Genomic DNA, 45211 nt, shown 5'->3' with positions numbered 1-45211 from the left:
TCGGTCTATATCTTGAGGCAGGTTTTGGTTCATATTTGTGATACTCCCCCTCAAGTGTCCCCCTTGTCAATACTCTGCCACCTGAATCCTTACGAAAAAGGAAACCCCTTCTAATCGAGTCAGTAATCAATTATTAGTTATAACGGACTGATTAATTAACTAAAGTTTTTTATATATCTTTGGCGATAACTTCCATAGTTTCTTCCAATACTGGAAGCCAAACGCAACCCTTAGTCACCCTTTAAGAGAAACTTGTGTGAAGCTGTAAGAGAGTGAAGAATCAAACTCTGTTCTACTAATCAGTTCTAACTTGCCCTTTGTAAATATGCCTTCAATTAGCTACAACCGCACCGACAGCCAGCAGCCACAAAGCATTACCATTGAAGGTTATGTTGTCCGGCCAGGATTACACATTCTCAGTTACGCGCAACTCAAGTTGCTACGAGAGCAAACACAGCATCATTCTCAGCTTGAATCTCTAGTGAGCCAAGGTGTCATTAAGTTGACTGGTTAATAGTCGTCAACTCAGTTGCAATTCATCTCATCACCTGCCTATTGGGTAGGTGATGAGATGAATTGCTGTATCAGCTAAGTTCTAAGTAGGTGAGTCTGAACGTTCTATTTGCTGACGAATGGTATTAATAGAAGCATTAATACCAGCTAGTTTTGACTCTAAATCATCTCGCATCCAAATCAAGAATTTTAATTTCCGCTCTAAGCTAGTTTTGTGCGAAATGGGTTCGCTTCCGTAACATGGATTACCCCAAAAAGGAAACATATTTTACCTCTATACTTAGCTTTTGTTAGAGTGCAATATTATATTGCACCACTACATTCTGACTAATAACAATCAGACTGGTGTGTGTAACAACCGACCATTATTGTGGGTGCTTAACGAACGCTTGCTAAAAGTTGTCTCTTGAATTGGTGGAGGTATTTAACCAAACTGCTGTCAACTCTATCCACTTCTCCTCTAAGAAAAAGTTGAAGTGACAATGCCAGGTTAAAAAGTTCTGGCAATTTGGCATCACAACTCTGTATTTTGCGGTTTAAATAAGATATCAACAGAACAACCACAAATCGCCAGTTGTTGACCCAACGCTGTAAAATAACTCAGCAGCCAATTTACAGTGTTTGGTCATCGCTTCGCTACAACTGGCTAGTAATTTACTAGAAAACCCATAGTAAAAGTGCGTAGGCTAGAAAGCTGTCTTAACACGGCTGGTAAAATGAATGTGAAGTACCCGCAAATCAACCTACTTGTATCAGTAAATACTTCTAATAATAGATGACTTGGTGGAAGGGAAAGGGATAATGCTGAAAGGGGTAATATTCTAAGACCAATTACTGAGTAGGAAATTATTTTATGAGAACCAGAAAGCTAGGCAAACAAGGGTTAGAAGTTTCAACTATCGGACTTGGTTGCATGGGAATGTCTGAGTTCTATAGTGGTCGTGATGAAATTGAAGCGATCGCGACAATTCATCGAGCATTAGAACTTGGAGTGAATTTTCTTGATACTGCTGATATGTATGGGCCGTTTACCAACGAGCAACTAGTAGGCAGAGCAATTAAAGATCGCCGAGATCGAGTAGTTTTAGCAACTAAATTTGGCAATGTCCGTACTGAAGATGGTGGTTTTAAGGGGGTTAATGGCAGACCAGAATATCTCCATCAAGCTTGCGATGCCTCGCTAAAACGTCTGGGGGTGGAAGTGATTGACCTCTATTATCAACATCGAGTAGATCCAACTGTCCCCATTGAAGATACTGTCGGGGCAATGGCAGAGTTAGTCAAGCTGGGAAAAGTGCGTTATTTGGGGCTTTCGGAAGCTGCCCCGGCGACGATTCGACGGGCTGTAGCAGTTCACCCCATTACTGCACTGCAAACAGAATACTCTCTTTGGAGTCGAGAGCCAGAGGATGAAATTTTACCTACCGTGCGGGAATTAGGAATTGGGTTTGTTCCTTATAGCCCATTAGGAAGAGGGTTTTTATCAGGTGCGATCGCTAGCCCTGACGATCTTGCACCGGATGACTATCGAAGAAATTCTCCTCGCTTTCAAGGTGAGAATTTTTATAAAAATCTGCAATTAGTAGAGCAAGTCAAAGCGATCGCTAGTGAAAAAGGAGTAACCTCTAGTCAGCTTGCTTTAGCATGGCTATTCGCTCAAGGAGAAGATATTGTCCCAATCCCTGGTACAAAACGCCGTACTTACTTGGAGGAGAATATTGCAGCTACTGAAATTACCCTGACTGAACAAGATTTGAATCGACTTGAAACAGTTGCACCAAAAAATGTGGCAGCAGGTGAACGCTATCCTGACATGAGTACTGTTAACCGTTGATCCCTCTGCGTGCTGGAGTATTTTTTCAAATTCCGCTTTAGATGCACAAGCAGACATTACCGCAGCTTAACAAAGTAATCACCCAGAATTCTCAGAGGAAATGTCAAAAGTAGCAATCGCTATTTTATCGACTACATATCTGGATACTCATTCAATCATCTGGAAACTGCCAGCACGAGATATGTTCAATATCTTTGCTACCGCATTGACTACAAACTGCATCAATCACAGAGTCTACCCATTCATAGCTACAATTACGACAATGACACAAAATGTTATTGCGGTTAGCCATTTCAATACCTTGATGCCACTGTTGTAGTTGAGAAGAGTCTGTCCAAGCTTCTGACATTTCATCAAACCTCGTTCATGTCATTGTCATTATGAGCCTAACAACCTCCAAAGTGAATAACTCAGTATTAATCGCCCTGACTATCACTGCATCTATAGTCCTATCGCCCGTCAGCATTGCTGGTACTGTCCAAGGTTCAACCCATACTATCAAAATGTCTTCATTTAACCTCAATTCTCAAAAATGGCAAAACCGGGTGCTACTACTCTTTGCACCATCTGTTGATAACCAGAACTATCAGCAACAGATGCAGGTATTTAACCAGCACCAAAACGATTTTAAAGATCGGGATTTAGTTCTCGTTCAAGTTTTGGCAACAGATAAAAGCTATGCCAACGGACAGTTAATAGATGAGTCTTCTGCTGCCAATTTGCGAAATCGCTTTGGGGTTGATCAAGAAAATTTTCGCGTCATTTTGATCGGCAAAGATGGTGGTATTAAGCGCCAAGAAACTACACCAGTGCAAGCGACAGCAATTTTTGAGCAAATTGACGCTATGCCCATGCGTCAGCAAGAAATGCAAGAACGATAAATTGGTACAGCAGTTGGTTTTATCGAACAGAATTCAGGAGTCAGGAGTCAGAATTCAGAATGAATTTTGACCGAAAAAGCGGATAGCGCAGCGTTAGCGAGTCCGCGAGCGTTTGAATAACTGGGTTTTAGACTCCCACCAAATCGTAGATTTGGTAGTCTTCAATCAGTCGCGAGTCTGAATCCCCAACTGATAGCGAAGCGTTAGCTCATCCTAGAGCGTCTTGATTTTGACTCCTGAATTCAGAATAGCTGAATTCAGGAGTCAATGTTTAACATTAATGCAAGTATAGGTAATTGCCCTTTACTACAAATGCTACGCCAATCCCTAAGCGCAAACCTCTTACAGCACCAGAATTCTACAAGTTGAGTAAACTTAAGTGCGAACCTACAAAAGTATCTGCTTTCAAACCTGAGCTTAATTCTTCAAGTAGATGAGAACAATCATGAAAAATGCATATACTGCAATTATCAAGCAATGAATTTATTAGCTTCTGGTTTTAGACCTACTAGGAGCTTTTTTTATTATCCATCTTAATTAAGGGAGTTCATCATGAGAAGTAATAGCGTTCATCCTCAAGGCTATCGATCATTGCTTCTGTTGGTAGATTGAATGTCAATATTTGGATTGCTATTGTGTATTTGTCACTAAAAAATGTTTATCAAATAAAAATAATGAATATTCTTGCTTGGATTGTTTTAGGTCTAATTGCTGGTGCGATCGCAAAGGCTATCTACCCCGGTCATCAAGGCGGCGGAATTTTAGCAACAATTTTATTAGGAATCGTTGGTGCTTTTATTGGTGGTAGTTTGGGTGTATTCTTCAGTACAGGAAGCTTTGCTCTAGCGGCTCCCTCTTTGAGTATTCCCGGTATTGCAGTGGCAGTTCTGGGTGCAATTGTTGCAGTCTTCTTGTGGAACGCGTTAACTAGCCGCAGTGCTTTGTAATAAATTAAATTGAATTAACTAATTTGGAACTTACGCACTTTTTGTCTTACTTGTCAATGCGTAAGTTCTGTTTATCAACAATTATTGACAGAATTTGCCGCTTGTCATGCTAATAGCCTCAACATTATTCAGGTTGATAATGTTGAGGCTATGATTTTATTTTGGATGCCCTATCTGTCGCAAACATTTTTTGAATTGGTATTAGAGAAGTCGTAAATCTCTGCCTTACAGGCTTATAAGGTGTGTGGCAACAACAGCAACAGCGTGCTAAATTGCAAATTTTATACTTGTAATCTGACTTAACTTTGCTTGGTGCATAGGCGTAGCCCATCATAGACATCGCCTGGCAGGATAATTAAAAACTTGGGTTAGCGATCGCAATCTATTAGTTATACGTATTTTATTTTAATTAAAGTTATATTTAAGACATAAAATCAGTGGTTTTCACACTACTAGTATTTAAGAACTTAATACTAGTAGTGTATAAATAGATTAAGCTTGCCTCTCACCTATTTGCTATGAAATTTAATCAAGAGGTAGTTACGATTTTCAGTGTACAACTTTGATAACTGTCCACAATACTGTTGCATGTCTCAAGCTCATGGTAATATTATCTTACTGTCAGGGAGATACTATTTTATACATTAATATGTAACCATGCTGAAACAGCTAGTTAGGTGTGCTACTTCCAAAAAACAAACAATTATTCAACCTACCCAGGAAATCCACAAAAGCCCTAACGTGCAAAGCACAGAGCTTTTGAAACTCTGCTTATATAAGGTACTAAAGAGCTAACTAAAGCTCTTTTTTAGGAATCATCATAGCCAGCGATAAAAGCATAAAACCCTCTTAGGATGGCAAAAAATTAGACAAGAGTAAATAGAAAAGTTTTGACACAATGTCAATAGTTTTTTGTATATGTAAAAATATCAAAAAGCCGAATTTGTATTGTCAATAAGACATTAAGATTGTGTGTTTTATTTAGATATTGATTCTCTTTGTGCTTAGTTACCTATATATAAAAGTCCTATTTGATTAGTGAAAACTTAAGCTACCCTCGATCAAATCAGGCAAACACTTAAATTTAACAAATAATTTAGGACTGCTAGATCAATCTCGATCTAGTAAAAATTCGATTATTCACAAAGTCAGTAAGAGTAACAGGAAAAACATGAATATCATAGTTCGTTTGTTTGGAGCGATCGTTCTCCAAGTATCTGCGTTGGCTGCAATGTCTAGCATGGCAATGTCTGATGACAAGCCCTTTCGCGTCAATACCCAGCAGACTCCTGCTGTTTCTCCACCGAAAACAACACAGCCCTTTCGCGTCAATACCCAGCAGACTCCTGCTGTTTCTCCACCGAAAACAACACAGAGGATTTGCTCTTTAGATCCCATTGAAGATTTATTACCTCCACCACAAACTAAGGCAAGTAATTCTTTGCTTTCTTACCTTGCTGAACAGGGTTTTACACAAAATAAAGAGGGTTCTTGGGTCTGTTATGCCAACGATCCTAAAAAAGAAGGACGTTACTTTACTTTATTTAAGGTCAAACAAGTTAATAGCAGGCTCATAGCAAGTTCTTTCCTAGATGAAGGCAGTCTAATTCAAGGGCAGGAAAATCGTAGCTTGGACTTCTTTATGATGCTGATTGATCGTCATACGAGTACTACTAAAGAGAACCGTCAAGGTATACGTAGATATCTACAAGCCTTCGTTTCCTTAGTCAAGGAAGGGAAGATCAAACCTACACGTCGTGGGTATCTTTTTGACCAACCAAACCGGGCGATGATCTTATATCACACACTCTCATCAGGAAACCTTAAAGGTACGGGAATCACGATCAATATTTATTTACCTAAGAGTTGAATTGGCGAATGGGGACTGAGCAGGGGAAGTAGGGGAAGCAGGGGGAGAATAATTAACCAATGCCCAATCCCCAATGATGGCAGTTGCTCCACTTGGGGAAACCCCATCGCCCTTGGCGTCTCCCCTTGGGAGAAGACCGCACTGCCTCCCCCATGCCCAATTAAATTGCTGTCGTTTAGTGGAGGTGCATCTTGTCTAGATCAATTGTTCAAAGAATTCCAATGCCGCAGGTGGTTCGCTTTGCAGCGATCGCATTTTCATCTGTTGCAGTAGTACTCACTACGTGTCAGTCTGCTTTTGCACAGCTAAATGTTGGACGCTATGGCATCCAACAAGGACTGGAGTCTGAGTATCTCCAGTACCAAATTAATAACCAGAATTTGAGCCAGATGCGAGTCATTCCTGGATGTGATGTGGGATTTGGTCTGACCTGCAATAAGACTGGATCGGTAATCCAACAATTAGTGGAGTTAAACAATGGGACTAGTTATCAAAACCTTTTGACCCGAGCAGCCGGTGGGGAGAAAAACTTCCAGAATTTCGCTAGCTTCTACGGCAATAATCCCAATCTCTCGGCGGTGCCTTACGCCTCATTTTGGAGAAACGCATCTCCCACAATCATGGATGGATCTCAATACCTTCTTGGACAACCTTTTGGTCGCAATCCAGTAGAAGGACTCGGACTTGTAACCAAGCAGTTCTACTGGGCACCATACTCAGGAGTCAATGACTCTGTTAGCCTTCGTAATGGATTACTAGACCTGAAATTGTCATACGGACGACTGCTGTTTGAAGAAGCCTCAAAAATTTCTAACATTCAAGAGCAGATTCAGTCTCTAGGTCTGTCGCCAGAGATGACAAATTTTTATTTAGATAAAATCTCTACAGGCTTGGATGCGTTGAGTTCTGGAAATCAGAACCAACTCCAACAGAAGATTTTTGAAGTACTATCCTTTCCATACTCCGAAGAAGGTGGGGAACTCGGACGCCCCAACAATGCGATTCCAGCGGAATTTAATCAGCTCTTAGGAGAAGATATCGCAGGAGATACTTTGCTGAGTGACAATCCACTAGCCTTAGATGGAGAAACAATGGCTTTTGATGCTTTCCCTGCCTCTGCGGGAGATGTCTTGGTACCAGACAGTTCCAATTCCTTTCCACTTTGGCCAATAATCGGCGTTGGGGGTCTTGGTTTAATTCTGCTTCTACTACTGAGTGGCGATAGTTCTTCAGCTCAACCATCTGTTTCTTCAGTTCAACCACCTACACCTGTTTCTCCAGTTCAACCACCTACACCTGTTTCTCCAGAAAATGCACCTTTGTCTCTTACCAGTAAAGGTGAATGCGATCTGACCCCTAGTGGTAATGGTTCCGAGCACACACAGATCATTGAGATTCCGTGTAATGTTACTCCTCAAACCCCCACGGAAGTGAAAAAGGTAATGGAGCCATCAACGATCAAAGCGCTTGTATTGCTAATTGTTCTACTATGGATAGTCCGTAACAAACACCGAACTTTAAAAATCCGTCATTCGTAATTATGTTACATAAGGGGATTTAGCGAAAAGTTAGAGCGCTAGTTTCCAGCGATGTCTACGATATTCACTGAGTTTGCCATACCACTTCCCTACAGGACGCTACGCGAACGTGGAAGCAAGCTAGCAAGAGCGTCTGTCTGCGACACGCTGTGCGAACGTAGAAAAGTGCAGGCTACGTCTACGAGCATCAGGGTTAGAAAGAAATAATTAATTAACCACTTGGGGTAGCACAGTTAGCTGTGCTACCTTACCCGTGTAACTCATTCAAATGAGAATCGCTATTATTACAATTTTGTAATTCAGACAAAGGGAAAGCTGTCATATTGGGCTGTTGTAATTAAAACTATCAACTCTTTCTAATCTCAGCAAAACAAGATTGATTGTTATGATTATTCGTCAATTTCTAGCCTTGGCAGCCATTTCCCTCATCCTTGCAGCCTGTGGTCAAGCAGGCAGTAACCCGACCGCCCAAAACCCCCCTCAAGCGAGTGAGCAAATACCGCAAGGGAGGCGATCGCACCGTCAGATAGATTTTACAGCCGCGGCTCAAAAACTCGGTGTCACGGAAGCCAAGTTAAAAGAAGCTTTGGGAGTGCCTACTAATCCAACCAATCCACCAGATGGAGAGCGTCGCCGTCCCGATCTGAAAGCCGCAGCTACAAAGCTTGGTGTTACCGAAGAAAAATTGCGAGAAGCGTTGGGGATTCCAGCACGTCCTCCGAGCAATTAATCAATTGCTTGCAGGAATCGATCGCAACGACTCAATTGTTGTTTACAACCAAGGTGCATTCATCGCGTATGACACTTAATTCTCCCCAACAAATTACACTCAAACCTTTTAAAGAAGGCTTGATAAAAGGCAAACTGACGAAATTGCTGATGGGTTTATTGATACTCAGTTCACTTACAGGTGGTGGATACCTCGTTTACCGTCAGACGGTGATTTCCTCCACTCAGTCAGCCAGAAGCAAAATGCAGACAGTCCCAGTCGAGCGAGAAACGTTATCGATTACAATCTCAGCCAACGGTACTGTTGAAGCCAAACAATCGACCAACGTCAGCCCCAAAAGTTCTGGACAGCTAAAGAAATTGCTGGTAGATGAAGGTGACTCTGTGAAAGCGGGACAAATCCTCGCATACATGGATGATTCAAATCTGCAAGGGCAACTAATTCAAGCACAGGGATCTCTGGCTTCTGCTCAAGCGAATTTGCAAAAGGCGATCGCTGGCAATCGTCCTCAAGATATTGCTCAAGCACAGGCACAATTGGAACAAGCCCAAGCGACTTTAGAAAAAGCAGAAGCAGGTAATCGCTCTCAAGATATTGCTCAGGCTGATGCACGTTTAAAAAGCGCTCAAGCAAGTTTAACAAAAGCCGAAGATGATTTGAGCCGCAATCAGCAATTATACAATGCTGGTGCTATTTCCCTTCAGACTTTAAACCAAAAACGTGCCGATCGCGATAGCGCTAAAGCTTCCGTAAATGAAACGCAGCAAGCGCTGGCATTGCAAAAAGCTGGGTCACGCAAAGAAGATATCGAGCAACTAAAGGCTGTGGTTGAGGAAAAACAGCAAGCTTTAGCACTATTGAAAGCAGGAAACCGCCAAGAAGATATTGATGCCGCACGCGCTCAAGTGACTCAGCAACAGGGTAGCCTAAAAACGATTCAAACACAAATCCAAGACACAGCAATTCGTGCCCCATTTAGTGGTATTGTGACTTCCAAGTATTCCGATCCAGGTGATTTCGTTACACCGACAACATCTGGAAGTTCGGTTTCGGGATCAACCTCTTCTTCGATTTTGTCGCTGGCATCAACTTATCAGGTTGTGGCAAATATTGCCGAAACCGATATTAGCAAAATTAAGGTAGGACAGTCGGTAAGCATTACAGCCGATGCCTATCCTGACAAAACCTTTAAGGGAAAGGTTGCCCAGGTTGCGGCTCAGGCAACTGTGGCAACCAATGTTACCAGCGTTAAAGTCAAAGTGGATTTCACTGACCCTGAAACTCTCCTGCTTCCAAGCATGAATGTTGATGCAAAATTTGATGCAGGCGAATTAAACAATGTGCTTGTTGTACCAACGGTAGCGATCGCTCGTCAGAGTAATGGCACTGGAGTACAGGTGCTTACGGAAAACGGCAGCACTAGATTTGTGCCAATTAAAACTGGAGCTACAGTAAATAACAAAACCGTTGTGCAATCCGGTTTACAAGGAAATGAAAAGATTTTGGTGAGTGCGCCATCGAATTCTAATAAAAATAGTAATACTAACAGGGGTATTTCTCCTGGCGGTATGGGTGGCCCTCCTCCTGGTGGCCCTTAGTACAGTTTTGCCTAAAAGCGTAGCGTTTTTAATACAGGAGAACGCATTAACAATGCAAGCCGATACATTAACAATGCAAGCCGATGCATTAACAATGCAAGTCGATGCATTAACAATGCAAGCCGATACATTAACAATGCAAGCCGATGCATTAACAATGCAAGTCGATGCATTAACAATGCAAGTCAATGCATTAACAATGCAAGCCAATACATTAACAACGCAAGCCGATACATTAACAACGCAAGCCGATACATTAGACCTCTTGCACAAATGCAAAATTCACCCTCATCCCCCAACCCCTTCTCCCAATTTTGGGAGAAGGGGAGCCAATTTCAAAGTCCCTCTCCCAAGGTTGGGAGAGGGATTTAGGGTGAGGGCTTTTGATTCATGCCATTCGTCTATTAACAAAGCGACCGATAAATGGCATTGCAGAGTATGACCAAATTTAATTAGCTACGAATTAATAAAATGCTGTACTTAGATTTAGTATCACAAGCAAAGTTTAGCAATGATCAAATCACGCAATCGCAAACCACTGGTTAAACAGGCATCTACTTTAATCCGCAGTTCTTCAGTATCAGCCGTTGAAATTTTGACAATGGCGTTCGAGACATTGTGGAGTAATAAACTCCGCACTGCGCTAACAATGCTGGGCATTATCATTGGCATTATGGCAGTGATTGCTGTCACCGCTATTGGTCAAGGTACTCAAAAAGCAACCGAGCAACAACTACAATCACTTGGAACCGACATTTTGCAAGTGCAAGCAGGTGCATCTAGAAGTGGTGCGGTACAACAGGGTGCTGGGAGTGCTACAACATTGACTTTAGAAGATGCTGAGGCGATCGTGCAACAGGTTTTAGGGGTTGACCGAGTGTCGGCTATTCTGCAACAGTCTGCCCAAGTCGTCTATGGCGAAAACAACGACTCGATGACCATTATTGGAACTGATATCAATTATCCAGATGTACGCAACACCCATCCTCAAACAGGCAGGTTTTTTACTGAGGAAGAAATCAAGGCGGCAAAACCTTTGGCGGTTTTAGGCCCCACTGCGCGCGATGAGCTGCTGGGGTCAGGAAGTATTGCAGAAGGCGCACAAATCCGCATTTCTGGACAAACCTATGATGTGATTGGCGTTATGGAGACGAAGGGATCGCAAGGGCCACAAAACCCGGATGAACAAATTTATATCCCGCTTACCAATATGTCTGCTCGGCTAGTAGGAAATAATGCCGTTAAGGGAATTGCCATTCGAGGAATTTATGTCAAAGTCAAAAGCCAGGAACAGCTAGACGCTGCTCAGTATCAAACTACGAATCTCTTGCGGGTAAGACATGGCATTTATCCAGAAAAAGGAGATAAAGATGATTTTCGGACTGTAAATTCGGCTGATATCATCAACACGCTGACTAGTACATCTAAGCTTTTTACCGTAATGATAGTGGCGGTTGCGGTAATTTCTTTAATTGTTGGGGGTATTGGTATTGCCAATATCATGCTTGTGTCAGTGGTGGAACGAACGCGGGAAATTGGGATTCGGAAAGCGATTGGAGCGACTAGCACTGCCATTTTGAGCCAGTTTTTAGCCGAGGCAGTTGTGATTGCGGTAATTGGAGGGGTAATTGGTATTGGACTGGGAATTGCGATCGCCTTTGCCGCCTCAAATTTGTTTAAATTTCCCTTGGTGATTTCGCTTTGGTCAATACTGTTCGGCTTTGGTTTAACGTTTGTAATTGGGTTACTGGCTGGCGTAATTCCGGCTCGTAATGCTGCCAGTCTTGACCCAATCACGGCACTCAGAAGTGATTAAAACACTCTTAAGTTAGAGAATTACTAATATGGCAACGATGATTTGGATGGAAGAAATTCAGAAAACATATCGTCTTGGGGAAGTCGAGGTTCCGATACTCAAGGGTATTGACTTGTCTATTCAGGAAGGCGAATACGTTTCAATTATGGGGATGTCTGGTTCGGGAAAGTCTACGCTGATGAACATCATCGGTTGCCTCGATCGCCCGACATCTGGGCATTATGTTTTAGAAGGCAGAAACCTGACGACGCTAACCGATGACGAGTTGGCATATATCCGCAATCGACGGATCGGTTTTGTGTTTCAGCAGTTTAATTTGCTGGCTCGTTCTACGGCTTTAGAAAACGTGATGCTGCCAATGGTCTATGCAGGTGTTCCCAAATCGGAACGTAGAAAACGCGCAGAGTCAGCTTTAACTCGCGTTGGCTTGGCAGAGCGAATGTTAAACCGTCCGAACCAGATGTCTGGTGGACAGCAACAGCGAGTAGCAATCGCCCGCGCCCTCGTTAATCGCCCTGCACTTGTTCTAGCAGATGAACCCACTGGAGCGTTAGACAGTGAAACCTCTCAGGAAGTGATGGATTTGTTGACTGAATTAAATAGTCAAGGCATCACGATTGTCATTGTTACCCATGAACCGGATGTAGCCGAGCAAACTAACCGGATTATTCATGTTAAAGATGGTTTAGCTGAAGGGGTAACAAAAAAGTTACAAACTAGACTGGTGGATAAGGTGCATAGCAAAACCTGATGAAAATCGGGTAGTTTACCAGCCCTTTGGCATAGCGTTCAGTTCGGGGAGCGTCCCGTAGAGAAGGAAAGGTATCGCCTGTTAATCTGCGGCCAATTCACCACATTCCACCAATTATCCAAATACTCAGCCCGACGGTTGCGATATTTCAGGTAATAAGCGTGTTCCCATAGATCGTTACCCATAATCGGATATGAACCCTCCATAATCGGGTTATCCTGATTTGCTGTGGTGACAATCTGGAGTTGCTTTTGGGAATTGCGTACTAACCAAACCCAACCACTACCAAAACGCGCTGCACCCGCTGCGTTAAACTGTTTTTTAAAGGCATCAAAACTGCCAAAAGTTTGGTTAATTTCTTGAGCGATCGCGCCTGATGGTTGTCCACCACCTTGAGGACTCATCAGTTGCCAAAAAATCGTATGGTTAAGATGACCACCAGCGTTATTGCGTACCTTTGTCCGAATACCTTCAGGTACGCTGTTCAAATCCACTAGTAAACCTTCAACACTTCTTTTTTGCAAATCTGGATACTGCTTCAATGCATCATTTAAGTTCTTGACGTAGCTAGCATGATGTGCATCATGATGCAATTTCATAGTTTCAGCATCAATAGCTTTTCCTAGTGCCCCATAAGCATAAGGCAATGGTGGTAACTGTGCGGGAGAAGCACTTAATGACTTATTAGGATAAGCTACAGTGGCAAACGGTCTAGTAGGTGTTGGTGTAAAAAATTGTGCCTCAGCTATTGGTACTGGTTCGTGATAAATTAGCAGAATTGTTAACACAATTGTTGTGAAGAAAAAAACTATTGTTCTTCGCCAAAATCTGATCATAAATTGTTTCCTCAAAATCAATATTATTGGCTTATAACCCGCTCGTAGACTGTTATTTTGCAGTTACATTAAGCCAAATATTATATATATTACCTTAGTTGTCAGTTAATGGAAAAAAAGATAGATATAGCTGAAATTTTATTTTCTAAACTTATAATTCAAACCATGTAACCAAAAAATCCTTTGGCTAAGAATAATAATTATTAATAAAACTCTTAACTTTTATTGTGCTATGGCGTTTATTTCGCCCGTGTGAACATCTTGTTTACATCATAATAGCTAAATTTTATTCACTATTTTAGCTGGGCTATGCTACTACAAATTTTATATTATTTAGCTTAGTTTTTGTTTTTCATCTGTCTGTAAATAGCTGCAATATTGCGGGCATCATCAATGCCACGATGGTGTGTGCCTTTTAATTCTATCCCCAACTCCTTGAGAGCCTGCGCCATGCCAAATTTTTTAGATACGCCAAGATATTCCGAAAATTCCTCTTTGATATTTATATGTTCTGAAGTAAAAGGATAAGGAAAATTATGAAACGCACAATCTTGAATAAATTGCTTTTTGTCGTAATTACCCCAAGAACAAAAAATATAGTTAGGAAATAAATTAATCCAGTCTTTGAAGCGAGAAATTGCCTCTAAAAACTTAGGTGCTTCGTCAACATCTAGCTGCCGAATGCTAGTCAATTCGGTGCAAAAACCTGTCAGTTGCGGATGTCTCACAGGTTGGATGAATTGCTGAAACTCTGAATCAATTTCCCACGTTGTTCGATTGAGCATCACTGCACCGATTTCAATGATTTCCATTTCGTGACGGGGAATAGTTTTACTGTTACAGCATGTAGCTTCCAAATCGACTATCAGATAATAGTGGGATATTTTAGTATTCATATTATGTAATAGAGTAATGATAATTGAAGTTAGTAATTATTTATACATTGTTTTGAATAATTACACAATTAATCATGTAAGTTTATTGTATTTATTATATTACAAAAGCGTGATGCTTACAGCCTTTTTGATTTATTTGAACTATAGCTAGCTGTAAGACCACAACTTCACAACTTAGGGAAAGGGAATTTAGATTGATGAAAAAGGTTTAACCCAACGGAATTGAATAGCGATATTAAGAGCGATCGCAGCTATTCCAAACCACAACACACTTTCAAAAGCCAACACTAAAAAAGGCCAAATTATGCTGTGAGAATTCCACCCAAGTTCTATTTGAGTTAATCCCCGCACCAACCCAAAGGCCAGCACACCACCGGCTTTGAGTTGGGGATTTTGATCTGAGCGGATGATATAGCGGTAGGTGACACCAAATAGGAAACCAGTAAAAGTTGCAACTGCACCACTTACCCACAAGTGCCAGTTAAGATCACTTTGCAGACATACAAGTATCTGAAAATACTTTGCTAGTACGAAAGTATTCAACAGACTAGCGATCGCAAAAGCCAAACACACAGATAATCCCCCAACTATTCCAGCTTTGAGAGATTCTAAGCGTTCTGCCATTAATTGAGGATCTAAAGTTGGGTTCACTCTATATATAAATTAGGGATTAGGTATTGGGAAAACTCTTCCCCAGTCTCCAATATGATAAATGCTAGAGCAGTTTTGTAATTAATTAAATGTTGTTCTCATGCATGAATTTTGATGATAAACTCGGTTCCCATACCTGGTTGAGAATTCACTTCTAATACACCTTTGTGTTTCTCTACAACTATTTGATATGCGATCGACAAGCCCAGTCCAGTGCCTTTTCCAACAGTTTTTGTAGTAAATAACGGCTCAAACAAGCGTTTTTTCAGCCGTTCAGGAATACCAATCCCATTGTCAGCAATCCGGATTATAACTAATTGTTCAGAATCTATTTCTGTTGCAATTTTAATCTGAGGAATTAGATCGTTCATTTTGCCTTGCATTATAGCTTCATCAAGAGCATCAACTGCATTTGCCAGAATATTCATAAATACTTGATTCATTTCCCCTAGATAGCATCTGACCTTTGGTAATACTCCATAACTTTTAATAACTTCAATGCGGGGACGATTGCCATTAGCATTGAGGCGGTGTTGCAAAATCATTAGTGTACTATCTAGTCCTTGGTGCAAATCAGCAGATATTTTGGCATCCCTGTCTGAACGACAGAAGTTGCGGAGTGAATCAGAAATGTTCCTAATTCGTTCACTTCCTAGCTGGAGTGAGTTCAAGATTTTTACCATATCTTCGAGAACAAAATTTAGATCCAAGTCCTCAATGACATTGGTAATTTTGGCTGTTGGGTTTGGATACTCTTGTTCATATAGTAGAAACAACTTGGTTACTCCTGCAATGTGTTCTTGCAAGGGTGGAATATTGCTGGAAATAAAGTTGATCGGGTTATTAATTTCATGGCCAACACCAGCGATTAACTCTCCGAGTGTTGATAGTTTCTCTTGCTGCACTAGTTGGACTTGGGCTTGTTGCAAAGCCTTGGTGCGATCGCTAACTTGTTGTTCCAAAGATTCAGTCAATTGTTTGAGTTGTAAATGTACGCGCACTCTCCCAATGACTTCCTCTTGGGCAAATGGTTTAGGGATATAGTCTACTGCACCAAGGGAAAATCCCTTCGTTTTGCTTTCTGTATCTGCTAAGGCAGTAGTGAAAATAATCGGAATGTTTTGGGTAACAGGATTGGCTTTCAGGCGGCGACAAGTTTCAAATCCGTCAATACCGGGCATTTGTACATCCAGCAAAATCAACTCTGGTTGATTGCGTTCGGCTTGAGCGATCGCACTTTCTCCATCGACTGCAACCCGGAAACGAAAACCCTCACTATTGAGCGCTTCACACACGACAGATAAATTTGTCGGATTATCATCCACAATCAAAATAAATCCGTTATTTTGAGTTTTGCTCATGATGAATTTAAAACTGAATTTTAACTCAAATTAATTAATGTATTGTTGAATAAAAGTTTCCAAACGTTTGAGTTGGAAATTACTAGCAAGCTGGACGATTTGCTGGGCAAAAACGCTTAACTGCTCATTAGATGCAGAAAGTTCCTCAGCCAGTTCCAAGATTTTTTGAATATCGCCGTCTTCTGTCAGTTCGAGTAAATCTTGTAAAACCTCTTTGGCAGGATAAATCATCTCATTTTGTTGATCCAAACCACCGGTATAGGTTTTTTTAATTGCGTCTACCTTCCCATCAAAAATCCATTCCAGGTGCAAAAATTGTCGTAGCATTTCCAGCAGCGTTTCAGCTTCTACAGGCTTTGGTAAAAATGCATCTGCACCGACATCAATACTCTTGTGCTGGTCGATTGCAAACACGCTGGCTGACGAAGCGATGACAGCAATTTCTTTAAATGGCCCATGCTGACGCAAACGCTCGATAAACTCAAATCCATTCAATATAGGCATCACGAGGTCAGTGATAATCAAGTCTGGTTTGTGGGCTAGAGCCTGTTCCCATGCTTCCTGACCCTGACTAGCTTCTACCACAGGAAACCCAACAGGCTCTAGTAAATTTACAATTACCGAGCGATTTTCCCATTTGTCATCTGCAATCAAAATGGTGCGCCTTTGTCCTTGATAACCAATAATAGTTCCTTGCTCAACCACTCTAGAAACCTTTGCCCAGTCTTTAGATTCTGGCAATTTTGCTTCAAACCAAAAAGTGCTACCTTTACCAAATTCACTTTGCATCTGAATTTCACCACCCATCAGCAAAACAATTTTTTGGCTGATTGCTAATCCCAAGCCTGTACCTTCAGATTGTCGTTTTTGATTTCCCACTTGCTCAAAGGGCTGGAAGATTTTCTCGGCTTGTTCAGGGCTTATACCCGCACCAGTATCTATTACCTCAAAGCGAATTTTGTAGTTAGTTTGCCCATTGGCGTTTGATTCTTGACCAATCACCTGAACTTTGAAAGTGACACTGCCTTGATGAGTAAATTTAATCGCATTACTAAGCAAGTTAATCAATACTTGCCGCAAGCGTTTTTCATCAGCATGAATACCCGTTGGCAAATCAGGATCGAGTTCAATGTGAAATGGGATCACCTTTTGTTCTGCCCGGATGCGGCAAATTTCAGCCACGCTATCTATAAAGGCAGGCAAGTAGAAATCAACAGCATACAATTCTAGTTTCCGGGCTTCTATTTTGGAGAGATCCAGGACATCATTAATTAGAGTTAAAAGATGGGAACCACATTGGTAAATAATACTGACTCCTTTACGTCCTTTCTCACTCAAAGATTCTGTGCGTTGGAGAATTTGTGTATAGCCCAAGATGCCGTTAAGAGGTGTGCGTAGTTCATGACTCATATTGGCGAGAAATTCACTCTTGGCTTGGCTGGAGTTTTGAGCGACTTCTTCTGCAAGGCGTAGTTCTTGCTCGATGCGCTTGCGCTCGACAATTTCAGTTGAAAGCACACAATTGATAGCTTCTAATTGGGCAGGGCTGGGTAGCGTCAGAGCTTGAGGCATGAGATAAAATAATGCAAATGCCGTATATATCGAAATAATGGCAGTTAGAGCTTTTAAACCACCTGCAATCCAATAGTCTGGATGCCAAAGCGTCCAAATATCCATCAAGTGTCCAGTACCGCAGGCAATGATAAAAGCACCAAATAACAAAAAGACTCCATTGAAAGGAACGTCTTTGCGCTTGGAAATAAAGTAAATTAGTAGGAAGGGAATGGAATAATAGGCAAGAGCGATCGTGGCATCAGAAATAATGTGCAGCCAAACTAATCCAGTTTGCCAAAGATAACAATGTCCGTGGGGAATAAAACCGTTAGAGTGGAAAGGATAGTTAAAAAATATTGGCATGATATTAGGGGTTGCTGGATTTGAAAGATATACCCAGGACTCTAGTATTCCCAAATAATCAAGTGGAAAAGCGCGATCGCTACTTTTTTATATTAATTTTCATTATTACGTAGAATAATAGCGTATCAATAAAAGATAGTGTCTGGTTTGCGATCGCAAAACTTACAATGTCATTGATAAAAAAATCTCAGCCTGCCCAATCCCTGTATGATAAATATTAGAAACCTTTTGTAATTATTTGAAAAATGGGACTATGGAGATTTTGACACTAGGGTGGGTATCGCTGTTAGTTGTGTTCACTTGGTCAATTGCAATGGTAGTGTGGGGACGTAACGGACTGTAGAGGCATTGTGGAAAGTCCATTTTTGAGTATTTTGGCTTTATTTGCTGTAGTGCTGCTCGTAGTAGTCACTGGTGGTATTGGTTATTTGACCCTGGCAGATTGGCGCGATCGCCGTCGCCGAGATGAAGAAAAACGCACCACCCGCAGCGCCACTCCCAAGCGGCGATAATTTTCTCGTGATTGAAAAATCTTTTTGTAGGGACGCGATATTATCGTGTCCCTACACTGTTTTTTATGACATTCCCAGGAAATAACTGTTACCTTTGCGATCGCAACGGGAATCATGAAATAGAAGACTTTCAATATTTAAAGTCCCACTGGGAATGGAAAACTCCTCTACTACTCAACCCATACAACCAAATTCAGAACGGCAAGAATCTTATTCAGACGTGACATTCTCCTTGCGTCAGAATGAGCAACAAAAAGCCTTATCTGGAGTTATTGCCCGTATTCGGGAGTCTCTAGACATAGAAACTATCTTCAAAATTACAGTCACTGAAGTTCGCCGACTTCTGAAAAGCGATCGGGTTAGCGTGTTTCGTTTTTATCCTGATTTGGCATGGGAAGGAGAATTTATCTATGAAGATGTGGCAACAGAATGGGATTCGACATTAACAGCCAAACTGCGCGACCACTGCTTTAGTGAGGAGTTCGCAGGACTATATCAGCAAGGTCGAATTAGAGCAATAGCTGATATTTATCAAGTTAATGCCAGTGATTGCTACATCCAGATTCTAGAAAAATTCCAAGTACGTGCCAATATAACTGCCCCCTTGATCAAAGGTAAAGATTTATGGGGATTGTTGTGTATTCATCAGTGTGGTAGTCCTCGACAATGGGAAGCATCAGAAATTGAGTTTGTGCAATTAATCGCCGAACATCTAGCAGTTGCTTTACAGCAAGCAGATTTCCTGGAACAAGTCAAACTACAATCAGCAGAACTAGCACAAGCAAAAGCTAGAGAAAAAGCAGCCCAATGGCAGAAAACCGTAGCTATTACCATTGAGAAAATTCGTCAGTCCCTCGATTTGGAAAACATTTTCCACACAACCACCGCAGAACTTAGGCAGCTACTAAATGCCGATCGCGTGGCTATTTATCGCTTCAATCCCGATTGGAGTGGTGAATTCGTGTTTGAATCAGTGGCAGAGGGTTGGGTTTCCCTGATAGAGAGACAGTCGCAACGGCCGGAATTGAAAGAGAACGTCAGCGAATGTAGCACTAGAGATTTAGCTAAACCCCCAGTCGCTGATACCTACTTACAAGATACAGAGGGTGGTAACTTCACTCAGTGTGAAGTGTACCGAATTTGTAATGATATTTACAATTCAGGCTTTAGTGACTGCTACATTAAAATTTTAGAGATATATCAAGCAAGAGCTTATGCGATCGTTGCCATTTACCACGGTCAGAAACTCTGGGGCATGCTAGCAGCGTACCAAAATGCTGGATGTCGTGATTGGCAAAAAGATGAGGTTTACTTGCTTACCCAAGTGGGCACCCAACTAGGTGTGGCTTTGCAGCAAGCAGAATTTATCCAACAAATGCAGATTCAAGCAGCAGATATCAGCAAAGCTGCCCAAAGGCAAAGGGCATTAGCAAACACTGTTGAAAAAATTCGTCAGTCTCTTGATATTGAAGCCATATTTAAAACCACTACTCAAGAAGTTCGTCGGTTATTAGAAGTGGAACGAGTCGCAATTTATCACTTCTATCCTGATTGGAGCGGGGAATTTGTGGCTGATTCCATCGTTGATGGCTGGACACCAATTGTTAAGCCGCAGCCTGTGACAGAACGCGTTCTTGTGCAAGGAAAACAAGCGGGTAAGTATGCACGTAATGAAGTTTTTGTCCCAATTTCTCAGGGCGAAAAGCTGTGGGGATTACTAGTAGCTTATCAAAACTCCCAGCCTCGTTATTGGCAAGATGAAGAAATCAACTTGTTAGCACAAGTTGGCGTTCAATTGGGGGTAGCATTACAGCAAGCTGAGTCCTTGAAACAGATGCAAGTGCAAGCCCAAAAACTGGCTAAAGCCGCCGAACGAGAACGGAAAGTAGCCGAAAGACAGAAGGCCCTAGCCGCAACGGTGGAGAAAATTCGCCACTCTCTTGATATTGACACCATTTTTGCTACCAGTACAGAAGAAGTCCGACGACTATTGGAAGTTGACCGAGTGACAATCTATCGATTCGGGACTGATTGGAGTGGCGAATTTGTTGCTGAGTCTTTAGCCCAAGGTTGGATACCAGTAAAGGAAATTGTACCTGCAATGTCTACGACGGGCGTAGCTGCCTCAGGTAATTACTTGCAAGAAACCCAAGGCGGGGATTTTGCTAATGGTAAAACTCTTGTGATTAAGGATATTTACAGCACCGATGATTCTATTCCTTATATTGCCCTGATTGAACTAATGGAGGCTAGGGCATATATGATTGTGCCAATTTTTCAGGGTGAGAAACTTTGGGGATTGCTAGCAGCTTATCAAAATATCAAACCCCGTGATTGGCAAGAAGATGAGGTAGATTTGTTGATGCAAATTGGTACTCAGTTAGGCGTAGGACTTCAGCAAGCAGAATTACTGGAACAAACTCAACTTCAAAAAGAAGAAATCACCCAGACTCTTAAAGAATTACAGCACACTCAGAGCCAGTTAATTCAAAGTGAGAAAATGGCAGGCTTAGGGCAGTTAGTTGCTGGTGTAGCACATGAAATTAATAACCCGATTAGTTTCATTTATGGCAACATCACTTATGTTACTGAACATACCGAAAATTTATTTAAATTACTGCGCCTTTATCAGAAACAGTATCCTAAAGCAACAGGAGAAATTCAAAAGCAAGCAGCAGCAATGGATTTAGATTTTATTAGTGATGACTTGCCCAAAATTCTGACTTCCATGAAGATGGGGGCAGAGCGGATTTCTCAATTAGTCTTGTCGTTACGAAGTTTTTCTCGACTTGATGAAACAGGAATGAAGCCCGTTGACCTTCATGAAGGTATCGATAGTACTTTGCTAATTTTACAACATCGACTGCAACCACTAACTAATTCTTTTGCTATTGAGGTAGTTAAGCAATATGGTGAATTACCCCCAGTAGTCTGCTATGCAGCCCAGATGAATCAGGTGTTTATGAATATTCTCAACAACGCGATCGATGCACTGGAAATCTCAGTAACTAGTGGAAAAATAATTGACAATCCTAAAATTTTGATACGTACAGAAGTCATAGAAGAGAATACTATATTGATTTGGATTGCTGACAATGGTTGTGGGATTCCACAGATTGTGCGATCGCGTATTTTTGAACCTTTCTTTACCACCAAACAACCTGGACAAGGCACTGGTTTGGGGTTATCTATTAGCTACCAAATTGTTGTAGAAAAACATGGCGGTAATATCAAGTGTGTTTCTGAACCTGGTAACAGTTGTGAGTTCTGGATAGAAATTCCGATGAAACGGTGAGTTAGCTAGAAGAACTCCAAGCCCAACACAGCACTGTCAGACGACAAGAATTTTTTTATATTTCGCTCAAAGGTAGAAATATTTATTAGCACTTTTACACCTATGCTACAATCAGCCCCTAGCTTCGAGAACAGCTCCTCTATAGGAAAGCTTACAGAAAAAGTGAATAGTACTTGTTGTTGGGCTTTCACTAAAGGTCTGAAAGGTTTGATTCCTATTAATATACATAATTATAGATTTATATAGTGCGTAAGTCTTACCTAAGAATGAGGGCAATTCCGTAGAGTCTTTATAAAGTGATACCTGTACACTTATTTAATTTTGTTACGGAAATTACACCATGAGTTCTCAACAAAAATTCAATAGTAAACAAGGGGAGACTGCTGCCAAGAAAGAAAGCACAGCAGCTAAAAAAGCTGATAAAGCTGATAACTTGGATTTAGATTCACTTGTTTCTGCCCTAGAAGGAGACTTGACTGCTCTTGATAGCGAAACTGCTATTGGCTTAATCGACGAGTGGTATACTTATTTACACAAAGCTAAAGAGCCAGAAATCAAAGAAATTGCCGATAACCTCAAGCAACTCAAGCAACTGGTGAAAAGTGGTAAGGCCACTGGTCATGAAATTGGTGAAGTGCTAACTGAAGTTGGTGAGCAAACTGGTAATGTTGCTTCTGATACTGATAAGGAACTAAAAACTCCGTTACAGAAGTTGGGTAAGCAACTTCGCAATATAGGTGTTTCACTAGGTAAAGCGGAAGACCGCGAGCAGATCGAACACATAGAATCAGTAATAGAAACGCTTGAAGGAGACTTGACTAAAATTGAGCCGGAGGCTGCGCAAGGTGCGATTGATACGTGGTACACCTTATTGCATAAGTCTGAAAACGAGAATCTTCAAGAAGTTGCTAATGGACTTAAAGAACTTAAGCAACTCTTGAAGCGCAAAACCGCCAAAGGTGCTGACTTTGCCGAGGTGCTGACGAAACTGAGTGAACAAACTCAACAAGCTGCAACTGAAGCCCCAAGGGGATTTAAGGGGCCAATTCAAAGATTGGGTAAGCTTTTAAGTAAAGCTGGCAAGTCATTGGAGTAATTTTAAAGTCTGTTTAATTACCGATGATAAAAGCACCTCATTTCACTTTGGCTGAGGCTAATGTGGAGTGGGGTGTTTTGTATAACATCACTACGTTTTCGCGTCTTACAACTGTTTTATCTCAGTTACCAGATTGTTTATTAACTAATCATAAAGACACTAAGACACAAAGGAAAAAGAGGCGATCGCTAATCATAATTTCGCTAGCATTAATAATATAAATTGCTCTATGAATTAATATGGAAACTAAAGAAGTTCTCCAAGCACTCCTAAACCTGAGCATAAGCGATCGCCTAAAGATAGCTGAATCAGCCCTGCAATTGGTTCTTCAAGAAAAACATTCACTTACCAAAGACGAGCAAAAATGCCAATTAACACTAACCGCAATGACAGCTATTGCAGATTATGCACTTGGTAGTGAATTAAATATATTCTCAGAGTTAGAGGGAGAAGACTTTTGCGATGATCTAGATGAAGACTTCTACAATTTAGGGAATTAGGAGACAACAAATGACCATACAGCTACAATTGAAACCAGAAATAGAGGCTCGTCTCATTGCTGAAGCTGCTGCACAAGGTTTATCGGTAGAAGCTTATCTTGCATCTTTGATTGAAAACAGTTTAACCAGCCATGAAGAAAGTTTTTTTTATCAAGTATCAACTCAAGAAGAATGGGAATCTATATTAACAGATTTAATAAATAGTCCTGCTTTTTCTTTAGCACCAGCACTTTCAGATGAAGCAATTATTCGAGAGAGTATTTACACCAGAGAAGATGAAATGTTATGAGCTATTTGGTGGATACTAATATTTTGCTGCGTTTGGTGCAGAAGAATAGCCCAATGCACTAAAGAATTATTCATCAAACTTATTTTTAACAACTTTTTATATCTAGATGTGATTTATCTGCATCTGCTGGGAATACTAAGTAAGAGCATCAACAAGTGCTCCATAATCGATAAATCTTATTTAGGTAAAACTTAGAATGTTTTTACTCAGTAAAGCACAAACAGTAGTTTATGTGCCTAATTTCCCTGTAGATAGAATTAAACCTTATAAACTTGATTATTATACTCTTTGTTTAAGTAGATCACATTTTTATAGGAATTGATCTAGGACACAATCACAAAGATAAATTAAGTAATCTGAGTATAAGCGTAATTGATAACCTTGGTTGCCTACTGCCAAAATCCTCTTACACTAGAAGAAACTTACAATTAAATGAAGTTATTTCTTACGAGGAGTTACTTAGAGCATTTAAATGGATAGCAAAAAACTTACCTAGACATATTAAGGGTATTACTATACATAGAGATGGTCTTATAACTCAGGAGGAGTTAGAATACTTCCATCAAGTAATGTATGAAATTAAAATCGAAAAATACAATTTAGTTGAAGTTATAAAAAGTGGAGTACCAAGAATTGGTTTTTACTCAAATCACAATACTGAAACTATATACTTAGATGGTTTTATGGGCTATTATGTTTTCGCAAATAATATATCGTATTTAATTACAAATGATCAGTGTTTGCGAACTACAAGAACTGTACCTAATCCATTAAAAATCAAAAAAATCTATGGATACAAGAAAATTTCAAGTCTCACAGAAGAGATTTATTGGCTTACTAAAGCTTACTCTACTAATATTTTTGAACCATCTCATTTACCTATAACAACTCTTTTAGCAAATAACTGGTCATAAAGTAGAAATCTCGTGCATTTTACAACTGAATAACAATATAGATAAGAGCTATAAAAACCTTGGTAAAATATACAAAAAATTTGCCTCAGAAGCATCACACTTCCAAGGCAAATAAACTCTCTAATTCTTTCTTTACTTCGCGCTCTTTGCGCCCTTCGCGGTTCGTTTCTCTTAAAGTTGCTTCACTTCCGAAACCAACTTCGCCACCATATCCTTCGCACTACCAAAAAGCATCGTAGTTTTATCCTTGTAGAACAACTCATTATCTACACCGGCAAAACCCGTACTCATCCCGCGCTTAATCACAATCGTTTGCTTCGCCCGATCTACTTCCAAAATTGGCATACCATAAATCGGGCTATTTGTATCACTCCGCGCCGCTGGATTTACTACATCATTTGCTCCAATTACCAAAGCCACATCCGCTTGCTCAAACTGGGGATTAATATCTTCCATGTCGTATAACTGGGTATAAGGCACATTTGCCTCCGCCAGTAATACATTCATATGCCCCGGCATTCTCCCAGCAACGGGGTGAATGGCGTACTTGACATCAACGCCCATCCGTTCTAACTGATCTGACAATTCCCGGACGCTATGTTGCGCTTGGGCAACTGCCATCCCATAACCAGGCACAATTACCACAGAACGGGCATAACCCAACATCATCGCCCCTTCTTCGGGATCGATGCTACGGACGGTTTGATCGATCGCATCACCACTAGCAGCACCACCACCAGAAGTAGATCCTGTACCAAAAGCGCTGAACAGCACACTAAATAAGGAGCGGTTCATCGCCTTACACATAATTTCGGTGAGGATTAAGCCAGATGCTCCCACCAAAGCCCCAGCGATGATTAACATATTGTTCATCACCACGAACCCCGCCGCCGCCGCCGCCACACCTGACAACGAGTTCAACAGCGAGATTACCACTGGCATATCGCCGCCACCAATGGGGATAACGAACATCACGCCCAACACCAATGAAACGCCAACCACTCCCAAGAATATAGGTAAGCTATCTGGTGTAATGATTAAATAGACACTGCCCACTACATAAGCAGCCAGAAGCAAGAGATTAAATGGTTGCTGGAAAGGAAATGTAATCGGAGAACCGCTGATTAAACCTTGCAATTTGGCAAAGGCTAGAAAACTACCTGTGAAGGTAATACCACCGATTAACACGTCCAAAAGTATGGAAATGTTGACATCTAAGGGTATTGGCTGAGAACTATCTAACAACCGCCAAAATTCCGCAACAGCTACTAAAGCCGAAGCTGCACCGCCCAAGCCGTTGAGTAAACCCACCATTTGGGGCATTTCGGTCATTTGGACTTTGTAGGCTACGATCGCCCCAATTCCCGATCCAATCGCCAAGCCCAACAATATCATCTCGTAGTTCAACACATGCTGATCCAGCATTGTTGCTGCGATCGCCAGCAGCATCCCCACAGAGGCAACGAGATTACCGTTCCTCGCTGTAGCAGGTGATCCCAGCTTTTTCAAGCCGAGAATGAATAACGATGCAGCGACTAAATATGTCAGCTGAATGCCAGTTGGTAAAAAGTCGCTCACGCTTTAATCTCCTTTTTCTTGAACATTTGTAGCATTCTGTCTGTGACGAGGAAGCCACCTATAACGTTGACAGTTGCCAATACCACAGCAATCAAACCGAGAATCACTGAGACACTTGTTTCTCTAGCACCTGAAGCTACTATTGCCCCAAGTACCGAAATGCCAGAAATCGCGTTTGAGCCTGACATTAAGGGCGTGTGTAAAGTCGGTGGTATTTTGTTGATGACTTCAAAGCCAATAAAAGATGCCAAAACAAATACAAACAAAGCAGCAAGTAATGCCTCTGTCATGAAATCAAAACTCCTTATAGTAATTTGGCTACTAACCTGCTCCAACGCCGCTTAAAGCTTGTAGTGCATCCCGCACGCGTTGATTGCGAATTTCACCAGCGTGGGTAACGCAAGCTGCATCAACGATGTCGTCGCTAAAGTCAACCTGTAAAGCTTTGTCTTTAATTAGCAATTGCATCAACGATGTTACGTTCTTGGCATACAATTGGCTGGCGTGAATTGGCATCGATGATGGGAGATTGATGGGACCGATAATTGTCACGCCGTTCCATACAATATCTTTTCCGGGTTCTGTGCAGGCGCAGTTACCACCCTGATCAGCAGCCAAATCTACAATCACTGAACCGGGTTTCATTTGTGCCACCATTTCTTCTGTAACCAGCCGTGGTGCTTGTCTCCCAGGAACTTGAGCGGTGGTAATTACCACATCAGAATTTTTGACGTGTTCGGCGACAACTTCTTGGGTACGTTGTTTGCTAGCCTCAGAAATTTCCTTGGCGTAGCCACCTGCGGCGACGGTTTCTTCTTCTAATTTGACTTCAACGAACTTTGCCCCTAAGCTTTGCACTTCTTCTTTAACGGCGGGACGAATATCAAAGGCTTCTACTACTGCTCCCAAACGTCTAGCGGTGGCGATCGCTTGCAATCCGGCGACACCAGCGCCCATAATAAATACTTTCGCTGGAGCGATCGTACCTGCGGCTGTGGTTAACATCGGGAAGTATTTAGGTAATGCAGCTGCGGCAATTAATACTGCTTTGTAACCTGCTAATGAAGCTTGCGAGGACAAAGCATCCATACTTTGCGCCCTGGTAGTACGGGGGATCATCTCCATACTCAAAGCTGTGACTTTCCGATTTGCCAGTTGCTGCGCTACAACAGGATTTCCCAAAGGATTGAGAAAACTGACTAATACAGCCCCTTCCTTTAACAAATCAACTTCTGAGCGTCCATCTTCTCGTTCTTGTGGTGGGCTGACTTTCAGCAGAATATCTGTTTCGCCCCATAATTTGGCAGTATCGCTGATTATTGTGGCTCCTGCGACTTCATAGTCAGAATCGTTGAAAAAAGATCGCTCTCCTGCACCCGCTTCTACCCAGACTTCCAAACCTTGTTTTACCAATCGAGCAACGGTGTCAGGAATTAATGCCACACGACGTTCACAAACTTCAATTTCTCTAGCAACTGCTATTCTCATGAAATCTCCTGAAGATAAATACCTAATCTTTGCCAAGTAAATGATTGTCTAGATAAAAGATATCCCGCACTCATAGTACTTAGGCAAGAATATCAGCCATGACTTTTACTTGTAGATAGAACCTTGAAACTTTCCTCTCCCACTCTTAGCTGTCCAAGCAAAGCCTGACTTTGCCGTTTGCAGATGTCATATTTTCAGATAGTTGCAAACAGGGTTACGTATTGCACATCCTAAATTGATTCCCAAATTTTGCATCTTTATCTTTAACTTGTTTTCGGGATTGAGAAATTTTGGTATTCCTTTCTTATAGAGTAATATTGACCGAATTTTGAAAGCTTTATAATTTCCCAATCAAATTTTAATGATTACGACTTCGATTCCAATGCAACTTATTTTAATCAATTTAGCCCAAGTTAACTGGCGATCGCTGATCACATGGATCAAATTTTATAACAAAATTCTCAAATTTAGATACACTTATACATATTTGTCAACACAATCCAACCCCAACTGTGTTTCTATCTAGTTCAAATTTGACCAACTCAGTAATCAAATCACGGCCATATAAAGGTAATAAAGTAATTTTAATATATGTTCATTTTAACACTAGGTAATTTACTTTCTGCCTAAAATTCAGATAGAATGGCACTTTTTTTGGAAATTAAACGTCCATTGTCAGGAAGCCAGTAGTAAAGTTTAGTAAAGAATACTAACACATAGTTATTTTTAGATAACAGATTTATATTTTGGTAGAGGAAGCCCAATTATGCGACGTTTACTTTCTGCTTTAGCCGTGACTAGCTTTTTGGTTACTGGATTACCAGCCTTGACTTGGGCGCAAAGTTTACCTGGATTTACGCTGTTTAGCGGCGTCAAACAAGAAAATCAGCTGCCCTTTAGGTTAGATTTTGGTGGACAAGCTAATGGTTGGGATCGTTATATATTAAGGATTCCAGCCAAAAGAATGAAATTAGCGGTTGGTCAATTTGCAATTACCTACCCTGATTATTACAAAGGAACTTTTGACCAGAAAAAAATTGAAGTCAGAGTCAAAGGCAAAGCAGTTCCGCTTTCTGAGGTGAAGTGGGACAAAGAAGGTAAACTGATTAATATTTTTCCTCAAGAGCCAGTGCCAGCAGGTAGCGCAGTCGAGGTAGTGTTATCTAACGTGAAAAACCCATCCTTCGGCGGAGTTTACTATTTTAACTGTCAAGTGCTCTCTCCTGGCGATGTGCCACTACTGCGCTACATGGGAACATGGATTTTGAGCATTAATTAAGAGTGGGGAATAGGGAGTAGGGATGTAACCAATCGGCGATTCCCAATTCCCTCACAAAGTGATACAATTAGAGATTGTGAGTTTTTATAAAAATCACCTAAGAGGAGAACAGTATGAAAAGAACACTGGGCGGCACTAGTCGTAAGAGAAAAAGAACCTCTGGTTTTCGCGCCAGGATGCGGACACCAGACGGCAGAAACGTGATTAGCGCCAGAAGAAAAAAAGGACGTCACCGTCTGAGCGTTTAGGGCATATTTAAGCTAAAAGAGCATCTGTGGCTTTGCCCAAAGCAAATCGGCTAAAATCCCGAAAGGATTTCCACGCAGTTTTCCGAGAAGGAATTCGGCGTCATGGCTCTTATTTAACATTGAGAGCCTTAAAGCCTTTATGTTCAAAGAAACCATCTTTGGACACTGCTACTCAGACTACACAAGCAACTGACTCAGCACATCTTGCCAGCACGCGGATTGGCATTTCGATTAGCACAAAAGTCAGCAAAAGGGCAGTGGTTCGCAACCGAATCAAACGGCAAATTACTGCTGCTTTACATAATTTGCTGCCAAAATTATCACCAGGATGGCGGCTAGTATTCATTGTCAAACCCACCGCAGCAGAATCTAAGTGCGTAAGCCCACAATTTCTGCAAGAATTAGAGCAGTTGTTGGCACAAGCTGAGGTGTTCGATGGGAATTCGTGAAGATGTTTATTATGAAGGTGGGCCCCATGTTGGGGATTTAATTGTCAACCTACTGATTGGACTAACCATTGTTGGGATACCATTAACAGTCGGGGCAATTGTCAGGGCATTGTGGCTGCGTTTCCGTATCACCGATCGCCGAATTACTGTGATTGGAGGTTGGCAGGGACGCGATCGCACTGACGTAATTTACTCAGAAATTGTCAAAATCGTCAAAGTTCCCCGTGGCATTGGCTTTTGGGGAGATATGGCGATCACCTTAAAAAACGGCAGTCGTCTCGAATTGCGTGCAATTCCCAATTTTCGGGAAGTCTATGACTACATCAACGAAAGAATTGCTGCGAAAAATCCCGAATTTAGCGCCACTGCTAACAAGTGATGGCAGCAGGGGAAGATGAGGGAGATGAACCAAAGCCCAATTCCCAATGCTCCATTTAAATGTGCGGCTATCCGTAGCGAAAGATAGTCGCCGACAAATCATGATTTAGATAAATTAGATTCAGTTTACAGTACCTCAGGTTGAATTCAGAATAATGGATTTTGGTATCGGCTTTCTCTCGAACAACGTGATGCTGCCAATCATAGATTTCTTCTATGGTATTGTGCCTAGCTACGGATTAGCGATCGTTGCTTTGACCTTGATAGTCCGCTTCGCGCTCTATCCCCTGAGTGCTGGCTCAATTCGCAACATGCGGAAAATGCGAATTGTACAACCTCTAATGCAGAAGCGGATGGCAGAAATCAAAGAGCGCTATAAGGATGAACCGCAAAAGCAGCAGGAGGAAATGGTTAATGTCCAAAAAGAATTTGGCAACCCTTTGGCAGGCTGTTTTCCATTACTAGTGCAAATGCCAGTCTTGTTAGCGCTGTTTGCCACCTTGCGGGGTTCACCTTTTGCAAGTGCGAACTACAGCGTTAACCTGCAAATTCTTCCCGCAGAACAAATCGAACAAATTCAACCGCAAGCCTTTGCCACTGCTCCTCAAAATATTTACGTTGCAGATGGGGAACACGTTAAAGTAGCTGCCATTCTTCCTAGCGGAAATAAATTAGCGGTGGGAGAACAAACCAAGATACAGTATCAGACTGTTGAAGGTAAACCATTCCAGGTGCTTTTAGCAGAACACCCAGAAAATAAGCTGATTCCTGATTGGAAAATTACCAAGGGTGAAGATAGGATAAAAATTGATACTCAGGGCAATGTAGAAGCCTTGCAACCGGGAGAAGTTACTATTCAAGGAACAATTCCTGGACTAGCAGCAGAAAAAGGCTTTTTATTCATTGATGCTTTAGGCAGGGTTGGCGCACAAGATGCAGATGGCACAATCCACTGGGATATCGTCGCCATGATTGTCTTCTTTGGAATCAGCCTTTATGTTAGCCAAATGCTTTCTGGGCAAAATTCCAGTGGTGGCAATCCGCAGCAGGATACAGTTAACAAAATCACTCCCGTCATCTTTTCTGGGATGTTTTTATTCTTCCCCCTGCCAGCTGGGGTGCTGATGTATATGGTGATTGGTAATATATTCCAAACCGCCCAAACTTATCTTCTGTCCCGCGAACCTCTACCAGAAGAACTGCAAAAAATCGTGGAAACCCAGGAGAAAGAAGCCGCAGTTACAGAACAAAAGGCACTCCCATTTGAACCAAAAAGTGCCAAGAAAAAGGCTACAGGGGGATCATGAGCAACATTCCGATGCAGCGAGGTCAGCAGTGGTTAAAAACACTCCTAGAACTCACTGGAATACCATCTGAGATTCAGGGTCATTTAGAAACTGCCCAATCTCAAGATGGCGGTTCTCCAGAACCAGATAACTACTGGTTGACAATTGACCAAACCAATTTGACATCAGAACAAATCCAGGTATTAATTGGTGCTGATGGTTCTGTGCTAGATGCGATTCAGTATCTAGCAAATTCGGTTCTAAACCTCAGTCAACCTCCAGAGGAACAAGCCTCTTACACCATTGAGTTAAATGGCTACCGGGTCAAAAGAGAAGCCGAAATTCGCGCATTAGCAGAAGCAGCAGCCGATGAAGTGCGCTTTTCTGGTAGAGAAGTGGAAATCAAATCTCTTAGCTCTGCTGAACGGCGTCAAGTTCATACCTTCTTGAAGGAATTTGGAGATTTAGAAACTTTCAGTCGCGGTAAAGAGCCACATCGTCATCTAGTTGTCTGTCCAGCATCGTTGGAAGGAGTTAGGAGTTAAAAGTTAGGAGTTATGAGTTTGGAGTTGATTGAAAACTCATAACCATATAATTTCAAAATTTCTCTTGTTCTTAAGAGATAAAATAAAGATGTAATATCAGTATAATTGCTGATAATCAAGATAAATTTTAGTGAGGATGTCTCACGAATCCTATGGACGCAATTTATATTCCGCAGCTAACTCAAGCCCCGGAGCGGACAGAGGAAGTTCAGGTTAATGAATTTCTGCCTGGTCTGGAAACTTTGACACCAGTTCGCGGTCATGTGCGCGTACAGCATCATGGTAATTACTTGCAAGTGTCTAGTCAGGCAGAAACAATTATTACTTGTACCTGCAACCGCTGTTTGCAGCAATACAATCGACGTTTAGGGCTTGATACGAAAGAAATCATCTGGTTGGATGAAACGGCAAATCAGGCAAATGACTTGCCCCTAGAAAGGGAAGTGGTTATGGAAGATTTACTGGAAAGTTTACCGCCCGATGGTTATTTTTATCCCAACGAATGGCTGTATGAGCAGATGTGCTTGGCAGTACCACAACGGCAACTGTGCGATCGCAATTGTCCAGGTATTCCTGTAAGTAGTACAGTTGATAGTTCTGATAGTCCTGAAACTCCAGTCGATCACCGTTGGGCTTCTCTGGAAGCACTGAAAAAGCAACTTCCGGGATAGATATTTCATGCGCCGTTTGCTGTATTACGGCGCAATTAACTATTTTATGTAAGAAATATGTCTTTAGAGTACCTAACGTCCCTAATGGCGCAGCAAGATTAAAATGGTGTGAAAGAAAAATTAAATTATGTTTTTAAATTGAGATTTTTCCAAAATTTTTAATGCATCATCTTAGTCTTGCCACACTAATGGGACAGACCACTAGTACAAAAGTAGCTAAATCACAGTATATAAGTTTTAATTATACTGCTTTATGATACTAGTATGAGTCAGAAAAGAAAAAGTCTTTTTCTCAGATGGATGTATTTAGTTACTGATATTAATAATTCTTTGCCCAATTTCTCCGCATTAGCTTGTCCAAATTGTTATCGGCTAGGAGTGGATTTTCAATATGTTGGGGATCTGCAAACAAGGATCGGCTACATGGTAATATGGTGTCCATTTTGTTTACAGGGAATACACATTTCCAGAGTGAGCATTCCCGATCAGGCTCAGGCCCTTCCTTTTAATGTGTCCGCAGAACAAATTTTAAAGCGAATTCCAAATTTCACTCATGTAAAGCCAGACTATTGAGAAAAAACTAAACTTGATTTGAGCTATGAAGTCGCTGAACTTTAGTTTTTAGTGGGCGAGGGCGCTAAGTAAGATTTGGGCTAACGGAAGATTCCCTAGTGTTATTCGTTTTTAGTTGTTAGAGGTGATACAAACCTGAACAATGAGAGAAGAACTAATAACCACAGCTATATATGAACTTCCGTGAAGAGTTTAAACTGCTGCTACGTGCCCGCTACCCTTTGATTTATATTCCCACTTATGAAGAGGAGCGGGTAGAAGCAGTTATCCGGGAAGAAGCCACCAATCAGGGTAATCGCCCGGTGTATACTTGGGATTTTGTCGATGGCTACCAGGGAAACCCCAATGATGTTGGCTTTGGGCGACGTAACCCGTTGCAAGCTTTAGAATTCATCGAAAAATTACCAGCTTCCGCACCTGCGGTATTGATTTTACGAGATTATCATCGCTTTTTAGATGATGTAGCGATCGCCCGCAAACTCCGCAATCTCGCCCGACTCCTCAAGTCACAACCAAAAAATATTGTCCTACTGTCGCCGCGCATCGCCATTCCTGACGACTTAACCGAAGTGCTGACAGTCGTCGAGTTTCCCTTACCCGCCGCCCCAGAAATTAAAACTGAGGTAGATCGCTTGCTACAAAGTACTGGTAACTCCCTTTCTGGTAAAGTTTTAGATGATTTGGTGCGCTCTTGTCAAGGACTTTCGATGGAACGGATTCGCCGGGTTTTGGCAAAAGCGATCGCTACTCACGGTGAATTGCAACCAGAAGACGTGGATCTCGTTTTGGAAGAAAAGCGCCAAACTATCCGCCAAACCCAAATTCTGGACTTCTACCCCGCCACTGAGCAAATTTCTGATATTGGCGGACTGGATAACTTGAAAGACTGGTTGATTCGTCGGGGAGGCTCGTTTACTGATAAAGCGCGACAGTACGGATTACCGCACCCCCGTGGTTTAATGTTAGTGGGTATTCAGGGGACTGGTAAATCATTAACGGCAAAAGCGATCGCTCATCATTGGCATTTACCTTTGCTACGTTTGGATGTGGGCAGGTTATTTGGTGGTTTGGTGGGTGAATCAGAATCTCGCACTCGCCAAATGATCCAAGTAGCTGAAGCCCTCGCTCCTTGTATTTTGTGGATTGATGAAATAGATAAAGCCTTTGCCGGACTTGGTAGCAAAGGTGATGCCGGAACAGCCAGCCGTGTCTTTGGCACTTTTATTACCTGGCTAGCCGAAAAAACCTCACCCGTTTTTGTCGTCGCTACTGCTAACGACATCCAAGCTTTACCGCCGGAGATGCTGCGTAAGGGGCGATTTGATGAAATTTTCTTTGTGGGATTGCCCACCCAAGAAGAAAGAAAAGCAATTTATGATGTTCATTTATCGCGATTGCGCCCCCATAACTTAAAAAGTTATGACATTGAAAGGTTAGCTTATGAAACGCCCGATTTTTCTGGGGCCGAGATTGAGCAAACTTTAATTGAAGCGATGCATATTGGATTTAGCCAAAATCGCGACTTTGCTAACGACGACATTTTAGAAGCAGCCAGTCAGATTATACCCTTGGCACGAACTGCCGTAGAGCAAATTCAGCAACTCCAAGAATGGGCTGCTGCTGGGAGAGCGCGTTTAGCATCTAAACACAGTCCTTTGAGCGAACGCCTCCGGCGCACTACGTGAACCAAAAAAAATGTAGAGACGTAGCATTCCTACTTCTCTACAAAGGTTTTGGATAACGCATATTTAATTTCACCAGATGTCTATTCAGCATAGCTACAATAATGAGTTAGTCAAAAGTCAATAGTTAATGATGAATTATTATGGACTATTGATTCTTATACTGATGGGTTACTTGCTTCTCTACTCGTAACCCTTGAGAGCCAGTTCAACACCACTCTCCTCAATAGGGGGGAAAATACGCAGATGACTGGCTCACCTTCACTCTTGATAATCAGGTTTTAATTATGTTGTCTGGCTTAACAAAGTTTATACTGGGGTTTTTCTTAGCGATCGCTGTGCTAGTAGGTGGCGGTGGTGCAATTGCACTCTATTTTATGAATCGCACCGGCATAGCCCCTGCCAAACCCATTTATTCCAATGATAGTCCTTCGGTGAAAGCCCAAGCTCCAAAAGCAACTAATCCTGGAGGAAGTAAAGCCAGTCTTACACCTGGGACATCTACTCAATCATCTCCAAGCTCAACCTCTACTCCCACAGGACGACCATTGGCTACCCCATCATCAAAACCATTACCATCGGGAGCTTACCGAGGGCGTGTTAGTTGGGCTGAAGGCTTGAGTTTGCGATCGCAACCAAATCAAGAATCTGAAAAGATTGGTGGAGTTGGTTTTAATCAAAAAATTATTATTTTGCAAGAAAGCGACGACAAATCCTGGCAAAAGATCCGTTTGGAAGGTAGCGAACAAGAAGGTTGGGTAAAAGCAGGTAATACTGAAAAAGTTGATCAACAATAGCCTAAAAATCAGAGCAAATAGTAGAACCACAACATTTATCACAAACAGGAAAACAAGACTAAAAATGAGATATGTTTACTCAATAGCTTCATCTGGAACTACTTGAGATTGCTTTCCTAGAAAACAGGAAGTATGTATCAATGTATCAATTGGAAGCTCAATTTGAAAAGTAGTTCCTTGCCCCTTGGCAGAAATACAGTTGAGCCTACCACCATGTGTTTGAACGACAATCTGATAGCTAATTGATAATCCTAATCCAGTTCCTTGTCCAACTAGTTTAGTTGTGAAAAAGGGATCATAGATTTTATTTTGTACGTCTTCACTAATGCCAGATCCATTGTCGAAAATTTGAATATTGACCCAACCAACTTGATTAATGGTTGTTCTAATCCGAATTAAAGGTGTAAAACTGGACTGTAATTTGATGTTATTAAGCTTTTGTTCGAACACATCAATAGCATTTGCAATGATGTTGAAAAATACTTGGTTTAACTGTCCGGGATAGCAATTTACTAAGGGTAAATTACCATATTCTTTAATTACAATAATTTCTGGGCGATTGTTCGGCGCATAACTAATACGGTTCTGAAGAATGAGCAGTGTCGAATTAAGCCCTTCGTGGATGTCCACAGCTTTCAATTGTGCCTCGTCTAGACGAGAGAAGTTACGCAAGGATTCCACAATATACTTAATACGTTCTGCTCCGGTTTGCATTGAGTTCAGTAGTTTAGGTAAATCTTCTAGCAAGAATGGTAAATCAATAGACTCTACTTGAGCTTGAACCGCAAGCACTGGAGTTGGATAATGTTGCTGATAGGTATTGATTAATTCTAAGAGTTGCCGCAGATAAATTTCTGTATGAAACAGGTTTCCATAAATGAAGTTAGCAGGATTGTTAATCTCATGAGCAACTCCCGCTACTATTTGTCCCAAAGACGACATTTTTTCTGCTTGAAGAAATTGCAATTGAGCTTTCTGAAGTGCCAACATAGCTATCTCTAATTCTTCAGACCGAGACTCAGCTAGAGTAGCCAGCGCTTCTTGGTTTTGTAAGGCTTGTTTGAGACGTTCTTCGTTTTCTTTAAGATCAGCTGTTTTGACTAGTTGAACACTCAATTGTTCGTTGAAAAAAGATGTGAGCAGCGTCCATCCTAGAAGGAGTAATGTGAATAAGCCAATAATCACAGCCATCCAATAGGTTGCAGTAGTATCAACTGCTGAAAACTCGACCGATTCGATGACTGAAAAATGGGTAGCCATCATTCCTGTGTAATGCATTGAGGGAATGGCAGCACCCATGAGAATTGCACTGCCAATCCTCAAAAAGCGTCCTGTTACTGTACTATTAGCTCTGAGGTTAAACCCCAGCCAGAGGGCAACCAGTGAGATGAGAATAGCGATGTCTACGACGGGCTACGCCTACGCAATGGAGAGTGCAACCACACTCAAGTCATAAGACATTTTAGCTGGTAAACGAATAGCAGCCATACCGATGTAGTGCATTGCACTAATCCCTATGCCCATTAAGAGGCTACCGCTCAACAACCGCAAAATACCAAATTCTGCCTGGCTAACTAGGTACAGGGCTAATCCAGAAGCGAAAATTGCAGGTAGCACCGAAATCAAAACTGTTAACCAGTCATAGTCAATGGGAATCGGCAGACTGAACGCCAGCATAGCAATAAAATGCATTGCCCAAATACCGATTCCCATTGCAATCGCTCCCCCTAGCAGCCACGGCCACCTTTGCTGCGATTTAGCGTCTGTTACTCTTATAGCTAGATCAAGTGTGGTATAAGCCGTAAGCATGGCAATGGCAACGGAAAATAAGACTAAGCGAATATCGTAGATACCGTGGAGCATTAGGTTGAATATTATCCGCGATTCAATAATGCAAGACTAGACCCACTATTTGTCTGCGTTGCTCATGCTCGAAACCCAAATGGGTATAGCAAAAATTTTGTCAGGCAAATAGAAAACGAGCCTCGAAAGCTTTACATTGCTTATTATTCCCCCTACAGAAGCTTGTATTTCATATCAGCTTGGGGAATTTGTTGTAAATAATCATACTAAAAACAAACATAATACAGAGCAAGTGGTATTATTTTGTATAGCAATAACTTGAAAAAAGCAAGTGAAAACAGGGGTAGATAGCTATTTAACCAAGCTCGCCTCAGTCTACGAGGCATCCGAAAGCGTCAAGGTTGTTCCTAGCGCAGCCAATTTCAAATTTTTGAATTGGAAAAAGTTATCTAGCGGTGCGGCGATGCGTCTTTTGTCTGTGGCACTAACTACGGGGCTTCTGAGTATTGCTGGGCAAGCTTTAGCACTTCAGAAAATCGGAAGTAATGGGTCTCAAGTTAGCAGTAGCCAAAGATGTTTAAAAAAGTTAGGCTATTTTAACGGCCCGGTTACAGGTAAGTTTGCTGCCTTGACTAAAAATGCTGTGATCAAATTCCAGCAAGCCAATAGAATATCTGCTGATGGAGTTGTGGGTATTAGTACTCAACGAGCCTTGCAACGAGCGTGTCAAACTAGAAGTTCTAATAGAAATATCGGTGGCGCATCGCGCTCGCCAGTTGGTCAATATCCTACTCTTTCTCAAGGCAAAACTGGTGCAGCCGTCACAAGATTACAACAGCGTCTACGGCAGTTAGGCTACTTTAATACTAATCCAACTGGGAATTTTGGACGAATTACTAAAGATGCTGTAATTGCATTTCAGCGAAATTATCGCATAACTGCTAACGGGATTGTGAATCGACAAACTTGGAACACACTAATGGGTTCCTCTCCCACTTTAGGAAGATCGAGTCTTTCTACTCAACAAGTCAGAGAACTCCAAGTGCGTTTGCGGCAGCTAGGTTATTTAAATGCTGATGCTACTGGGAATATTGGCCCAATGACTAGAGAAGCTGTAATTGCATTCCAGCGAAATAATGGACTACCTGTTGATGGCATCGCCAATGCTCAAGTTTTGGACTCAGTGCGTAGAGTCTCCACAGGTGGTATTCAACAACCAGGTAGAAATTATCTCACTGTAGGTGATCGCGGAGAAAATGTCAGATTAGTTCAAGAGCGTTTGGGGCAGTTGGGTTTCTCTAATACTAATCCTGATGGACTTTTCAACGATTACACTAGACAATCTGTGATTGCATTCCAGCAATATTCTCGAATTAGTTCTACTGGAAATGTAGATTGGCAAACTTGGGAAGCATTAGGGTTGAATGGTTCAACTGGGGGCAATTATACTCAAAATAACGATTATGTATTAGCTGACACTAATCGCTATGCATTACCTCCTGCCAATGACTATGTAGTACCTGTTACCAATGGCAATACATTAGTTGCTAATAATCCTTACAGAGTAATAATTCCCATTTCCAGTAATGATACTCTGAGTAAAGTACAACAATATATACCCAACGCTATCACAGAGCAATCCAATTTAGGGGATTACGTGAATGCTGGAGCATTTAGCGATCGCGCCCAAGCAGAAACGCTAACGAAAAAGCTCCGCTCGTTAGGTCTTGATGCACGGGTAAAATACAATTAAATTGACAAGCTCAACTGCGAACCTTCTTGAGTTTTATTCACTTCAATCCTGGCTTGGAAAGCTTCTTTGAGGTGGGGCATGTGGGTAACGGTGAGGATGCAAGCGAAATCGGAGGCGATCGCATTAATCGCGGCAATCAAGCGATCGCATCCTTCGGCATCCTGTGTACCAAAACCTTCATCCACAATCAACAATTGCAATGCCGCCCCCGCCCGTTGCGCTAATAGTTTTGCCAAAGCTAAACGGATGGCAAAATTAATTCTAAAGGCTTCCCCACCTGAGTAAGTTTCGTAAGCTCGTGTTCCTCTAGAATCGGCGATTAAAATATCTAAGGTGTCTATCAGCTTGGCATTTTTCTTAGTTGATTTAGCACTGCGACCCGCTTTTTGAGTAATAAATTGTACATGAAACTGATTCCCACTCAGCCGCGAAAGTAGTTGATTTGTCTCGGCTTCCAGTTGCGGCAATACATTCTCAATCATCAGTGCTTGGATACCATTTTTACCAAAGGCTTGCGCTAATTCCTGGTAAACACGATATTCTTGCTTACAAGATTGTAATTGCTGCTGCTGTTCTTCATACTGAATTTGCAGCGTTTCCAGTTGATGCGCTAGCTGTTCTAAACGCCCCAACTTAGCTATCTGCTCATCGAGTTGCCGTCTGCGGATTGCTAACTGCTGCTCTAAAGCTTGAATTTGGGCAGATGGGTTAGCTGTTGCTTGTAATTGCTGAATAATGCTTTCGATTTGTCCGCCAAGTTTTTGCCGCTCAGTTAATCTAGCGCTTCTAGATTCCTCTAACTCTTGCAACCTCGTCTGGAGTTGGGGATACTGTTGCTGGGCTGACAGCAGTTGTTGATACCGCAAATGCCAAGATTGAGCTTTCTTTGCAGCCATACGCAGATTGTTGTGTTGCTCGGAACTGTAGGCAATTTCGGCAATATGACGCTCAAGAGCCGCGATTTGTTTAGCACATTCAGAATCAATCTGATCCTGCTGGATTTTGGCTTGTAATTGGGCAATTTGGGACTGGAGTTCTGGTTTTCGGGCTAATAGTTGCGCTTGTCGCTTAGTTGCATCTTTAATTTGCCCTTGTTTAATTTCTGCCCATCGCCACCGTTCAACTTCACTCCGGGCGAGGGCGTGGTCTTGTTCACTATAATTAACTTGTTGCAAGTATTGGTCTAGCTGCCGGAGTTCGGCTTGTTTATCGGGAGCGTAATCACCAGCTTGGAGCGATCGCTCTAAATGCTGTTTTTCAGCAGCAATTTGCTGTAACTGTTGTTGCACATCAGTTGTCGCTTCTAACTGTGCTGCTAACTGTCCCCGTTGTTCGCGTAAACCATCGTAACCCGCCAATTGTTGGGATATATCGCGATATTCCTGCCTGAGTGTCTGAATTTCTTTGTCAGACACAGCCAATTGTTCTCGAACTACCCAAAACTGCCCTTGAGTATCCTCTAACTCACTTTGGGTTTTTTCCACTACCCGACTCCAGTGATGTTCGTCTAAAGGACGCTCACATAATGGACAAAGTGCTTCAGGATTTTGCAGCATTTGCAATTTTTGCTCTAATTCTCCCAGCAGTTTTTCATAATCCCGTTGATGAGCTTGCAGACGTTCGATAAAGTGCCGCCTTTCTTGCCCTTTTTCTTGGACTCGTTGCAGATAAACCCGCTTTTTCTCCAGTTCCTCAATCTGGATTGCTACATCCATCACCGCTTGTTGTAGTTGCGGTTGGCGGCCGTGCTGGCGTTGCAATTGGTTTTCAGTACTTTGGAGTTGTTCGAGTCGCGCTACTAAACCAGCATGAGTGCGATCGAGTTGGCTTTGTAAAGTTGCTCGTTGTTGCAATAAGGGAGTCACTTGCATTTGCAGTTGATCTAAACGAGCAACATGGTGACGAGCTGCGGCTAGTTGTGACAAAGCGGCTTCTACTTCACCTGATTTAGTGAGAGTTTGCTGAATGTCTCGCTCTTGTTGCTGCAAAGCTTCTAGCTGCGCTTGGGCTTGTTGCAGTTGTCGTTCGATTTCGTGAATTTGTTTGGTAAGCTGTTGTTGCTTTTGTTGGCGATTTTGTTGGGCGCGGGTGTGTTCTTCAAATTTGACAGCAAAGGCTTCTTCTTGAGATTGTAGACTTTGATATTGGGCGTATCCAGCTTTAATCTCAGCTTCTTGGTGTAATATTTTTTCTAAATCTGATAGCTGAGAGCCAATAGCTGATTGTTCTTGTTGGAGGCGATCGCAATCTTGGGTAAGATTTTGGTATTGCTGCTTTATAAAGCTGAGTTGTTGTTCCCAATTTTGGCGCTGGTGCTGGACAACTTGCAAACTTTGTAATTGAATATTATCAAAAGCTTGCACCTGTTGCAGTTGGTTGAGTTCGGCTTCTAACTCCATTCTTTGCGCTTGGGTGATCTGGCGTTGTTGCAGCTGAATTTTTATCGACTCCAAAGAACGCTCTAACTCTACTGCCTGGGCTTTGAACTGACGAGAAGATTCCTTTGCCCGTTCTTCCAAATCATCGTACTGATTGAGTTTCAATAACTCCGCTAAAATTTCTTTGCGTTCTGTGGGACGCTTGAGCATGAATTCATCTGCACGACCTTGACGTAAGTAGGCAGAATTAATAAAAGTATCATAATCAAGCTTGATGTGTTCTAAAATCAAATCTTGGGTTGCTCTTACCCCTTTGCAAGTGAGTGAGCGAAACCCAGATGGTATTTCTATTTGAAATTCAAGGACGCTAGTACCTCCCCGAATTCGGGTACGAATCACCCGATATTTTTGCTGGTTACTTTTGAAAGTAAAATCAACCCGAACTTCTTTCGCACCAGAATAGATGACATCATCTTCAGCAGTGGCGCGGCTTTCACCCCAAATTGCCCAAGTGATTGCTTCTAAAAGAGAAGATTTACCCGCACCATTGGAACCACAAATACAAGCCGTATGCAAACCGCCAAAATCTAAAGTTGCATCACGGTAACTAAGGAAGTTTTTCAGGATAAGTTGTACTGGGATCATTCAGGCTATAGCGCCACATCTACTTTTAATAAATAACAGTACAGATGCACTGTTTGTTAGTTTAGCTATCTAGATATCAGGTTTCTAGTCTTGAAGACATCAATTTTACAAAAATTTACAATATTATGAGTGAATTTTTCTTGTTGCATGAAAAAGTTTTGCTGTCTTCAAAGAAAAATGAAATTCTTCTGGAGGCTTTTCGTTATTTTTTTGTTGATCGAGAAGAAAACGTTCTTATTTGATTTATGAGAATTGAAAGTTACAGATCCCTGACTTCGTAAAAGTTGTCGGGGATCTTGTCTGTGAGGAATTATTTAGGATTGTTATAGTCGCAAAGAGAGAATTTGTCATTGGCTAATTGCGTAGGCGTAGCCCGTCTTAGACATCGCTTGACCTTGACCGAGGTATCAACAATCCAATATATGTACCGACAGCAAATTTAGTTAAATCTAGAAATGGAGGGCGACTCTTTTCATCGATAACTGCGAGAGTGAGAGAACCAATCACCATAATCAGCGTTACAACAGCCAGCACTTCATCTCTTGAAGGAAATTTCTTGGATAACATTGACTCCCTCCCAAATTGTTTGAATCACTACACCTATACTTTGACGGGCGAGTGTTTGTTCTAGGCTTAAATACAGGTTTGTGATATGAGTGACTTGTGTATGCGATGAGGATGAATTGCCAAATTGGCAGTTAGAATCAGCAAAAGTGTAGTGGTTAGCTTATGTCCGGGCGATCGCTTTCCTGTTCTCCAGAAGGTATCCAAAAAGCAAAAAAAGCTTTAATTCGCTATTCCTTAACTCAAAAGGCATTAGCTGAAGAGTTAGAAGTAACTCGCCAGCCGATCGGAAAATTCTTTACAGGTAAACCTGTTGACCGCAATCTCTTTGTCCAGATTTGCGACAGGCTAGACCTAGAGTGGGAAGAAATAGTTGCTGAACCAGCCAGTGAACCAGAGGTAAATCAGGATAACAGTATTGATATTGATGCGATCGTGCAAGCGGTACGCGAAAAGATAAAACCCCTCATTCAACAACGCTGCGGCACAATGCGAGTGCTAGATATGACTCAACCCATTGGCTTAAATGACATCTATACCAGCGTTAACATCTTGGAGAAAATCACTGGGCGACAACGGTTAGGAATTAATGAATTATTGCAACAGTGTGCTATCGAGGATTTTGACCGCTTTGGACTGAGCAAAATTACTGAAAAACGAGTGCCAGGACTGGAAGCTGTCGAGAAATATTCTAAGCTGATGATTTTGGGTAAACCAGGAGCAGGTAAAACCACATTTTTGAAGTACTTAGCAATTCAGTGTATAAAAGGTGAGTTTCAACCTGAACGAGTGCCAATTTTCATCACTTTGAAAGACTTTGCTGAAGCTGCAAACAAACCGGGATTACTGCAATACATCACTGAAGAGGTGATCAATCCTATCTCTTCTATCCAAGATGTAATAACTTATGGGAAGGCATTAGTTTTATTCGATGGGTTGGATGAGGTTAGAGAAGAGGATAGCGATCGCATCTTAAACGAGATTGTTCAGTTTTCTGAACGATTTTATGAGAATAAGTTTGTTATAACCTGCCGTATTGCAGCACGTGAATATACATTTCAAAAGTTCACAGAAGTGGAAGTTGCTGATTTTGATAAGAATCAAATTGCTACCTTTGCAACCAACTGGTTTAAGGGGAAAGCTGTCAAAGCAGAGAGTTTTATTAAAGGATTAAAAGACAATAAACAAATTCAAGAACTTGCAACCAACCCCCTATTACTAACCCTTCTATGTTTGGTATTTGAAGAGTCTGGGGATTTTCCGGCAAATCGTTCTGAGTTGTACAAAGAAGGGCTAGATGTACTGCTAAAAAAATGGGATGCTAAACGTGGTATTCAACGCGATCAAATTTACAAAAAGTTATCAGTTCAACGTAAGGAAGATTTACTCAGCAAAATTGCCTTGAATACATTTGAACGGGGAGACTATTTTTTTAAGCAGAACAAAGCAGAGCAATACATTATAGAATATATTCGCAATTTAGCTGATGTCGATATTGACCCAGAAATATTACAACTAGACAGTGAGAGAGTTTTGAAATCAATTGAATACCAACACGGGTTATTGATAGAACGGGCAAAAGGGATTTACTCATTTTCTCATTTGACATTTCATGAGTATTTCACAGCTAGGGAATTTATTATAGGGAGACAGTCATCAGTAGAAGCTTTCCAAAATCTAGTCAGTCATATAACTGAGAAACGCTGGCAGGAAGTGTTGTTGTTAGCAGTAGGAATGTCATCAAGTGCAGATTATTTATTACAATTTATGAAACAGCTAGTTGATGCAATTATCGCTGATGATAATAATTTGCAGCAGTTTTTGATGTGGGTAGCGGCAAAATCTACTTCTGTACAAGTTAATTATACGCCAGCAATAATTCGCTCATTTTATTTTTTTTGTAGTACTTGTGATCAACTTTCTTTAAGCGTTAGTATTGAAGATACTAGCTTTAATGTTGATTTTAATAGCACTATACATATGGTAAAAGATGCCATTGAAAAAAATGTAGAAAACCTTGTATATGTCATCACACGTGAGATAGATACCTTTCCTGAAAATGATCTTATATTTGATTGCGTTCTTGATTATTTTCTAAATATAAATCTTAAGCAGATAGGTGTTATAAAAACTGTTTATACTGTTGCTTGTTTCCTTTCTCGTATTCGTGGGCTTGAACGTGATCGTGAGTTACAGCGCTTGTTACAAGAACTCCAAGAGCAAATACCTGATCTAGATAGAGACAGAAAAAAATTTGTAAGGATTCAGGTCTAATATTTAGGAAGCAGTGATGGCCGAGACAGATAATTATTAGAATTAGCCAGCAGTGCTTGTGCAAAAAAGTCAATC

43 protein-coding genes are annotated in these 45211 nt (G+C 41.5%); 29 read left to right on the top strand and 14 right to left on the bottom strand.

The window, feature by feature from the left end; genetic code table 11:
* The first annotated feature begins 325 nt into the window (after nucleotides 1–325).
* Nucleotides 326–514: a hypothetical protein gene (locus tag V7L12_RS33055; RefSeq protein ID WP_104909283.1), complete on the top strand. Its 189-nt coding sequence runs from the start codon at nucleotides 326–328 to the stop codon at nucleotides 512–514.
* An 81-nt stretch (nucleotides 515–595) separates the two neighbouring features.
* On the opposite strand, the gene V7L12_RS33050 is transcribed toward V7L12_RS33055, so the two are convergent.
* Nucleotides 596–778: a hypothetical protein gene (locus tag V7L12_RS33050; RefSeq protein WP_292867934.1), complete on the bottom strand. Its 183-nt coding sequence runs from the start codon at nucleotides 776–778 to the stop codon at nucleotides 596–598.
* A 588-nt stretch (nucleotides 779–1366) separates the two neighbouring features.
* Here V7L12_RS33050 and V7L12_RS33045 point away from each other — a divergent pair.
* Nucleotides 1367–2347, top strand: a complete 981-nt coding sequence (locus V7L12_RS33045; RefSeq protein ID WP_335090891.1) for an aldo/keto reductase — start codon at nucleotides 1367–1369, stop codon at nucleotides 2345–2347.
* 151 nt (nucleotides 2348–2498) lie between these two features.
* On the opposite strand, the gene V7L12_RS33040 is transcribed toward V7L12_RS33045, so the two are convergent.
* Entirely contained in the window at nucleotides 2499–2696 is a 198-nt protein-coding gene (locus V7L12_RS33040; protein ID WP_335090889.1) for a hypothetical protein, read from the bottom strand.
* Between the two features lie 31 nt (nucleotides 2697–2727).
* Here V7L12_RS33040 and V7L12_RS33035 point away from each other — a divergent pair, with 31 nt between their 5' ends.
* The 9 genes from V7L12_RS33035 to V7L12_RS32995 all read left to right on the top strand — a co-directional run bounded on the left by V7L12_RS33035 (nucleotide 2728) and on the right by V7L12_RS32995 (nucleotide 12478).
* Entirely contained in the window at nucleotides 2728–3228 is a 501-nt protein-coding gene (locus tag V7L12_RS33035; protein ID WP_335090887.1) for a DUF4174 domain-containing protein, read from the top strand.
* 674 nt (nucleotides 3229–3902) lie between these two features.
* Nucleotides 3903–4175, top strand: a complete 273-nt coding sequence (locus V7L12_RS33030; protein WP_104909288.1) for a GlsB/YeaQ/YmgE family stress response membrane protein — start codon at nucleotides 3903–3905, stop codon at nucleotides 4173–4175.
* Nucleotides 4176–5346: 1171 nt separating this feature from the next.
* Nucleotides 5347–6045, top strand: a complete 699-nt coding sequence (locus V7L12_RS33025) for a hypothetical protein (protein WP_335090885.1) — start codon at nucleotides 5347–5349, stop codon at nucleotides 6043–6045.
* Nucleotides 6046–6236: 191 nt separating this feature from the next.
* Nucleotides 6237–7583, top strand: a complete 1347-nt coding sequence (locus tag V7L12_RS33020) for a hypothetical protein (RefSeq protein ID WP_335090883.1) — start codon at nucleotides 6237–6239, stop codon at nucleotides 7581–7583.
* Between the two features lie 385 nt (nucleotides 7584–7968).
* On the top strand, nucleotides 7969–8313 hold the full coding sequence (locus V7L12_RS33015) for a hypothetical protein (RefSeq protein WP_335090881.1): 345 nt from the start codon (nucleotides 7969–7971) through the stop codon (nucleotides 8311–8313).
* Between the two features lie 68 nt (nucleotides 8314–8381).
* Entirely contained in the window at nucleotides 8382–9911 is a 1530-nt protein-coding gene (locus tag V7L12_RS33010) for an efflux RND transporter periplasmic adaptor subunit (RefSeq protein ID WP_442947944.1), read from the top strand.
* Nucleotides 9912–9963: 52 nt separating this feature from the next.
* Nucleotides 9964–10353 carry a hypothetical protein gene (locus tag V7L12_RS33005; protein ID WP_335090880.1) on the top strand — a complete coding sequence of 130 codons (390 nt, stop codon included), beginning with the start codon at nucleotides 9964–9966 and terminating at the stop codon, nucleotides 10351–10353.
* Nucleotides 10354–10512: 159 nt separating this feature from the next.
* On the top strand, nucleotides 10513–11727 hold the full coding sequence (locus V7L12_RS33000; protein WP_442947945.1) for an ABC transporter permease: 1215 nt from the start codon (nucleotides 10513–10515) through the stop codon (nucleotides 11725–11727).
* Nucleotides 11728–11755: 28 nt separating this feature from the next.
* A complete protein-coding gene (locus V7L12_RS32995) occupies nucleotides 11756–12478 on the top strand; it encodes an ABC transporter ATP-binding protein (RefSeq protein WP_335090877.1) in 723 nt (240 codons plus the stop codon).
* 38 nt (nucleotides 12479–12516) lie between these two features.
* On the opposite strand, the gene V7L12_RS32990 is transcribed toward V7L12_RS32995, so the two are convergent.
* The 5 genes from V7L12_RS32990 to V7L12_RS32970 all read right to left on the bottom strand — a co-directional run bounded on the left by V7L12_RS32990 (nucleotide 12517) and on the right by V7L12_RS32970 (nucleotide 18139).
* Nucleotides 12517–13314, bottom strand: a complete 798-nt coding sequence (locus V7L12_RS32990) for a superoxide dismutase (protein WP_335090875.1) — start codon at nucleotides 13312–13314, stop codon at nucleotides 12517–12519.
* Between the two features lie 338 nt (nucleotides 13315–13652).
* The gene (locus tag V7L12_RS32985; RefSeq protein WP_335090873.1) at nucleotides 13653–14210 is read right to left on the bottom strand and encodes a 3'-5' exonuclease; all 558 of its coding nucleotides are present in this window, start codon (nucleotides 14208–14210) and stop codon (nucleotides 13653–13655) included.
* Nucleotides 14211–14399: 189 nt separating this feature from the next.
* On the bottom strand, nucleotides 14400–14834 hold the full coding sequence (locus V7L12_RS32980) for a hypothetical protein (protein WP_335090893.1): 435 nt from the start codon (nucleotides 14832–14834) through the stop codon (nucleotides 14400–14402).
* A 125-nt stretch (nucleotides 14835–14959) separates the two neighbouring features.
* On the bottom strand, nucleotides 14960–16222 hold the full coding sequence (locus tag V7L12_RS32975; protein ID WP_335090871.1) for a hybrid sensor histidine kinase/response regulator: 1263 nt from the start codon (nucleotides 16220–16222) through the stop codon (nucleotides 14960–14962).
* A gap of 30 nt (nucleotides 16223–16252) precedes the next feature.
* Entirely contained in the window at nucleotides 16253–18139 is a 1887-nt protein-coding gene (locus V7L12_RS32970) for an ATP-binding protein (RefSeq protein ID WP_335090869.1), read from the bottom strand.
* Nucleotides 18140–18392: 253 nt separating this feature from the next.
* Here V7L12_RS32970 and petN point away from each other — a divergent pair, with 253 nt between their 5' ends.
* The 7 genes from petN (at nucleotide 18393) to V7L12_RS32935 (ending at nucleotide 24745) form a co-directional block, all read left to right on the top strand.
* Nucleotides 18393–18482 (top strand): cytochrome b6-f complex subunit PetN, encoded by a 90-nt coding sequence (petN, locus tag V7L12_RS32965; RefSeq protein WP_012408302.1) that lies wholly within the window; start codon nucleotides 18393–18395, stop codon nucleotides 18480–18482.
* A gap of 7 nt (nucleotides 18483–18489) precedes the next feature.
* Complete coding sequence (locus tag V7L12_RS32960; protein ID WP_094350864.1) at nucleotides 18490–18651, top strand: hypothetical protein; 162 nt, start codon at nucleotides 18490–18492, stop codon at nucleotides 18649–18651.
* A gap of 154 nt (nucleotides 18652–18805) precedes the next feature.
* Nucleotides 18806–21946, top strand: coding sequence for a GAF domain-containing protein (locus tag V7L12_RS32955; protein WP_335090867.1), 3141 nt, complete (start codon nucleotides 18806–18808; stop codon nucleotides 21944–21946).
* Between the two features lie 340 nt (nucleotides 21947–22286).
* A complete protein-coding gene (locus tag V7L12_RS32950) occupies nucleotides 22287–23042 on the top strand; it encodes a hypothetical protein (RefSeq protein WP_335090865.1) in 756 nt (251 codons plus the stop codon).
* Between the two features lie 239 nt (nucleotides 23043–23281).
* Nucleotides 23282–23542 carry a hypothetical protein gene (locus V7L12_RS32945; protein WP_335090863.1) on the top strand — a complete coding sequence of 87 codons (261 nt, stop codon included), beginning with the start codon at nucleotides 23282–23284 and terminating at the stop codon, nucleotides 23540–23542.
* 10 nt (nucleotides 23543–23552) lie between these two features.
* On the top strand, nucleotides 23553–23831 hold the full coding sequence (locus tag V7L12_RS32940) for a hypothetical protein (RefSeq protein ID WP_335090861.1): 279 nt from the start codon (nucleotides 23553–23555) through the stop codon (nucleotides 23829–23831).
* Nucleotides 23832–24400: 569 nt separating this feature from the next.
* Nucleotides 24401–24745, top strand: a complete 345-nt coding sequence (locus V7L12_RS32935) for a hypothetical protein (RefSeq protein ID WP_335090859.1) — start codon at nucleotides 24401–24403, stop codon at nucleotides 24743–24745.
* A gap of 171 nt (nucleotides 24746–24916) precedes the next feature.
* Here V7L12_RS32935 and V7L12_RS32930 read toward each other — a convergent pair whose 3' ends face one another.
* Genes V7L12_RS32930 through V7L12_RS32920 form a run of 3 tightly spaced genes read right to left on the bottom strand, consistent with a single transcriptional unit; the run spans nucleotide 24917 to nucleotide 27811 of the window.
* Nucleotides 24917–26323: an NAD(P)(+) transhydrogenase (Re/Si-specific) subunit beta gene (locus tag V7L12_RS32930; protein ID WP_335075855.1), complete on the bottom strand. Its 1407-nt coding sequence runs from the start codon at nucleotides 26321–26323 to the stop codon at nucleotides 24917–24919.
* On the bottom strand, nucleotides 26320–26613 hold the full coding sequence (locus V7L12_RS32925) for an NAD(P) transhydrogenase subunit alpha (protein ID WP_273766159.1): 294 nt from the start codon (nucleotides 26611–26613) through the stop codon (nucleotides 26320–26322). Before V7L12_RS32925 ends, V7L12_RS32930 begins: the two co-directional genes overlap by 4 nt.
* A gap of 31 nt (nucleotides 26614–26644) precedes the next feature.
* Entirely contained in the window at nucleotides 26645–27811 is a 1167-nt protein-coding gene (locus V7L12_RS32920; protein WP_335090857.1) for a Re/Si-specific NAD(P)(+) transhydrogenase subunit alpha, read from the bottom strand.
* Between the two features lie 766 nt (nucleotides 27812–28577).
* On the opposite strand from V7L12_RS32920, the gene V7L12_RS32915 reads away from it, so the two are divergent.
* From V7L12_RS32915 to V7L12_RS32875, 9 genes are all read left to right on the top strand, one after another.
* Nucleotides 28578–29090 (top strand): DUF2808 domain-containing protein, encoded by a 513-nt coding sequence (locus V7L12_RS32915; RefSeq protein ID WP_335090856.1) that lies wholly within the window; start codon nucleotides 28578–28580, stop codon nucleotides 29088–29090.
* Between the two features lie 113 nt (nucleotides 29091–29203).
* The gene (gene rpmH / locus V7L12_RS32910) at nucleotides 29204–29338 is read left to right on the top strand and encodes a 50S ribosomal protein L34 (protein ID WP_099102484.1); all 135 of its coding nucleotides are present in this window, start codon (nucleotides 29204–29206) and stop codon (nucleotides 29336–29338) included.
* Between the two features lie 26 nt (nucleotides 29339–29364).
* Nucleotides 29365–29787 carry a ribonuclease P protein component gene (rnpA, locus tag V7L12_RS32905; RefSeq protein WP_335090854.1) on the top strand — a complete coding sequence of 141 codons (423 nt, stop codon included), beginning with the start codon at nucleotides 29365–29367 and terminating at the stop codon, nucleotides 29785–29787.
* The gene (locus tag V7L12_RS32900; protein ID WP_335090852.1) at nucleotides 29774–30166 is read left to right on the top strand and encodes a PH domain-containing protein; all 393 of its coding nucleotides are present in this window, start codon (nucleotides 29774–29776) and stop codon (nucleotides 30164–30166) included. Before rnpA ends, V7L12_RS32900 begins: the two co-directional genes overlap by 14 nt.
* 154 nt (nucleotides 30167–30320) lie before the next feature.
* Entirely contained in the window at nucleotides 30321–31472 is a 1152-nt protein-coding gene (gene yidC, locus V7L12_RS32895) for a membrane protein insertase YidC (protein WP_335090850.1), read from the top strand.
* Complete coding sequence (locus V7L12_RS32890; RefSeq protein ID WP_335090848.1) at nucleotides 31469–31996, top strand: Jag family protein; 528 nt, start codon at nucleotides 31469–31471, stop codon at nucleotides 31994–31996. Before yidC ends, V7L12_RS32890 begins: the two co-directional genes overlap by 4 nt.
* A gap of 152 nt (nucleotides 31997–32148) precedes the next feature.
* Nucleotides 32149–32667 (top strand): YceD family protein, encoded by a 519-nt coding sequence (locus V7L12_RS32885; RefSeq protein ID WP_335090846.1) that lies wholly within the window; start codon nucleotides 32149–32151, stop codon nucleotides 32665–32667.
* 746 nt (nucleotides 32668–33413) lie between these two features.
* Nucleotides 33414–34925, top strand: a complete 1512-nt coding sequence (locus V7L12_RS32880) for an AAA family ATPase (RefSeq protein ID WP_335090845.1) — start codon at nucleotides 33414–33416, stop codon at nucleotides 34923–34925.
* A gap of 284 nt (nucleotides 34926–35209) precedes the next feature.
* Entirely contained in the window at nucleotides 35210–35719 is a 510-nt protein-coding gene (locus tag V7L12_RS32875; protein WP_335090843.1) for an SH3 domain-containing protein, read from the top strand.
* A 75-nt stretch (nucleotides 35720–35794) separates the two neighbouring features.
* Here V7L12_RS32875 and V7L12_RS32870 read toward each other — a convergent pair whose 3' ends face one another.
* On the bottom strand, nucleotides 35795–37042 hold the full coding sequence (locus V7L12_RS32870) for a sensor histidine kinase (protein WP_335090841.1): 1248 nt from the start codon (nucleotides 37040–37042) through the stop codon (nucleotides 35795–35797).
* A gap of 96 nt (nucleotides 37043–37138) precedes the next feature.
* Complete coding sequence (locus tag V7L12_RS32865) at nucleotides 37139–37582, bottom strand: MHYT domain-containing protein (protein WP_335090839.1); 444 nt, start codon at nucleotides 37580–37582, stop codon at nucleotides 37139–37141.
* A 271-nt stretch (nucleotides 37583–37853) separates the two neighbouring features.
* Here V7L12_RS32865 and V7L12_RS32860 point away from each other — a divergent pair, with 271 nt between their 5' ends.
* Nucleotides 37854–39275, top strand: coding sequence for a peptidoglycan-binding protein (locus V7L12_RS32860; RefSeq protein ID WP_335090837.1), 1422 nt, complete (start codon nucleotides 37854–37856; stop codon nucleotides 39273–39275).
* Here the strand turns inward: V7L12_RS32860 and V7L12_RS32855 are convergent.
* Nucleotides 39272–42298 carry an SMC family ATPase gene (locus V7L12_RS32855; RefSeq protein WP_335090835.1) on the bottom strand — a complete coding sequence of 1009 codons (3027 nt, stop codon included), beginning with the start codon at nucleotides 42296–42298 and terminating at the stop codon, nucleotides 39272–39274. The two genes, V7L12_RS32860 and V7L12_RS32855, sit on opposite strands and share 4 nt — an antisense overlap.
* Before the next feature lie 378 nt (nucleotides 42299–42676).
* Nucleotides 42677–42865 carry a hypothetical protein gene (locus V7L12_RS32850; protein ID WP_273762038.1) on the bottom strand — a complete coding sequence of 63 codons (189 nt, stop codon included), beginning with the start codon at nucleotides 42863–42865 and terminating at the stop codon, nucleotides 42677–42679.
* 432 nt (nucleotides 42866–43297) lie between these two features.
* On the opposite strand from V7L12_RS32850, the gene V7L12_RS32845 reads away from it, so the two are divergent.
* Nucleotides 43298–45136 (top strand): NACHT domain-containing protein, encoded by a 1839-nt coding sequence (locus V7L12_RS32845; RefSeq protein ID WP_335090833.1) that lies wholly within the window; start codon nucleotides 43298–43300, stop codon nucleotides 45134–45136.
* The last annotated feature ends 75 nt before the right edge of the window (nucleotides 45137–45211 follow it).

It is taken from the genome of Nostoc sp., assembly GCF_036918245.1.
GTDB lineage: Bacteria > Cyanobacteriota > Cyanobacteriia > Cyanobacteriales > Nostocaceae > Nostoc.
This window is presented reverse-complemented; position numbering and strand designations above follow the sequence as displayed.

Coding starts and splice junctions, on each gene's coding strand:
- V7L12_RS33055 (WP_104909283.1), top strand. CDS start 326: ATGCCTTCAATTAGCTACAACCGCACCGACAGCCAGCAGCCACAAAGC.
- V7L12_RS33050 (WP_292867934.1), bottom strand. CDS start 778: ATGTTTCCTTTTTGGGGTAATCCATGTTACGGAAGCGAACCCATTTCG.
- V7L12_RS33045 (WP_335090891.1), top strand. CDS start 1,367: ATGAGAACCAGAAAGCTAGGCAAACAAGGGTTAGAAGTTTCAACTATC.
- V7L12_RS33040 (WP_335090889.1), bottom strand. CDS start 2,696: ATGTCAGAAGCTTGGACAGACTCTTCTCAACTACAACAGTGGCATCAA.
- V7L12_RS33035 (WP_335090887.1), top strand. CDS start 2,728: ATGAGCCTAACAACCTCCAAAGTGAATAACTCAGTATTAATCGCCCTG.
- V7L12_RS33030 (WP_104909288.1), top strand. CDS start 3,903: ATGAATATTCTTGCTTGGATTGTTTTAGGTCTAATTGCTGGTGCGATC.
- V7L12_RS33025 (WP_335090885.1), top strand. CDS start 5,347: ATGAATATCATAGTTCGTTTGTTTGGAGCGATCGTTCTCCAAGTATCT.
- V7L12_RS33015 (WP_335090881.1), top strand. CDS start 7,969: ATGATTATTCGTCAATTTCTAGCCTTGGCAGCCATTTCCCTCATCCTT.
- V7L12_RS33010 (WP_442947944.1), top strand. CDS start 8,382: ATGACACTTAATTCTCCCCAACAAATTACACTCAAACCTTTTAAAGAA.
- V7L12_RS33005 (WP_335090880.1), top strand. CDS start 9,964: ATGCAAGCCGATACATTAACAATGCAAGCCGATGCATTAACAATGCAA.
- V7L12_RS33000 (WP_442947945.1), top strand. CDS start 10,513: ATGGCGTTCGAGACATTGTGGAGTAATAAACTCCGCACTGCGCTAACA.
- V7L12_RS32995 (WP_335090877.1), top strand. CDS start 11,756: ATGGCAACGATGATTTGGATGGAAGAAATTCAGAAAACATATCGTCTT.
- V7L12_RS32990 (WP_335090875.1), bottom strand. CDS start 13,314: ATGATCAGATTTTGGCGAAGAACAATAGTTTTTTTCTTCACAACAATT.
- V7L12_RS32985 (WP_335090873.1), bottom strand. CDS start 14,210: ATGAATACTAAAATATCCCACTATTATCTGATAGTCGATTTGGAAGCT.
- V7L12_RS32980 (WP_335090893.1), bottom strand. CDS start 14,834: ATGGCAGAACGCTTAGAATCTCTCAAAGCTGGAATAGTTGGGGGATTA.
- V7L12_RS32975 (WP_335090871.1), bottom strand. CDS start 16,222: ATGAGCAAAACTCAAAATAACGGATTTATTTTGATTGTGGATGATAAT.
- V7L12_RS32970 (WP_335090869.1), bottom strand. CDS start 18,139: ATGCCAATATTTTTTAACTATCCTTTCCACTCTAACGGTTTTATTCCC.
- petN (WP_012408302.1), top strand. CDS start 18,393: ATGGAGATTTTGACACTAGGGTGGGTATCGCTGTTAGTTGTGTTCACT.
- V7L12_RS32955 (WP_335090867.1), top strand. CDS start 18,806: ATGGAAAACTCCTCTACTACTCAACCCATACAACCAAATTCAGAACGG.
- V7L12_RS32950 (WP_335090865.1), top strand. CDS start 22,287: ATGAGTTCTCAACAAAAATTCAATAGTAAACAAGGGGAGACTGCTGCC.
- V7L12_RS32945 (WP_335090863.1), top strand. CDS start 23,282: ATGGAAACTAAAGAAGTTCTCCAAGCACTCCTAAACCTGAGCATAAGC.
- V7L12_RS32940 (WP_335090861.1), top strand. CDS start 23,553: ATGACCATACAGCTACAATTGAAACCAGAAATAGAGGCTCGTCTCATT.
- V7L12_RS32935 (WP_335090859.1), top strand. CDS start 24,401: ATGTATGAAATTAAAATCGAAAAATACAATTTAGTTGAAGTTATAAAA.
- V7L12_RS32925 (WP_273766159.1), bottom strand. CDS start 26,613: ATGACAGAGGCATTACTTGCTGCTTTGTTTGTATTTGTTTTGGCATCT.
- V7L12_RS32920 (WP_335090857.1), bottom strand. CDS start 27,811: ATGAGAATAGCAGTTGCTAGAGAAATTGAAGTTTGTGAACGTCGTGTG.
- V7L12_RS32915 (WP_335090856.1), top strand. CDS start 28,578: ATGCGACGTTTACTTTCTGCTTTAGCCGTGACTAGCTTTTTGGTTACT.
- rpmH (WP_099102484.1), top strand. CDS start 29,204: ATGAAAAGAACACTGGGCGGCACTAGTCGTAAGAGAAAAAGAACCTCT.
- V7L12_RS32900 (WP_335090852.1), top strand. CDS start 29,774: ATGGGAATTCGTGAAGATGTTTATTATGAAGGTGGGCCCCATGTTGGG.
- yidC (WP_335090850.1), top strand. CDS start 30,321: ATGGATTTTGGTATCGGCTTTCTCTCGAACAACGTGATGCTGCCAATC.
- V7L12_RS32890 (WP_335090848.1), top strand. CDS start 31,469: ATGAGCAACATTCCGATGCAGCGAGGTCAGCAGTGGTTAAAAACACTC.
- V7L12_RS32885 (WP_335090846.1), top strand. CDS start 32,149: ATGGACGCAATTTATATTCCGCAGCTAACTCAAGCCCCGGAGCGGACA.
- V7L12_RS32880 (WP_335090845.1), top strand. CDS start 33,414: ATGAACTTCCGTGAAGAGTTTAAACTGCTGCTACGTGCCCGCTACCCT.
- V7L12_RS32875 (WP_335090843.1), top strand. CDS start 35,210: ATGTTGTCTGGCTTAACAAAGTTTATACTGGGGTTTTTCTTAGCGATC.
- V7L12_RS32865 (WP_335090839.1), bottom strand. CDS start 37,582: ATGCTCCACGGTATCTACGATATTCGCTTAGTCTTATTTTCCGTTGCC.
- V7L12_RS32855 (WP_335090835.1), bottom strand. CDS start 42,298: ATGATCCCAGTACAACTTATCCTGAAAAACTTCCTTAGTTACCGTGAT.
- V7L12_RS32850 (WP_273762038.1), bottom strand. CDS start 42,865: ATGTTATCCAAGAAATTTCCTTCAAGAGATGAAGTGCTGGCTGTTGTA.